The sequence below is a fragment of the Robiginitalea sp. SC105 genome (genome assembly GCF_014243345.1).
Taxonomy (GTDB): domain Bacteria; phylum Bacteroidota; class Bacteroidia; order Flavobacteriales; family Flavobacteriaceae; genus Robiginitalea.
In genome coordinates, this window is the sequence record NZ_JACLZF010000001.1 from 173,014 (window position 1) to 230,684 (window position 57,671).

At 56.7% G+C, this 57,671-nt stretch carries 39 protein-coding genes (2 of these 39 only partly in view); 26 read left to right on the forward strand and 13 right to left on the reverse strand.

Going from position 1 to position 57,671, the window contains the following annotated elements; all coding sequences use genetic code 11:
• Together glpK and H7F20_RS00760 are read left to right on the forward strand one after the other, a co-directional pair.
• Positions 1–1,298 carry the 3' portion of a glycerol kinase GlpK gene (gene glpK / locus H7F20_RS00755; RefSeq protein ID WP_185784239.1) on the forward strand. 202 nt of this gene lie to the left of the window's left edge, so only the last 1,298 of its 1,500 coding nucleotides appear in the window; the start codon falls outside the window, past its left edge; it ends in the stop codon at positions 1,296–1,298.
• Between the two features lie 10 nt (positions 1,299–1,308).
• Complete coding sequence (locus H7F20_RS00760; protein WP_185784240.1) at positions 1,309–2,037, forward strand: MIP/aquaporin family protein; 729 nt, start codon at positions 1,309–1,311, stop codon at positions 2,035–2,037.
• Here the strand turns inward: H7F20_RS00760 and H7F20_RS00765 are convergent.
• Together H7F20_RS00765 and H7F20_RS00770 are read right to left on the reverse strand one after the other, a co-directional pair.
• On the reverse strand, positions 2,019–3,317 hold the full coding sequence (locus H7F20_RS00765) for an NAD(P)/FAD-dependent oxidoreductase (protein ID WP_185784241.1): 1,299 nt from the start codon (positions 3,315–3,317) through the stop codon (positions 2,019–2,021). The two genes, H7F20_RS00760 and H7F20_RS00765, sit on opposite strands and share 19 nt — an antisense overlap.
• Entirely contained in the window at positions 3,317–4,027 is a 711-nt protein-coding gene (locus tag H7F20_RS00770; RefSeq protein ID WP_255443938.1) for a glycerophosphodiester phosphodiesterase family protein, read from the reverse strand. The genes H7F20_RS00765 and H7F20_RS00770 overlap by 1 nt, the downstream gene beginning before the upstream one ends.
• Positions 4,028–4,208: 181 nt before the next feature.
• Between H7F20_RS00770 and H7F20_RS00775 the strand changes: the two genes are divergently transcribed.
• Positions 4,209–4,640: a hypothetical protein gene (locus tag H7F20_RS00775; protein ID WP_185784243.1), complete on the forward strand. Its 432-nt coding sequence runs from the start codon at positions 4,209–4,211 to the stop codon at positions 4,638–4,640.
• A 52-nt stretch (positions 4,641–4,692) separates the two neighbouring features.
• On the opposite strand, the gene H7F20_RS00780 is transcribed toward H7F20_RS00775, so the two are convergent.
• The 5 genes from H7F20_RS00780 to H7F20_RS00800 all read right to left on the reverse strand — a co-directional run bounded on the left by H7F20_RS00780 (position 4,693) and on the right by H7F20_RS00800 (position 12,594).
• The gene (locus H7F20_RS00780; protein ID WP_185784244.1) at positions 4,693–6,570 is read right to left on the reverse strand and encodes an alpha-amylase family protein; all 1,878 of its coding nucleotides are present in this window, start codon (positions 6,568–6,570) and stop codon (positions 4,693–4,695) included.
• A 9-nt stretch (positions 6,571–6,579) separates the two neighbouring features.
• Entirely contained in the window at positions 6,580–8,412 is a 1,833-nt protein-coding gene (locus tag H7F20_RS00785; protein ID WP_185784245.1) for a glycoside hydrolase family 13 protein, read from the reverse strand.
• Positions 8,413–8,473: 61 nt separating this feature from the next.
• On the reverse strand, positions 8,474–10,780 hold the full coding sequence (locus H7F20_RS00790) for a glycoside hydrolase family 65 protein (RefSeq protein WP_185784246.1): 2,307 nt from the start codon (positions 10,778–10,780) through the stop codon (positions 8,474–8,476).
• An 18-nt stretch (positions 10,781–10,798) separates the two neighbouring features.
• Entirely contained in the window at positions 10,799–11,455 is a 657-nt protein-coding gene (gene pgmB / locus H7F20_RS00795) for a beta-phosphoglucomutase (protein WP_185784247.1), read from the reverse strand.
• 101 nt (positions 11,456–11,556) lie between these two features.
• Positions 11,557–12,594, reverse strand: a complete 1,038-nt coding sequence (locus H7F20_RS00800; RefSeq protein ID WP_185784248.1) for a LacI family DNA-binding transcriptional regulator — start codon at positions 12,592–12,594, stop codon at positions 11,557–11,559.
• A 343-nt stretch (positions 12,595–12,937) separates the two neighbouring features.
• Between H7F20_RS00800 and H7F20_RS00805 the strand changes: the two genes are divergently transcribed.
• From H7F20_RS00805 to H7F20_RS00835, 7 genes are all read left to right on the forward strand, one after another.
• Entirely contained in the window at positions 12,938–16,075 is a 3,138-nt protein-coding gene (locus H7F20_RS00805) for a SusC/RagA family TonB-linked outer membrane protein (RefSeq protein WP_185784249.1), read from the forward strand.
• Between the two features lie 18 nt (positions 16,076–16,093).
• Positions 16,094–17,731 carry a RagB/SusD family nutrient uptake outer membrane protein gene (locus H7F20_RS00810; RefSeq protein WP_185784250.1) on the forward strand — a complete coding sequence of 546 codons (1,638 nt, stop codon included), beginning with the start codon at positions 16,094–16,096 and terminating at the stop codon, positions 17,729–17,731.
• 191 nt (positions 17,732–17,922) lie between these two features.
• The gene (locus tag H7F20_RS00815; RefSeq protein ID WP_185784251.1) at positions 17,923–21,213 is read left to right on the forward strand and encodes a VCBS repeat-containing protein; all 3,291 of its coding nucleotides are present in this window, start codon (positions 17,923–17,925) and stop codon (positions 21,211–21,213) included.
• 1 nt (position 21,214) lies between these two features.
• The gene (locus H7F20_RS00820; protein WP_370588453.1) at positions 21,215–24,559 is read left to right on the forward strand and encodes a VCBS repeat-containing protein; all 3,345 of its coding nucleotides are present in this window, start codon (positions 21,215–21,217) and stop codon (positions 24,557–24,559) included.
• Entirely contained in the window at positions 24,552–27,827 is a 3,276-nt protein-coding gene (locus H7F20_RS00825; protein WP_185785780.1) for a VCBS repeat-containing protein, read from the forward strand. Before H7F20_RS00820 ends, H7F20_RS00825 begins: the two co-directional genes overlap by 8 nt.
• Positions 27,824–29,191, forward strand: coding sequence for a vanadium-dependent haloperoxidase (locus tag H7F20_RS00830; RefSeq protein ID WP_185784253.1), 1,368 nt, complete (start codon positions 27,824–27,826; stop codon positions 29,189–29,191). Before H7F20_RS00825 ends, H7F20_RS00830 begins: the two co-directional genes overlap by 4 nt.
• Before the next feature lie 54 nt (positions 29,192–29,245).
• The gene (locus H7F20_RS00835; RefSeq protein WP_185784254.1) at positions 29,246–30,160 is read left to right on the forward strand and encodes a GyrI-like domain-containing protein; all 915 of its coding nucleotides are present in this window, start codon (positions 29,246–29,248) and stop codon (positions 30,158–30,160) included.
• Positions 30,161–30,245: 85 nt separating this feature from the next.
• Here H7F20_RS00835 and H7F20_RS00840 read toward each other — a convergent pair whose 3' ends face one another.
• Complete coding sequence (locus H7F20_RS00840) at positions 30,246–31,898, reverse strand: solute:sodium symporter family transporter (RefSeq protein WP_185784255.1); 1,653 nt, start codon at positions 31,896–31,898, stop codon at positions 30,246–30,248.
• Positions 31,899–32,066: 168 nt separating this feature from the next.
• Here H7F20_RS00840 and H7F20_RS00845 point away from each other — a divergent pair, with 168 nt between their 5' ends.
• On the forward strand, positions 32,067–32,933 hold the full coding sequence (locus H7F20_RS00845; RefSeq protein WP_255443941.1) for a hypothetical protein: 867 nt from the start codon (positions 32,067–32,069) through the stop codon (positions 32,931–32,933).
• Here H7F20_RS00845 and H7F20_RS00850 read toward each other — a convergent pair.
• Positions 32,930–36,658 (reverse strand): metallophosphoesterase, encoded by a 3,729-nt coding sequence (locus H7F20_RS00850; RefSeq protein ID WP_185784256.1) that lies wholly within the window; start codon positions 36,656–36,658, stop codon positions 32,930–32,932. The genes H7F20_RS00845 and H7F20_RS00850 overlap by 4 nt on opposite strands.
• 37 nt (positions 36,659–36,695) lie before the next feature.
• Here H7F20_RS00850 and H7F20_RS00855 point away from each other — a divergent pair, with 37 nt between their 5' ends.
• Positions 36,696–37,898, forward strand: coding sequence for a Pycsar system effector family protein (locus H7F20_RS00855; protein WP_185784257.1), 1,203 nt, complete (start codon positions 36,696–36,698; stop codon positions 37,896–37,898).
• On the opposite strand, the gene H7F20_RS00860 is transcribed toward H7F20_RS00855, so the two are convergent.
• Complete coding sequence (locus tag H7F20_RS00860; protein ID WP_185784258.1) at positions 37,899–40,268, reverse strand: GAF domain-containing protein; 2,370 nt, start codon at positions 40,266–40,268, stop codon at positions 37,899–37,901.
• Between the two features lie 126 nt (positions 40,269–40,394).
• Between H7F20_RS00860 and H7F20_RS00865 the strand changes: the two genes are divergently transcribed.
• From H7F20_RS00865 to H7F20_RS00875, 3 genes are all read left to right on the forward strand, one after another.
• Positions 40,395–41,300 carry a metallophosphoesterase gene (locus tag H7F20_RS00865; protein WP_185784259.1) on the forward strand — a complete coding sequence of 302 codons (906 nt, stop codon included), beginning with the start codon at positions 40,395–40,397 and terminating at the stop codon, positions 41,298–41,300.
• Positions 41,297–42,490, forward strand: a complete 1,194-nt coding sequence (locus tag H7F20_RS00870) for an AraC family transcriptional regulator (protein ID WP_185784260.1) — start codon at positions 41,297–41,299, stop codon at positions 42,488–42,490. Before H7F20_RS00865 ends, H7F20_RS00870 begins: the two co-directional genes overlap by 4 nt.
• A gap of 99 nt (positions 42,491–42,589) precedes the next feature.
• Positions 42,590–43,741: an acyltransferase family protein gene (locus H7F20_RS00875; protein ID WP_185784261.1), complete on the forward strand. Its 1,152-nt coding sequence runs from the start codon at positions 42,590–42,592 to the stop codon at positions 43,739–43,741.
• A gap of 27 nt (positions 43,742–43,768) precedes the next feature.
• Here H7F20_RS00875 and H7F20_RS00880 read toward each other — a convergent pair whose 3' ends face one another.
• A complete protein-coding gene (locus H7F20_RS00880; protein ID WP_185784262.1) occupies positions 43,769–44,473 on the reverse strand; it encodes an SOS response-associated peptidase in 705 nt (234 codons plus the stop codon).
• Positions 44,474–44,818: 345 nt separating this feature from the next.
• Here H7F20_RS00880 and H7F20_RS00885 point away from each other — a divergent pair, with 345 nt between their 5' ends.
• On the forward strand, positions 44,819–45,856 hold the full coding sequence (locus tag H7F20_RS00885; protein WP_185784263.1) for a helix-turn-helix transcriptional regulator: 1,038 nt from the start codon (positions 44,819–44,821) through the stop codon (positions 45,854–45,856).
• Positions 45,857–45,873: 17 nt separating this feature from the next.
• On the opposite strand, the gene H7F20_RS00890 is transcribed toward H7F20_RS00885, so the two are convergent.
• Positions 45,874–46,770 (reverse strand): mechanosensitive ion channel family protein, encoded by an 897-nt coding sequence (locus H7F20_RS00890; RefSeq protein ID WP_185784264.1) that lies wholly within the window; start codon positions 46,768–46,770, stop codon positions 45,874–45,876.
• A gap of 390 nt (positions 46,771–47,160) precedes the next feature.
• On the opposite strand from H7F20_RS00890, the gene H7F20_RS00895 reads away from it, so the two are divergent.
• The 6 genes from H7F20_RS00895 to H7F20_RS00920 all read left to right on the forward strand — a co-directional run bounded on the left by H7F20_RS00895 (position 47,161) and on the right by H7F20_RS00920 (position 52,225).
• Positions 47,161–47,337, forward strand: coding sequence for a hypothetical protein (locus H7F20_RS00895; protein WP_185784265.1), 177 nt, complete (start codon positions 47,161–47,163; stop codon positions 47,335–47,337).
• Between the two features lie 70 nt (positions 47,338–47,407).
• Positions 47,408–48,724 (forward strand): gluconate:H+ symporter, encoded by a 1,317-nt coding sequence (locus H7F20_RS00900; protein WP_185784266.1) that lies wholly within the window; start codon positions 47,408–47,410, stop codon positions 48,722–48,724.
• Between the two features lie 50 nt (positions 48,725–48,774).
• Positions 48,775–49,239 (forward strand): RidA family protein, encoded by a 465-nt coding sequence (locus tag H7F20_RS00905; protein WP_185784267.1) that lies wholly within the window; start codon positions 48,775–48,777, stop codon positions 49,237–49,239.
• Position 49,240: 1 nt separating this feature from the next.
• The gene (locus H7F20_RS00910; protein WP_185784268.1) at positions 49,241–50,416 is read left to right on the forward strand and encodes a D-TA family PLP-dependent enzyme; all 1,176 of its coding nucleotides are present in this window, start codon (positions 49,241–49,243) and stop codon (positions 50,414–50,416) included.
• 8 nt (positions 50,417–50,424) lie between these two features.
• Positions 50,425–51,489, forward strand: a complete 1,065-nt coding sequence (locus H7F20_RS00915) for a dipeptidase (RefSeq protein ID WP_185784269.1) — start codon at positions 50,425–50,427, stop codon at positions 51,487–51,489.
• A 94-nt stretch (positions 51,490–51,583) separates the two neighbouring features.
• Positions 51,584–52,225 (forward strand): hypothetical protein, encoded by a 642-nt coding sequence (locus H7F20_RS00920; RefSeq protein WP_185784270.1) that lies wholly within the window; start codon positions 51,584–51,586, stop codon positions 52,223–52,225.
• A gap of 3 nt (positions 52,226–52,228) precedes the next feature.
• Here H7F20_RS00920 and H7F20_RS00925 read toward each other — a convergent pair whose 3' ends face one another.
• Positions 52,229–54,415, reverse strand: coding sequence for an acylase (locus H7F20_RS00925; RefSeq protein WP_185784271.1), 2,187 nt, complete (start codon positions 54,413–54,415; stop codon positions 52,229–52,231).
• Between the two features lie 157 nt (positions 54,416–54,572).
• On the opposite strand from H7F20_RS00925, the gene H7F20_RS00930 reads away from it, so the two are divergent.
• The 4 genes in view from H7F20_RS00930 to H7F20_RS00945 are tightly spaced (at most 5 nt apart) and all read left to right on the forward strand, a layout consistent with a single transcriptional unit that may run on beyond the window.
• On the forward strand, positions 54,573–55,001 hold the full coding sequence (locus H7F20_RS00930) for a SoxR reducing system RseC family protein (RefSeq protein ID WP_185784272.1): 429 nt from the start codon (positions 54,573–54,575) through the stop codon (positions 54,999–55,001).
• A gap of 5 nt (positions 55,002–55,006) precedes the next feature.
• Positions 55,007–55,897 (forward strand): Fe-S cluster domain-containing protein, encoded by an 891-nt coding sequence (locus tag H7F20_RS00935; protein WP_185784273.1) that lies wholly within the window; start codon positions 55,007–55,009, stop codon positions 55,895–55,897.
• Positions 55,890–57,224, forward strand: coding sequence for an electron transport complex subunit RsxC (gene rsxC, locus H7F20_RS00940; RefSeq protein WP_185784274.1), 1,335 nt, complete (start codon positions 55,890–55,892; stop codon positions 57,222–57,224). Before H7F20_RS00935 ends, rsxC begins: the two co-directional genes overlap by 8 nt.
• Positions 57,221–57,671, forward strand: partial view of an RnfABCDGE type electron transport complex subunit D gene (locus H7F20_RS00945; protein ID WP_185784275.1) — the start only. Its footprint extends 560 nt past the window's final position; only the first 451 of its 1,011 coding nucleotides appear in the window; its start codon is at positions 57,221–57,223; its stop codon lies beyond the right edge, outside the window. Before rsxC ends, H7F20_RS00945 begins: the two co-directional genes overlap by 4 nt.

Genomic DNA, 57,671 nt, shown 5'->3' on the forward strand with positions numbered 1-57,671 from the left:
TGAAACCAAATCAGATAGCGGCAATCGGCATCACCAACCAACGGGAAACCGTGGTCATCTGGGATAAAGCCAGCGGGGAACCCATCCATCCGGCCATAGTCTGGCAGGACAAGCGAACATCGGACTACTGCGATGAACTGAAGGCAGCCGGCCACCAGAAAATGATACGGGAAAAGACCGGCCTCGTTATCGACTCCTATTTTTCAGGAACCAAGGCGCGCTGGATCCTGGACAACGTGAAGGGGGCCCGGGAAAGAGCGGAAAGGGGCGAACTCCTGATGGGGACCATCGACACCTGGCTCATCTGGAACATGACCGGGGGGGAACTGCATATCACGGACGTGACCAACGCCTGCAGGACCATGTTGTACAACATCCAGACCCTGTCCTGGGACCCGGACCTCCTCGAGCTCCTCGACATCCCCGCCTCCCTCCTGCCCGAGGTCCGGGAATCCAGTGAACAGTACGGGGTCACCGATGAATCCTTCCTGTCCGCCGGCATCCCGGTGGCCGGGATTGCCGGCGACCAGCAGGCTGCCCTTTTCGGGCAGATGTGCACCCGGAAGGGGATGGTCAAAAACACCTATGGCACCGGGTGCTTCATGCTGATGAATATCGGGGATACGCCCATCGTTTCGGAAAACAACCTGCTGACTTCCGTCGCCTGGACACTGAACGGAAAAACCACCTACATGCTGGAGGGCAGCATCTTTATTGCAGGGGCCGTAGTACAGTGGCTGCGGGACGGCCTGAAGATCATCAAAAAATCTTCTGACGTGGAAGCGCTGGCCACGAGCGTGGACAGCACAGACGGCGTCTACCTGGTGCCGGCCTTTGCGGGCCTGGGCGCCCCTCACTGGAACCAGCAGGCTCGGGGCACCCTGTTTGGCCTGACCCGCGGTAGCACGGATGCCCATGTGGCCCGCGCGGCCCTGGAATCCATTGCCTACCAGACCATGGACATCCTCAAGGCCATGGAAAAGGACTCCGGCATCCCGATCCGGGAATTGCGGGTGGACGGCGGTGCTACCGTCAACAATATGATGATGCAGTTCCAGGCCGACGTGCTGGGGGCGGAAACGGTCCGGCCGAAAATCATAGAGACCACGGTCATGGGCGCCGCCTTCCTTGCAGGGCTTGCCGTAGGCTACTGGGAAAGCCCGGAGGCCATCCAATCGATCTGGCAGACCGACCGGCGCTTTTACCCCACCCGGGAAAGGGAACCGATCGAAGCAGGGATCCGCGGCTGGCACCGCGCCATCCGGGCCATTGAATTCTGGTCATCCGACAACAAATAATCCGAAACATATGACAGCAGTTACAGCAGAATTGATCGGGACCTTCCTACTGATCCTCCTCGGGTGCGGGGTGAATGCAAACGTCGTGCTGGAAGGCACCAAAGGCAACAACAGCGGGTGGATCGTCATCACCACGGGATGGGCATTCGCGGTTTACGTCGGCGTGGTAGTGGCCGGGCCCTACAGCGGGGCACATATCAACCCGGCGGTGAGCGTGGGCCTGGCAGCCGCGGGGGAATTCCCCTGGGCCGACGTTCCCGCCTACCTGGCAGCCCAACTCCTGGGTGCCATGGGGGGCGCATTCGTGGTCTGGTTCATGCATAAGGACCATTTTGACCGCACGGCGGATTCTAGCCTGAAACTGGCGGTATTCAGCACGGAACCTGCCATAATGAACAAGCCGGTAAACCTGGTCTGTGAACTGGTGGGGACCTTTGTCCTGGTTTTTACTGTCCTGTATTTTACGGATGCCTCCCTGAGCGAGCCCCAAACCGTCATTGGGCTGGGGTCCCTTGGGGCACTCCCGGTTGCCCTCCTGGTCTGGGGAATCGGCCTGAGCCTGGGGGGGACCACCGGGTATGCGATCAATCCCGCCCGCGACCTGGGGCCGAGGATCATCTACAGCCTGGTCCCAACCGGGGACCGGAAAAAAGGCCATTGGGGGTATAGCTGGGTACCCATTGTGGGGCCCCTGCTGGGCGGGGTGGCAGCCGCAGGGCTCTACCTGCTGCTTTCCTGAACTTCGGGCAGGGATCCGGCAATTGCCTGTGCCGCAAGGTAGGCCCCGGTCCAGGCATTCTGGAAATTAAACCCGCCGGTAATGGCGTCCACATCGAGGACCTCCCCCGCCAGGAACAGCCCGGGCTGCTTTCGGCTTTCAAAGGTCCGGAAATCGACTTCCTTCCGGGAAACGCCCCCGGCAGTGACAAATTCTTCCTTAAAAGTACTCTTCCCGTCCACGGAAAAGGTGCATTCGCAAAGCTGGGCAGCCAGCTGTTGCATCCCGGCACGCGAAAGTTCCGCCCAACGCCGGTCCGGGGGGATGCCTGCGGCCTCCACAAGGCGTGCCCAGAGCCGACCCGGGAGGGGTATGGCCCGGGACCGTCCTACCCTTCTTGCACCGTCCGCCTGCCTCACCTGTTCCAGGAAAGCCGGGATGGCGCCTTTGTGGTAGTCGGGGAGCCAATTGACCCGGACCCGGGCCTTATATCCCAAGGCGGCGAACAGACGGGAACCCCAGGCGGAAAGCCGGAGTACGGCAGGGCCGCTGAGCCCCCAATGGGTGATAAGCACGGGCCCCTCGGCGGTCAGTTCCCCTTTCCGGTGTGCCTTTTTAAAATTCGCCTGGGCGACGGGGGCGTCGGAACCCCCGGGCTCCAGCACTTCAATGCGCCCGGGGGCTGAAATTCCCTGCAACCCCTGGATCCTGGGATCGCGGATCCGAAAGGTGAACAGGGAAGGAGTCGGTGGGACAATCCGGTGTCCGAGGTTTTCGAGCAGGTTCCATATGGAGCGGCTGCTGCCGGCCGTCACCAGCAAGCGACGGCTCCGGAAGTCCCCGCAGGAGGAAGTTATTTCCCAATTGCCATCGGTATCCGCAAGCCCCAGGCCGGTTACGCGGCAGGATGGATGTAATTCAATGCCCAGACGCGTGGTTTCGCCCATTAAGCCCATAATGATGGATTCCGACTGGTTGCTCCGGGGGAACACCCGTCCGTCTTCTTCGGTCTTAAGCGGGATCCCAAGGGATTCGAAGAAAGCCATCACTTCCTGGCTCGCATGGGTATGGAAGGGTCCTATCAGTTCCCGGCTGCCGCGGGGGTAGTGTCCGCTAAGCAGCCCGGGATCCATGGGCCGGTGGGTCAGGTTGCACCTCCCGCCCCCGGAAATGCGCACCTTGGACAGGAAGTCCTTATTTTGTTCGAGGATCGCAATCCGCATTCCCGGTTTCCGGCGCGCAGCGTGAATGGCCCCGTAAAACCCGGCGGCACCACCCCCGATGACAAGCAGGTCGTGCATTACTTCATCCGGTCCGGATAGTTCGTGAATATCCCGTCTGCCCCTATTTCGCTCAGGGCGTCGAATGCTGATTTCTCATTTACGGTCCACACATAGACCTTGAAGCCCGCATCGTGTATGGCGTCGATATTCTCCGGGGTCACTGCAGCGGCATTCGGGTTGATGGCTTCCGCCCCAAGCTCCCGGGCCACCTCGAGGGCCTCCAGGGGGTCCCCCTCTGTCAGGACAGCGATCCGCGCTTCAGGGTCCAGCCTCCGGTATTCGCGCAATTCGTCCCAGTTAAAACTGGAAATCAGGAATTGATCGGGTTCCCAGCCCTCCCGCTCAACGTAGTAATCGGTGATAAAATTTACCCGGTCGGAGGTGCCTGCACCCTTGAGTTCAATATTCAGTGGCACCTGGTGGTTAATGGTCCGCAACACCTCCTGCAACAGCGGGATGCGGTGCCTGCCATCCAGGATGAGTTGCCTGAGGTCAAATACATTGTACTCCTCTATCCGTCCGCCCCCGTTGGTCAGCCGGTCCACGGTTTCATCGTGGAAGACCACGATTTCCCCGCTCTCGATCCGGAATACATCGATCTCAATCATGTCCACCCCAAGGTCCAGGGCCTTTTGCACAGAGGCCACGGTATTCTCGGTCTCGTAGCCCATGGCCCCCCGATGGCCGATGATCAGGGTCTTGTTTCCGGCGGTGGTACAGGCAGTCATAATCAACAATAGGAGGGTTCCCCAGAAATAACGCATAGCTGGTATCATATTATCCGGCTAAAAATACAAACTACGGCCGACCCGCTTCCAAAAACCGCCTGCAAAATTTGATTCCCCCCAGCGGAACCAGTGTAAAGAATACCTATATTGTATTCACTATTAACCAATTAACCTTACAAACATGTTTTCAAAACAAAATCTGTCGGCAACGATTGTGGCCGCGGTAGCCATGTTTCTCCTGGGCTACCTGATCTGGGGCATGGCCACCATGAGCTTTTTTGAGGAGCACGCACTTTCGGATGTGATGAAAAGTGACGAGGAGATGAGCCTCCTGATGATTTTCCTCGGAAACCTGGCCGGGGCATTCGCCATGAGCACCCTTTACGGGAAGTGGGCAAACGGTACGCACAGCGCAGGTGGCGGACTGGGTTTCGGGACCTGGATCGGCATTTTTGTAGGCCTGGGTATGGGGCTGGTGATGTACGGCACTTCCAAGATGATGGACGGTACCGCCCACGCGGTCGAAGCCATCCTGGACATTGTCTACTACGCCGTGATCGGGGCAGTCATCGCCCTGGTCTACAAGGCCACTGCAGGGAAGCAGGGTTCCTGATCCCGTGTAAAATCCAAGCAGCCGGCCGGGGGATCTCCCCCGGCCGGTTTTTTTATTCGGGCAATCGGAGGATCAGGGATTCGAGCGGGGCCACCTCCAGGGCAATCCTGCCTTGGCCCCCTGTTACCCGGAGCGTCAGCTTTTTCCCGCCGTAGAGCATTTCCTCCAGGGGGTAGGTGCCGTCTGAGAGGCCCCATTGCGCAATCAGGGAGTCCGGGAGCCCGAGTTCCAGCCTGTAGCCCCTTTCCTTTTCAAAGCTGCTCAGGACGACCAGCCGGTCCTCCCCCTCCCAGCGGGCAAAGGAATAGAGCCGGTGGTCATATCCCGGGGTGTGCTCCTTGTTGTAATAGTGGATGTCCTGGTATGACCCCATAAGCGCCTGGCTGCCGATGGTGAAGTTCAACAGGCGGCTGTAGAAATCCCGTAGCTCCGACTCCTCTCCGGACAGGCCTCCCCCGTCAAAGGCCCCCCCGTTCATCCAGCGCTGGTGGTGGGGCACTCCGATGTAATCGAAAATAGAGGTCCGCGAGGGGCTGCCGAAACCTGCTGCCTCGGCCCCGGGTTCCCCTACCTCCTGGCCGAAATAGATCATGGTGGGGCTGGTCCCCAGGGTGGCCGATACCACCATGGCCGGTTTGCCCAGCCGGGCATCCCCGGCGAATTCCGGGGAGGCAATCCGCTGCTCATCATGGTTTTCCAGGAAGTGCAGGAGGTGGTGTTCAATATCGGTCTGCCCCTTAAGCACCACCGGGATATGGTCCGTCCATCCGTACCCCTTCATTATGTGCTTAAGGCTGTCGTAAAGTTCCACCTTGTCGTAGAGGTAGTCCATCTTGCCCTTGAAGATGTAATCCCTGTAGAGTCCGGGATTATAGACTTCGGCCATCAGGAAGGCATCGGGGTTGGTTGCCTTGATATGCGCATTGAGGTAACTCCAGAATTCCACCGGGACCATCTCGGCCATGTCGTACCGGAAACCATCCACCCCCAGGTCCAGCCAGAAAAGGGCGATATCCCGGAATTTCCGCCAGCTTGGCGGAACCTGCTTCCCTTTCCAGAAGGCCAGGTGTTCGGCGACGCTGCGTTCCTCATATCCCCGGGGAAGGCTGTCGAAAGCGTACACCCCGTCCGGGGAAACCCCGTAATTCACCTTGATGGTTTCGTACCAGTCGTCCATGTCCGGCTGTGCCTGGCGGGATCCGTTCCCGGTCCAGCGGGCCGGGTTTTCCCGGTAGCGGCCGTCTGCCATCGGATGGGCCTCCCCCCCCAGGGGTTGGTATCCGTCCCGCCATTCTGGCACCCTGAAGGCTTCCCCGGGAATGTAATAAAAGTCGTTCTCCGGCCGGTAAGCCACGGAGGTATCGTCATCTGCCCCGAAAGGCCTGGACCCTTCCGGCGTGGAATCCCCTTGGTAGTTCCGGGCGACGTGGTTTGGCACGATGTCGATCAACACCTTCATCCCTGCAGCATGCGTACGGTCCACCAGGTCGCGGAATTCCCCAAGGCGGTTGGCAGGGTCCGTGGCCAGGTCCGGGTTCACGTTGTAATAATCCTTCACGGCATAGGGCGATCCGGCCCGGCCCTTCACCACATCGGGGTCATCGGCGGGAATCCCGAATTCCGAATAGTCGGTGACCAGGGCGTGGTGGGGCACGCCCGTATACCAGATGTAGGTAACCCCCAGGTCCCGGATGGCCTGCAGGGCCCTGGGCGTAAAATCGGCGAACTTCCCCACGCCGTTTTCTTCCAGGGTCCCCCAGGGCTTGTTGGTGGTATTCGTATTTCCAAACAAGCGGGTGAATACCTGGTAGACGACTTCTTTTTGCTGCTTCTTCATCGGTACTGGCTTATTTTGTGCGCGGGTCTGCGGGCCTTCACTGCAGGAGCATATCAGCAGGGAGCTTACGAAGGCGGTTAACAGTGGTTTCATCGCTGTAAATTATAGGGCTGTGGTAAGCACATAAGCCCCCTTGTAGGGCAAATTTACGGATTCGTCCCAGAGGAACTCCGTCCCCGTAAGGACTTCGCGGAGCTTTGCGCCGGCCAGGCCAAGTTCTGCAAAGCGACGGGTATCCAGGGTCACAGGCGTGTCGTTCTTATTCAACAACAGGAGGACCGTCTCCGATTCCAGCCTGCGCGCCAAAACATAAATACCGTCCTCCGGGGCAAAATGGAGGGTTGCCCCGGAATGGATAGCCGGGCTTTCCCGCCGGTACCGCAACAGGTTCCGGAGTTTGGATTGCATGCCTTTCTGGGACGGTTTCAGTCCCTTCCCGGTAAAGGCATCAACCCGGTCGCCTTCCCACCCACCCGGGAAATCCGTGCGGATGCGCCCGTGGTCCCCGGGCTTGTCCGAGTTGCTCATCAGTATTTCGGTCCCGTAATAAACCTGGGGGGTCCTCGGTGCTGTCAGGACAAAGGCCAGGGCCATCTCGGTCAGGGGAACCGATTCGCCCAGCTGGGTATGGATCCGGTCCATGTCGTGGTTATCCCCGAAGAACAGCAGGTCCTCCGGGCGGGCGTAATGGAAGTCGTTGGCCAGGCCTTCATAGAGCAGGTTCAGGCCGCTGTCCCAGTTTTCGTCAGTTGTAAGGGCCTCCACCAGGGTGCGCTGCAGCGGGAAATCCATCGTACTCCTCAGGTAGGAGCGATACCCATCCCGGTTCCGGGCGCCATCCTGCCAGTAGCCCACAAGGAGGGGGTTGTAGCTCCACTCCTCCCCGACAATATTGAAATTCGGGTATTCTGCCATGACCGAACGGGCCCAGCGCGCCATGAATTCCTTTGAGGGATAGGGATAGGTATCCTGGCGGATGCCCCCGAGGCCGAGGGTTTCGACCCACCAGATGCTGTTCTGTATCAGGTAGTTTGCCAGGAAGGGGTTGTCCTGGTTCAGGTCCGGCATGGTAGGCACAAACCAGCCCCGGTCCATCAGCTCGCGGTCCGCCACCGAGGCGTAGCGATCCTGGTTCACCGTCCGACGGTGGTTGGTCACCTCGGGCCGTTCCCCTTCCTTCCAGGAATCCTGGAAGTGCACCCAGTCCGCAAAGGGGAGGTCCTCCATCCACCAGTGGGAGACGCCGATATGGTTTACCACCTGGTCCATGATGATTTTTACACCCCGTTTACGGGCTTCTTCCGCCAGTTCCAGGTATTCGGCCAGGCTGCCGAACCGGGGGTCCACCCCATAGAAATCGGTGATCGCATACCCGTGGTAGGAGGAGGACGCCATGTCGTTGGTCAGCAGCGGGCTGGGCCAGATGGCGGTAAATCCCATATCCGCAATGTAATCCAGGTGTTCGGTAATCCCCCGGATATCCCCTCCGTGTCTCGCATAGTCGTGCCCGCGGTCGACGCCCGTCTCCCGCATGCCCGGAACCGAATCGTTGGCCGGGTCTCCGTTCGCAAAGCGATCCGGGGTGATCAGGTAGAGGACATCCCCCGGGCCAAAACCCTGGTACGCCTCCCCGGGGCGTACCCGCTGCAGGAACGGGAATTCGATGCCCATGGGCTGGCTGCCGCTTTTGGAGAGCCGCAGGGTAGCCGTGCCGGGGCGGAGTTCAGGCCCGAGAACAAGGTCCAGGAACAGGTAGTTCGGGCTGTCACCCGGATGGGAAGCCACCAGTTGCAGGCCGGGGTAATCGGTATCGGCGGTATAGGCCGAAAGGCCGGGGCCATACAGCATCAATTGCAGCGTATCCGCCTGCATCCCTGCCCACCAGTTGGGGGGCTCCACGCGGAGTTGTGCTTGAAGGTCTCTGTGGCTGGCCATAAATAAAATAAGGATCAGAGCCAGTGGCAGGCTGACGGGATTTCCGCGGCTCGCCATCGGATCAGGGGGTGGTGGCTTTCCCGGGGGTCAGCACTACCCGTTTGCCATTCACCCGGATAGACATCTCTTCCTTCCCGTCGAGTTCAAAGCTGGTTTTGTCAGGGGCCACGGTCACCTTGATGATCCTGTGACGGAAATTGATCTTGAAGGAATAGGACTTCCATTGCCGGGGAATCCTGGGGCTGAATGACAATTTGTCGTCCACGATCCGCATCCCGCCAAATCCTTCCACGATGCTCATCCAGGTACCCGCCATGGAGGTAATATGCAGCCCCTCGTGCACTTCCTTGTTGTAATCGTCCAGGTCCAGGCGCGAGGTCCTGAGGTAAAATGTATAGGCCTGCTCCATCCGGCCCAGGCGCGCAGCCTGTATGGAATGCACGCAGGGGGACAGGGACGACTCGTGGACCGTAAACGGTTCGTAGAAATCAAAGTGGCGCTCCAGCTGGTCCAGGGTAAAGTCATCCTCAAAGAAGTAAAAGCCCTGTAGGGTATCTGCCTGTTTGATATAGGGGGACCTCAGGATGCGGTCCCAGCTCCATTTCTGGTTGATGGGGCGTTCCTTCTTGTCCAAATCCTTCACGGTAATCAGTTCCTTGTCCAGGAAGCCGTCCTGCTGGAGGTAGATTCGGTGCTCCTCGCTGTAGGGCAGGTAGAGGTTGTCCGCCACCTTTTTCCAGCCTGAGGTCTCCTGGGGCGTGAGTTTGGTAATCCCAATGATCCGGTCGTAGTCTTCCGGGTAGCCGTCCCTGACCTTGGCCAGCTGCTCCAGCGTCCAGCGGATACACCAGCGGGCCGAATAATTGGTATACCAGTTGTTGTTGACGTTGTTCTCGTATTCGTTGGGCCCGGTTACCCCCAGGATCACGTATTTCTTCTTCAGGTTGGAAAACGAGGCGCGCTGGTGCCAGAACCGGGCGATGCCGATCAGCACTTCCAGGCCCATTTCCGGTATGTAGCTGTAATCGCCCGTATACCGATAGTAGTTGAAGATGGCAAAGGCAATGGCACTGTTGCGGTGGATCTCTTCGAAGGTAATTTCCCATTCGTTGTGGCATTCCTCCCCGTTCATGGTGACCATCGGATAGAGGGCCGCCCCGTTTTTAAAGCCAAGTTTCCGGGCATTCTCAATGGCCTTCTCCAGGTGGTTGTACCGGTATTTGAGCAGTTTCCGCGCCACTTGCTGGTCCTTGGTCGCCATATAAAAGGGAATGCAGTAAGCTTCGGTGTCCCAGTAGGTACTCCCCCCGTATTTCTCGCCCGTAAAGCCTTTGGGTCCGATATTGAGCCGGGAGTTGCGGCCTGTATAGGTCTGGTTCAGGTGCAGGATGTTGAAGCGGATCCCCTGCTGGGCCCTGACGTCTCCTTCAATGGTAATGTCGCTCATTTCCCAGATCCGTGCCCAGGCGTCCTGCTGGGCTTGTTTAAGCCCGTCGAAGCCCATGGCCAGCACCTTGTCCAGCGCCTGGTCGGCAGCTTTCCGCAAGGCGTCCTTCGGGTGATTCAGGTCGGCGGCATACCCGCCGAATTTGAAAAGGGTCAGGGTTTGTCCCTCACCCACCTCCACGGCATAGCGGTGCCCGATGCGTGTGTCGGTCCGGAGGGTCTCCGCCCCGATCTCGAGGAGGTCGCCGTCCAGTTCCAGGGCCGCATGCATAAAGGTGCAGGTGTTGAAGTGCGTTTTCAGGGTTCGGGCTTTGATATAGGCGCGCGGCCCTTCAGAATCGACCGCCTGTATCTCCCAGAACGGGTCGTCCCAGTTGGTATCCTCATTGGTGATCCCTCCGTCCAGGTAAGGTTCCATGTGAATGGTCGCCTTCCTGTTCAGGGGGCGTACGGCGTACCGGATCGCACCTGTCTCGTCGATTTCCATCGAAAGGAAGCGGGTAACTTCCACGGCCACTTCCACCCCGTTTTTCAGGGTTGCCTCAAAGGATCGGTAGTACACCCCCTCCTTCATGTTCAGTTCCCGGCGGAATGCCTTGACTTCCCTGCAAGCCGCGAGGTCCAGGGGCTCCCCGTCCACGGATATGTCGATCCCGATCCAGTTCGGCGCATTGAGGACCTTGGCAAAATACTCCGGGTAACCGTTTTTCCACCAGCCCACACGGGTCTTGTCGGGATAGTACACCCCGCCAATATAGCTTCCCTGGAAGGTCGCCCCCCCGTACTGTTCTTCAAAATTGGCCCGTTGGCCCATGGCACCATTGCCAAGACTGAAAAGGCTCTCCGACGATTCTACCCGCTCCGGTTCAAAACCTTCTTCGATGATCGACCACGCATCGGGTACGATATAATCCTGATTCATGTTATTTGTTTAGTTTGTTTACTGCCCCGCGGAAAGCAGGCCGCGGATATATTCCAGGTCAATTTCCGTAAAATCTGTGAAGACGCGATCGGCCTCGGTGAGCACTCCCGGGTCCCCTATGCCAATACTCATCATTCCTGCAGCATTGGCCGCCTCGATCCCCGCCAAAGCATCTTCAAAAACCACGCAGCGCTCCGGGGGCACCCCTAGCCGCTCCGCCGCCAACAGGAAAACCTGGGGGTCGGGCTTGGCCCTGACCACCTCATTCCCGTCAACGATGGTTTCAAAATACGACAACAAGCCCACTTTTTCCAGGATCGGCCGGGCATTTTTACTGGCCGACCCGAGGGCCATGGGCACTTCCCGCTCCAGGAGGTAATCCAGGACCTTATGCACATCGGGCAGGATCTCGGAAGCATCCATCTGTTTAATGTAAGACAGGTAGTCCTCGTTCTTTTCCTTCAGCCAGGTATCGAATTGCCCGGCCGATACGCTGAGTCCGCCCATTTCCAGCAGGATTTCCAGGCAGCGCTTCCGGCTGACGCCCTTGAAACGCTCGTTGTCCTCCTCGCTAAAGGGGATCCCCAGCTCATCGGCCAGGTGTTTCCAGGCCAGGTAGTGGTATTTGGCAGTGTCGACGATTACGCCGTCCAGGTCAAAGATAAATCCCTCCATGGGCAAATGGGTCACTTTTAAGGTTCCTGCAAAATGCAGGGACGCCTGCCAAATATAGAAAGGAAATCTTTTCTGCCGCAGCCCGGGGCCAAAATGCCCGGTCAGGTTCGGAGGAGGGCCGACTCCCTTTCGATGAGGGTTACCGGAATTACTTCGGTGCGGTAGTTGTCCTCATCCGTTTCGTCGTATTCCCGCTCCACTTTCCCGATCAGCAGGGCGGCGGCCGTTTCGCCCATTTGTTCCCCATGCTGGTCTACCGTGGTGAGCGAAGGGCTGGAATAGCGGGAAAGGATGCCGTCCGTAAAGCCGATAAAGGAGATGTCTTCAGGTACCCGCCGCCCCAGTTGCTGTGCCAGTCGCATCCCGCGGATCGCAAAGATTTCGTTTACGCAGACCACCGCATCCACCTCCGGGTGCCTTTTGAGAAACGCCTCGCTGAAACCCTCATCCTCGAACTGGAAGGGCAGCCTGAGGATCAGGTCCGCGTTTACGGGGATCCCGTTTGCCTCAAGTGCCTTCCTGTAGCCGGATTCCCTTTTGGCACTGACATTCAGGTAACTCTCCGTGGTGAAAAGGGCAATGCGTTTCCTCCCGGCGCGCAACAGCCTTTGGGTGACTTCCCGGCCGGCAGCTTCATCGTCGATGATCACCCTGTCGCAGGTGATTTCCTCGGTGACCCGGTCGAACAGGACCAGGGGGATCCCCTGGTTGGTTACCTCCCGCAGGTGGTTGAAATCGTTCCGCATCTGGGTTTCGGCCGAGAGCGCCATGATGAACCCGTCAATACTTCCATTGGCCAGGAGTTCCATATTGATAACCTCCTTGTCGAAGGATTCGTCTGAGACACACACGATCACGTTGTAGCCCCGGGCATTGGCATATTTTTCAATCCCGCGGAAAACAGTGGTAAAGAAATGGTGGACGATGTCCGGGATGATCACCCCGATATTCTTGGTCCTTTTGTTCTTCAGGCTGATGGCAATGTTATTCGGCTTGTAGTTGTAGAGCCGGGCAAAGGCCTGGACCTTTTCCCTGGTGTCCGTGCTGATCTCCTCGCTGTTCTTGAGCGCCTTGGAAACCGTGGAAATCGAAACATCGAGTTCCCTGGCAATATCCTTTAAGGTGATTTTATGTTTCACGTGGTAGTGTTGACACAGGATAACCCGTCAAGGTAGCCAATAAATCCATAAGGTAAAACTTCTGATGCCGGGAGTTTTCCACAGCGATTTTCCCAAAGTATTAATGAATTGTAAACGGATGCAAAAAATTGTATATTTGTTGGCGCATCTCGAAAACACGCACCCTCACAATGCGGGATGTATAATTAAACCAACCAATAATTATTACATTCGCATTTATCAAAGTTATTAACACGAAACCGTTTTCGCAGTTGATAAGGACCGTGTTTTTGGGCGATTAACAAATTTTTTACATATTTTAACCCCTTGAATTGAATTAACTAAACTTAAAAATCCACTATCTATGAAGATTACGTTACTGAAGAGCTTGCTGCTCGTGGGGGCATTTCTATGTTTCGGCGTGGCTCAGGCCCAAGAAGTATCAGGTACTGTTTCTGATGCGACCGGACCCCTTCCAGGGGCTAGTGTTGTGGTAAAGGGAACAACCACTGGTACACAAACGGATTTTGACGGGAACTATACCCTGGATGGAGTTGACGGCGATGCCGTGCTGGTGTTCAGCTACATCGGCTACGCCACCCAGGAAGTGCCGGTCAACGGTCGTTCCACCATCAATGTAACGATGGAGGAAGATGCTCAGGCTCTGGACGAAGTTGTAATCATCGGGTACGGTCAGACTACCGTTAAGGATGCGACCGGATCGGTGACTGCAGTAACTTCTGAAGACTTCAACGGCGGGGTAATCTCCTCCCCGGAACAATTGATCCAGGGTAAAACTGCCGGGGTGAACATCTCCGAAACAAGCGGGGAGCCCGGTGCCGGCATTCAGGTAAACATCCGTGGATCCAACTCCGTGCGCGGTAACAACGCGCCACTCTTCGTGGTTGACGACGTACCGCTTTTCGGTCAGAATACCGATGCCCAGGGGGATTCCGGACAGGGTGGAAGCGACGTGGGTAACCCGTTGAACTTCCTAAACCCGAATGACATTGAAAGCATCAGTATCCTGAAGGATGCCTCCGCAACGGCCATTTACGGGTCGCGGGGAGCCAACGGTGTGGTCATCATCACCACCAAAAGCGGACGGAAGGCCGCGGGTGGCAAAATTGAGTGGAATTCGAATTTGAGCATGGCTACTCCCGTTCGGGAGTACAATTTGTTGAACCGGGAGCAATTCCTCGATGCGGTTGAACTCTACGGAGGGGACCGCAATGGGGTCGATTTCGGAGGCAATACGGACTGGCAGCAACTGGTCCTTCGCTCAGCGGCTTCATCCAACCACAACCTGGCGTATTCACGGGCCTATGGATCCGGCAACGTCCGGGCGACCTTCGGGTACCAGAAGCAATTCGGGGTGGTGGAAAAATCCGAATTCGAACGGATTACCGGGAGGATCAACCTGAACCAGCTCTTTTTTGACGACAAGCTCATCTTCGGGCTTCAGGCATCCATTTCCCGTATCAACCGCGAACAGCCTCCCCTTGCATCGGGAGCCGGTTTCCAGGGGGATGTCCTCGGGGCAGCCTATTCGGCCAACCCGACCTGGCCCGCCAATCAAGATTTTAACCCCGGTGGAAACCTCATCAATCCACTTAACTATCTGAACTCTACCCAGAATATCACTAACACGGACCGGGTACTTATCAATGGTTCCGTCGAATACAAGTTTACGCCGGAACTGCGGGGTAAGGTCAATTTGGGATATGACAAATCCGAAAGCGAGAATACATCGGTGCTGAATTCCAACCTTCAGATCATCGGTATCTCCGGGAATGGATTTGGAACCTATAATATTCTGGACCGGGAAAACAAGACGCTAGAGGCAACGCTGTCCTATGCCAAGCAATTTGACAACTCCAATTTGGACGCCCTGGTCGGTTACGCCTATCAGGATTTCCGCACCGTAGGAAGAAATGCTGCGGGACGCGGGTTCTCACGCTCGGAACTAAATGGAATGGGTGAGACGCTCAGGAATACCGTCAATACCATAGCCGGTCTAATTCCGGGATCCTACCAGCAATTCTATTATGGCACAAACACAGGCAACCTGGTTGTGAACCGCCTGTTCGACGCACAGGGTCAGCCGAACGCTGTAACCGAAACCCTGGGTGATGTTGGGTTCGAAAAAGGGATACAGGCAATCGTCGCTGATAATTATGACAACACGGACGAATTGCAGTCTTTCTTTGGACGGGTAAATTACAGTATCGCCGGCAAGTACCTCTTTACAGCTACCATGCGGGCGGACGGGTCTTCCCGTTTTGGCCCCGAAAACCAGTACGGGTACTTCCCTTCCGGTGCATTTGCCTGGCAGATAGGCGAAGAGGACTTCATCGGGGAGAGCATCTCTACGCTGAAACTTCGTCTCAGTGCGGGTATTACAGGTAACCAGGACGGACTGGGCTACGGAAACTTCGTAGCGCGCCAGCGTTTTGCCGGATTGGGCATCAATAACGACAATACGGTGAACGGAAGTGGTTTATCGATCGTCGCTACGGATGTGCCGGACCTGAAGTGGGAGTCAACCGTCAACTTCAACGTCGGTCTGGATTTCGGATTCAACAATGACCGGTTCAACGGTAGCATCGATGTCTACCAGAATACGACGCAGGACCTGCTGCTGCAGACTCCGCCGGCTGCCCCGTCGACCAACCCTTTCCAGTTTGGAAATGTGGATGCCGAAGTGGTTAACCAGGGGGTTGAATTGGCCCTGTCATACGATTTTGTACAATCCGAGGACTTTAATATGAGCGCCTCTTTCAATATTGCCTACAACGACAATGAGATCCAGAATTTCGACGGATCCATCAATACGGGGGCTATTAACGGACCTGGTCTTTCAGGGGCCTTTGCCCAGCGTTTCGAAGCCGGGCAGTCGCTCTTTGCCTATTACATGGCGGAGTTCACCGGCTTTGATGCCGATGGCAACCCGCAGTATGTGGATGTAGACGGCAACGGTGTCGGTGACCCGGATTCAGACAAGAAGTTTACCGGCGAAGATGCGCTTCCGGATGTAACTTCGGGCCTTAGCCTGAATGCCAGCTATAAGAACTGGGACTTCGGTGCCTTCTTCAGCGGGCAGTTCGGATTCTCCGTCTACAACAACACGGCGAACTCCTTTTTCAACGCGGGTCAGTTGACCACTTCCCGTAACGTTACGCAAAGCGTAGTTGCCAGTGGTGAGAACGGTGCGGCATCCACTGCCGTATCCACCCGCTTCCTGGAAAAAGGTGATTTTGTCCGCTTTCAGAACGCAACCATTGGCTATAATGTGCCTCTAAGTGGTGAAGGGTTCTTCGATACTATGCGTTTCTCCCTGACGGGTCAGAACCTGGCCCTCTGGACGGATTACAGTGGTATCGATCCGGAAGTAACCGTAGCAACCGGCCAGCTCGGTTCCGGAGTTCCTTCCCGCGGTATCGACTGGGCTGCGTTCCCAAGGCCGCTTACAGTAACCTTTGGCATTAATGCCTCCTTTTAAATAAAAAAATTGTATATCATGAAAAGATATCATCTCAAATATTTCTTAACTCTAATTGCGGTTGCCGGCCTCAGTGCCTGTACCAACCTGGAGATCGAGGAAACCGACTCATTTATCTCTGAAGGTTTCCAGGGGATCCAGGAACCCGCCTCTGCCCTGAGCCAGCTCTACAACCAGGTAGACGGCGCACTGGGTGACCAGGCGAATACCTTTGCCCTGAACGAAGTAACCACTGACGAACAGCTCGTACCCACGCGGGGTGCCGACTGGGGAGACAATGGTCGCTGGCGGAAACTCCACCAGCACGAATGGGGCCTGGAAGAGACCGACATCATCACCCCGTTTGACCAGTGGAATGCCAACCAGCTGTTGGCTTCGCAAATCCTGGATGACCGGAGTAACGCCTCACCGGATGTCGCTGCCCAGGCGCGCTTCCTCAGGGCCTTTAGTATGTATTTGGTCCTGGACCTCTACGGACAGGTACCTTATCGGGATGTTACCCTGTCTTCCTCCGAAGTACCTACAGTTCTTACCGGAGCTGCTGCAGTGGACTTTATTTTGAGCGACCTCGATGCTGCTATTGCCGAATTGCCCGCATTGTCTGCCGGCACGGGCGAACAGAACCGGGCTAGCAAGGCATCCGCAAGGTACCTGAAGGCTAAAGTGCTCCTGAACCGGCATATTTTTGAAAACCAGCTGACTGGCGGGGGCGGAACCCCGAATGCTGCGGATATGCAGGAGGTGGTCAACCTGGTAGACGCTATTGCCGACGATGGTTATGCCCTTCAGGAAGGCTATTTTGAAATTTTCGAAAGCTCTGCTGACACCGAAACCATCTGGTTCGGGGATGCAGCCAATACCGGGAACCGGATCTACAACGGGTTGCACTACAACAATATCGGAGAAGGTGCCGGAGGCTGGAACGGATTCAGTACCCTGGCGGAATTCTACGACCTTTTCGAAGGCGACCCGAATCAAAACCGGTTTGAATCTTCGCTGTTCACCGCCCAGATCGACGGACAGGAAGAGCGCCGCGGTGGTGTGCCTTCCATTGGCGTGCCATTCACCGGAGCTCCGGGAACTTCAGACAAAAACGGTTTTGAACTCGGTTCCGACGTGGGAGTCGGTTTCCTTGTAGGTCAACAGTACGGGGTTGAAGGAAATGCGCTCCAGGACAGGCAGGCCAACCCGCTCGTGTTCTCCCGTGGATTTGTGGACGGAAACGGCCAACCCAGCCTGATCAACAACAGCGAGCGTACGGGGATCCGGGTGATGAAATACCAGGCCCGCTTTGACGGCGCTTTTACGGGCCACGTTATCTGGTTCCGGTATTCTGATGCCCACCTCATGAAGGCTGAAGCCATCCTGAGGGGTGCCAGCGGCGGTGACGCCCTGGCCCTGGTCAATGAGCTTCGCGTACTCCGCGGTGCCACCTTACTGGGTTCCCTCAGCGAGCAGGATCTGCTCGATGAACGCGGCCGGGAACTCTACGTTGAGCACTGGAGGCGGAACGATATGATCCGTTTTGGACAGTACCTGCGCAACTGGGAATTTAAAGGAGATGCGGAAATCGGTAACGCGACCCGGAACCTCTTCCCGATCCCGCTGCCGCAATTGCTGGCAAACCCGAACCTGCAACAGAACCCGGGTTACTAGGGATCAATTGAATCTAATTGTAAAGGCCGCCTTCGGGCGGCCTTTTTTTTATAGAATTCCCGGGTCAAAGCAATTAGTATTAATGATTGATTAATAAGGCTAACAGATGGTTAATGTCTTACAGTTCAACCCCTTGTGGCTGGGCCTTCCAGGCAATATTCCGTAATTTAGCGAGCTGTTCCACAGCGGTTATGAAAAAGATTTACGGCGTAGTACTGGCACTCGTGGCACTGGGCAGTTGTCGGGGAAGGGAAGATTACCTGTTCCGGGAACTGGACCCTTCAGAAACAGGGGTCACCTTTGCCAATACGCTCGCGGAATCCCCCGAACTCAATATCCTGAACTACCTCTATTACTACAACGGGGCCGGGGTGGCTGTGGCCGATTTCAACGGCGACGGGTTGCCGGACCTTTATTTCGTTTCCAACCAGCAAGCCGACGCCCTGTACCTGAACAGGGGCCACCTGCAATTCGAGGATATTACCACCAAAGCCGGGATCCGGAATGACCAGGGGTGGACCACAGGGGTCACCCATGTGGATATCAACGCGGACGGGTTGCTGGACCTGTATGTCTGCAAAGCCTCGGGATATCGTTCCCTGAACGGTCGGAACATGCTGTATGTGAACCAGGGGCCCGACAAGAACGGCATTCCCCGTTTCGAGGAACAGGCGGCAGACTACGGCCTCGACTTCTCCGGCCTGTCCACCCAGGCCGCATTCCTGGACTACGACCTGGATGGAGACCTGGACCTGTTCCTGATGAACCATTCCGTACACCCCAACCGCAACTACGGACGGGGTTCCCAGCGGGAGGGCTACGATGCCCTGTCCGGGGATAGGCTGTTTCGCAATGACGCGGGATCCTTTACCGATGTCAGCCGGGAAGCCGGCATTTTCCAGGGCAAGGCGGGGTACGGCCTGGGATTGAGCGTGGGAGACCTGGACAACGACGGCTACCCGGACATCTATATCGGCAACGACTTCTTTGAGAACGATTACCTGTACATGAACCAGGGCGACGGCAGTTTCCGGGAGGTGATTTCCGGTGACCACTCCCCCATCGGGCATACCACGCATTTCAGTATGGGGAACGACATTGCAGATGTGAACAATGACGGGCTGGCGGATATTATCTCCCTGGACATGTTGCCGGAAGACCTGGTAACTTACAAAACCTCCGGCCTGGAATACGGCTACCCCATCTACCAGCAATACCTGAAGAACGGGTTCTCCCCCCAGTACATGCAGAATACCCTCCAACTGAACGCGGGGGACGGCCATTATTCGGAAATCGGCTTCCTGGGTGGCCTCGCCAGTACCGAATGGTCCTGGGGGACCCTGCTTGCCGACCTGGACAACGACGGCATGAAGGACGTGTTTATTACCAATGGTATCAAGGGGGCCACCAACGACATGGACTATATGAACTTTATCGCGAATGAAGACATACAGCGCCGGATTGACGCGGGCATGTCCGATTCCGATATGCCGCTCACCCGGGAAATCCCCGCCAAAAAAGTGCCGAATTATATCTTCCGCAACACGGGGGAACTCCGCTTCGAAGACATGGCCGGTAAATGGATGCAAACGACCCCTACCTACAGCCACGGCTGCGTCTATGCCGACCTGGACCGGGATGGCGACCTGGACCTGGTGGTCAACCATATGGACCAAACGGCATCCGTATACCAGAATACGCTCTCTGGAAACACCTCCCTCAGGGTGACCTTCAAAGGCGACGCGGGCAATCCATTCGGGATTGGCGCCCGGGTACTCGTCTATTCCGGGCAACAGACCATGGCCCAGGAGAATTTCCCCACCCGGGGATACCTGTCGGCCGTTGCCCCGGAGCTGACCTTTGGCCTGGGTGCTCAGGCCGCCGCCGATTCCCTGCTGGTTATCTGGCCCGGGGGGGCTTTCCAGAGGTTAACCAACCTGCCTGCTGGCGGGAACCTCCTGCTGGACCAGAAAGCTGCGGGTGGGCACTACTACCGGGAGGTAAAATACGGAAAGGCCCCATGGGTGGTGCGCGATAGCCTGATCCCTTTTGTGCACCTGGAAAACCCAACCCTCGACTTTGACCGGGAACCCCTGATCCCGTATGCCTACTCCAACCAGGGCCCGGACCTTTCCATTGTTGATTTTAACCGGGACGGCCTGGACGATGTATTCATCGGCGGGGCAAAACGACAGGCATCCGCCCTGTTCCTGCAGGAAGCAGGCGGGGTGTTTGCCGCAGCATTTGAGAAACTCTTTGAAGAAGATGCCCTGAGCGAGGACACAGCCCATGTATTTTTTGACGCCGACGGGGACTCCTGGCCCGACCTCCTGGTTGCGAGCGGCGGAAATGAGTTCCGACAGGGCGATCCGGTACGGCCACGGCTCTATATGAACCGTGAAGGCATTCCCTTCAGGGACCACAGCGCTTTTGAAGGGGTCGAACTGAATGCCTCCGACCTGGTTATCTTTGACCTGGAAGGGGACGGGGACCCGGATATCCTGATCACCTCCGACGCCGTACCCGGGGCCTACGGGGATGTACCCCGGCATTATGTCCTGGAGAATGATGGAGCGGGGCATTTTACGGATGTCACCGCCCGGCGGTTCCCGGGCCTCCTGGATTTTGGTGCGGTCAGCGCTGCGGTCAGCGGTGACTTTGACGGGGATGGGCAGGCGGAACTCGCTGTCGCCGGACACTGGACCCCGGTCAGCATTTTCAAAAGCCGGGACGGGATATGGCAGCGGGAAAATACCCCGGGCCTTGGAGGGTCGGCCGGGTGGTGGAACACCCTGGAAGCCGTTGACATCGATTCGGACGGGGACCTCGACCTGCTCGGGGGGAACTGGGGGCTGAACAGTAAATTCCGGGCTTCCGCTGAAGCACCCTTGCGCTTGTATCGGAATGACTTTGATGGGAACGGGGCAGCGGAACCCCTTGTCACCTACTACCACAACGGCGTGGAGACCCCATTTGCCTCCCGGGATGAACTGGGAAAGCAAATGCCGTTCCTGAACAAGAAGTTCCGGACCTACAAGGGCTTTGCCGAGGCCTCTTTGGACGACCTCTTCGGGGCGGATGCCCTGGAGCAATCCAGGCAAACGCAAGTCACCGAACTCCGGAGCACCCTGTACCTGAACCAGGGGGACGGGAGTTTCCGGCCACAACCCTTGCCGCGAATTGCCCAGGCTTCGGCCGTTTTTGATATTTTCGTGGACGATTTGGACGGGGATGCCGACCCGGACGTACTGCTGGTGGGCAACCTGTATGAGATCAGCACACAACTCGGCAGGCTGGACGCCCTCAACGGGCTGGTGCTCACCAATGACGGCAAGGGCGGCCTGAGCTGGGCCCCGGAGCTGTCCCTGCCCCTGTCGGGGGCGGCCCGGAAAGTCGATACCCTGAGAGTTGACGGTAAAAAAACCTACATAATCGGCAGGAACGACATGGCTCCTGCCCTGTTTCAAAAAGATGAAAAGTAATATGAGTTATTTAAGATATTTCCTGACTGTTTGGGTTGCCTGTATGCTGGGATGTACCGATGCAGAGACGGAGCCTGCCGCGAAACCCGAGAAGGCTACCCTGTTTACCCTGCTCCCTTCGGACAGTACCGGCATCGACTTTGTCAACCAGGTGGAGAACCAGAAGGATTTCAACATATTCAAGTACCGGAATTTTTATAACGGCGGCGGAGTGGCCCTGGGGGATATCAACAACGACGGACTTACCGACATTTTCCTGACCGGGAACATGGTACAGAACAAACTCTACCTGAACCGGGGTGGTTTCCGGTTCGAGGACATCACCGAATCGGCCGGGGTGGGCGGCAACAAACCCTGGTCTACCGGGGTGACCATGGCCGACATCAACGCCGATGGCCTGCTGGACATCTATGTGAGCAACGCGGGAAACATGGAGGGCAACAACCACGACAACGACCTGTATATCAACAACGGGGACCTGACCTTTACGGAGCGCGCCGCGGAGTTCAACCTGGCTGAGACGGGCTTCAGCACTCACGCCACCTTTTTTGACTATGACAAGGATGGCGACCTGGACGCCTATATCCTCAACAACAGCAATATCCCCGTGAGCAGCCTGGGGTATGCGGAACAACGGGAAGTGCGGGCCCAGGACTGGGAAGGCGTGCCCCATATCTTCCGCGGGGTCGGCGACATGCTCCTACGGAACGACGGGGGGACCTTCACGGACGTAAGCGAGGAGGCAGGGATCTACGGCAGCCTCATCGGATTCGGCCTGGGGGTACTGGTTTCCGATTTCAACCAGGACCTGTATCCCGACATCTACGTCTCCAACGACTTCTATGAACGGGATTACCTCTATATCAACAACCAGGACGGTACGTTTTCCGAGCAAATCAAGGAATGGACAGGCCACCTGAGCCTTTCCGCCATGGGGATCGACATCGGGGACATCAACAACGACGGCCACCAGGACGTATTTATCACCGATATGCTCCCCGAGCCCGAAGAACGGGTCAAATCTGTCATGGAATTCGAGGGTTACAACGTGTACAATCTGAAACAGGGCAAGGATTTTTACCAGCAATACATCCAGAACACACTCCAGCTCAACAACGGCAACGGTTCCTTTTCGGAAGTGGCCTATTTCAGCGGGGTGGATGCCACGGACTGGAGTTGGGCGGGATTGCTGTTCGACATGGACAACGACGGCCTGCGGGATATCTTCGTGACCAACGGGATCAACCACGACCTGACAGACCTGGATTTCGTGGACTTCTTTGCCAATGAGATCATCCAGAAAATGGCCCTTACCGGCAAAAAGGAGTCCATCGATTCCATCATCCAGAAAATGCCGATCAAGCCACAGCCCAATTACGCCTTCCGCAACAACGGGGACATCACCTTTGACAATGCCAATGCCGACTGGGGCTTTGAGATGCCGACCCGTTCCAACGGGGCTGCTTACGGGGACCTGGACAATGACGGGGACCTGGACCTGGTCATCAACAACGTCAACATGCCTGCCTTTGTCTACCGGAATGAAACGGATAACCAGAAAGAAAACCACTACATCCGCCTCCGCCTTAAGGGGCCTGCAAAAAACCCGTTCGGGATCGGGGCTACGGTACGCCTGTTTGCAGGTGACAAGATCCTGGTACAGGAGCTCATCCCTTCCCGGGGTTTTCAGTCCAGCATCGATTATGTCCTGGCCCTGGGATTGGGAGATTCGGACACCGTGGACTCCCTGCGCGTGGTCTGGCCCGACGACCGGACCCAGTTGCTGACAAGCCTGGAAGCCGACCGGGAATGGGTACTCGACCATGCCGAGGCCGGGGATACCTATACGCCCCCCGGACAAAAACCCATAACCCCACTGCTCCGGGAGCTGCCGCTGGCCGGAGTGTCGCCGCACCGGGAAGATGCCTATAACGATTTTGACCACGAGGGGTTGATCTACAGCAAATTGTCGCAGGAGGGCCCTGCCCTGGCCGTGGCCGATGTCAATGGGGATGGAAACGACGATTTCTACCTGGGCGGGGGATCCGGACAGGAAGGGGCGCTCTACCTCCACCAGGGCGGCGGAAAAGTAACCCGGTCCCGGATCCCGGCCTTTGAAACAGACAGCCCCTACGAGGATACGGCTGCCGCCTTCTTCGATGCAGACGGGGACGGCGATCCCGACCTCCTGGTCGCATCCGGGGGGAACCAGGCCGACCAGTACCGGAATTACCGCCCGAGATTATACCTCAATGACGGTAAGGGCAGCTTTACGAAGGCACCCGGGGAATTACCCACCCGCGTCAAGAACATGTCGGTGGTGGCCCCCCAGGATTTTGACCAGGATGGCGATATGGACGTCTTTATCGGTTCCCGGTCTGTGGTGGGGATATACGGGGTCAACCCGGACCACCTGTTCCTGGAAAACGACGGCACTGGACAATTCCGGGATGTTTCCGAACGTGTGGCCAATGACCTGAAAGATGCCGGAATGATTACCGGGGCGGTCTGGGCCGACATGGACGGGGACGGCCGCAACGACCTGGTCACCGTTTCGGACTGGGGTATTCCGGGCATCTACCGGAACAACGGCCGCAGGGTCAGCAAGGTCCCTACTTCCCTGGACAGCCTGGACGGGTGGTGGAGTTCGGTGGCTGCCGCAGACCTGGACGGGGACGGGGACCTGGACCTGGTGCTTGGAAACCAGGGCTCCAACCTGCACTACAAGCCCTCCCCCGGAAAACCCATGAAGATGTGGGTAAACGATTTTGACAGCAACGGTACGCTGGAACAGGTGGTGACCCTCAGCACAGAATCCGGGGATTACCCGCTGCACCAGAAAAAGGAGCTCACTGCCCAGGTGGTCTCCCTGAAAAAGGAAAACCTGAAGGCATCGGTCTACGCCCAGCGCACGATACAGGAATTGTTTCCCCCGGAACTGGTGAGTCGCTCCATCGTAAAATCTTCCCGTATATCAGAGTCGGTGATTGCTATCAATGAAGGAAACGGCTCCTTCCGCATTCAGCCCCTGCCCTCCCGGGTACAACTGTCCTGTATTTGCGGGATCAGCTGCGAAGATATCAACGGGGACGGCAACCTTGACCTGGTCATGGCCGGCAACAATTTTGAATTCAAGCCCCAATTTTCACGCCTTGACGCGGGCTACGGCAACGTACTGCTGGGGAACGGCCAGATGGATTTCCAATGGCAGCCCTACGAAAAAAGCGGCTTCTTTTTGCGGGAAGAAGTGAAATACCTGCAGACCCTGCGCGATGCCGCGGGCAGGCGCTACCTGCTTGCCGCACTAAACGAAAGCCAACCCAGATTGTATGCCCTCAATGACTGACGCCCGATACATAGCTGCCCTACTTATCTTTCTGCTGGCCTCCTGCGGCCAGGGAGGCGACCGCTTTGATGCCCCCCCGGCTTCCAGGACCGGGGTGGATTTTGCCAATACCCTGCAGGAATCCAACGAGCTGAACATCCTGGATTACCTGTACTTCTACAACGGCGGGGGGGTGGCCGTAGGGGATATCAACGGAGACGGCCTGCCGGATATTTACTTCTCCGGCAACCAGGTCAAAAACCGGCTCTACCTCAATGAGGGGGGTATGCGGTTCCGGGACATTACCGAATCGGCGGGCGTGGGGGGCAACAGCACCTGGAATACCGGGGCTGTGATGGCCGATGTAAATGCCGACGGGCTGCTGGATATCTATGTCTGCGCCGTGGTAGGCATCAACGGGTTTACCGGGCACAACGAGTTATTCATCAACAACGGGGACAACACCTTTACCGAAAGCGCGGGGAAATACGGGCTGGATTTTGACACCTTCAGCTCCAATGCCGCCTTTTTTGACTATGACGGGGACGGGGACCTGGACATGTACCTCCTGAACCATGCCGTGCACACACAGGATTCCTACGGGAAGGCCCAGCTGCGCTACGAGCGGAATTACGATACGGGAGACAAGCTGTTGCGCAATGACAACGGCCGGTTTACAGAGGTGAGCGAGGAGGCCGGGATTTTTGGCGGGATCAACGGTTATGGCCTGGGACTCGCCGTTTCCGACTTCAACCAGGACGGCCTCCCCGACCTGTATATCGGAAACGATTTCCACGAGGACGACTACTTCTACCTGAACAACGGGGACGGGACATTCACCGAAAGCCTCCGGGCCTATTTCGGGCACACCAGCCGCTTTTCCATGGGAAGCGACGTGGCGGATATCAACAACGACGGCCGGCCCGACCTCATCTCCCTGGATATGCTGCCCGAAGATGAGGTGCCGCTAAAGTCCTCTGAAGGGGACGATAAACTCCAAACCCAGCAAATGCGGACGGAAGAATATGGCTACTACTACCAGTTCACCCGGAACATGCTGTACGTCAACCAGCCCGATGGCCGCTTCCTGGAGACGGCCCTGATGAGCGGGGTGGCAGCCACGGACTGGAGCTGGAGTGCCCTGTTCGCAGATTACGACCTGGACGGCTACCAGGACCTGTTCATCTCCAACGGCATCCCCAAACGGCCCAACGACCTGGATTTTGTCCGGTTTATCTCCAATGAGCAGATCAGCAACAAAATGGACAATACCCGCCTTGTGGACCAGAAAGCCCTGGACATGATGCCCTCGGGTGCCGTGCACAACTACATCTACCAGGGAGGGGGAGACCTGCAATTCACCGACCGGACCCAGGCATGGATCGGTTTGGACACCACGCTCTCCGGGGCCACCGCCACGGCCGACCTCGACAATGACGGGGACCTGGACCTGGTGATCAGCAATATCAACGGGGAGGCCACCCTGTTGGTAAACCAGAGCCAGGGGGAGAACCATTATCTCAAGCTGCGACTCGAATTTTCAGCGGCCAATCCTTATGGGATTGGAACCAAGGCCTATGCGTATTCAAACGGGGAGGTCCGCTACCGGGAGCTCTACCCGGTGCGCGGGTTCCAGGCCTCTTCGGAGCCCCTGCTGCACTTTGGCTTCCCGAAAGGGGCCAGGCTGGATTCCCTGCGGGTCGTGTGGCCGGACAATCGCTACCAAACCCTGAGACAGCCCGGCCTGGACCAGACACTGACCCTGCGTCCGGAAGCTACCCGCCCCTACCGGGATCCTGCAAAGAAGGGAACCGGACAACCCGTCTTCCGGAAAGTAGCGGGCAACCTGGGCCTGAATTACGCCCACCTCGAAGACCGGTATACCGACTTCAACCGCGAAAAACTCCTGCCGTATAGCCTGGCAGACCGGGGGCCGGCCCTGGCCGCCGGCGACCTGGACGGGGACGGCAGGGAAGATCTGTTCCTGGGCGGGTCCAAACGCATTCCCCCAAAGATCTTCCTGCAGCGTGATACCACCTATGCCGAAGCTGCCCGGGCAGGTTCTGGCTGGACGGGGATCCTGCAGGACAGTGTACAGGAAAACATCGATGCCGCCATCGCCGATTTCAGCGGTGACGGGCGCAATGACCTGATTGTCCTCAACGGGGGGGCCGATTATTTCGGCTCCTCGGAATTCCTGCTGAACGGCTATTACCGGCGGGATGCCGACGGCTTCCTCCGGCAATCGCTTCCGGAGGACTTTGCAAACGCTTCCGTGGTGCGTCCCTATGACGTGGACGGGGACGGCGACCTGGACCTCTTTGTGGGGAACCAGTCCGAAACCGGGGTATTCGGGAAACGTCCGGAATCGTTTTTGCTGATCAACGAGGAGGGGCATTTCAGCCCGGCACCGGAATTTGAAGGGAAACAACTGGGGATGGTGACGGACGCGGTCTGGAGCGACTTCAACGGGGACGGGCAATCCGACCTGATCGTCGTGGGAGAATGGATGGCGCCCCGGTTTTTTGCAAACCGCCAGGGGCGGCTGGTGGAAGAAGCGGTTACTGCCCCCGCCGGGCTCTGGCAGGATATTGCCCCCTTTGACATGGATGGGGACGGGGACCTGGACTATGCGCTGGGTAACTGGGGGTCCAATTCAAAGTTCACCGCTTCCGCGGCCTCCCCGATGCGGCTTTACCTTGGCGACCTGGACGATTCCGGCGCTACCGACCCGGTTGTGGCAACCGCCAAGAAGGGCCGTTACTACCCCCTGGCCGGCCTGGATGAACTGGCATCCCAAATGGTTTTCCTTCGAAAGAAATACCCGAATTACAAAGACTTTGCCGGAAAGACCCTGGAGGAGATCTTCCCCGAAGAACAGCTGGAAAAGGCCGAGATCCTGGAGGTTTCCGAACTGCGTTCGGGTTTCCTGCGCAACGAAGGGGGGCGTTTTGAGTTTGTGGCCTTCCCGCTGGTAATGCAGGTGGCCCCCATCATGGAATTCCTGTCCTTCGATTTTGACGGGGACGGTCAGGAAGAACTCCTGGCCGCGGGGAATTACTTCGGGGTCAAACCCTACCAGGGCCGGTTAGATTCTTTTCCGGGGGCATTGATTGGCGGTGAAAATAAAATACTTTTGGCCAATAGTTCGGGCCTGGACCTGATCCACAAATCCGTCCGGCACCTGGAGATTATCCGGATGGGCCAAACCCCTTACCTGCTGGTGGTATTCAACAATGCCCCGGCGGCAGTTTACGAAATGACAAATACTAAAATAGCATACCCATGAAGACGAGAATTGCACTACTAGCGACCCTGGGCCTCCTGGCACTTTCCTGTGCCAAAAAGACGGAACCCATCGCAATATCAGCGGAGGATTACCACGCCTCGGTAGACAAGGTAACGGAGGTGATGGTCCACGACATCTTCAGCCCGCCCGTCGCCAGCCGGATCTATGTCTACCCGAACATTGCGGCCTATGAAATCATGGCCCTGCAGAATACCGCCTACCAGTCGCTGAGCGGGCAGGTTTCCGGGTTGGGGAACATCCCCGAACCAGCCGACGGTGCCGGGGTGAACTATCCCCTGGCCGCCATGGTTGCCCACATGGACCTGAGCCGGCAGCTGATCTTCTCAGAGGACCGGATTATTGCATTCCGCGACAGCCTGTACGCAGAGTGGGTAGACAGGAACCCGGACGAATTCGAGGTTTCCCGTGATTACGGGATGGAAGTAGCCTCCTATATCGCCAACTGGATGGACAAGGATAACTACAAACAGACACGGACCATGTCCAAATTCACGGTCAACACGGACGAACCCTCCCGCTGGCAACCCACTCCCCCTGCCTATATGGAAGGGATTGAGCCCCACTGGAGCAAGATCCGGACCCTGGTAATCGATTCTGCGGCCCAGTTCAAGCCCGCGCCCCCTGCCCCGTTTTCCATGGAGCCGGGTTCGGATTTCCACAGGGAACTGATGGAGGTCTATGAGGTGGGCAATGCCATCACCGAAAAAGGCGATGAGTCCGAAGAGGTTGCCATTGCCCGTTTCTGGGATTGCAACCCCTATGTCTCGGTGACCCGGGGCCACCTGATGTTCGCCACGAAAAAGATCAGTCCCGGGGCCCATTGGATCGGGATCACGAAAATAGCCTGCCGGAAGGATGGGAGCGACTTTGACAAAACGGTTTTTGCGTATACCAAGACCTCCATGGCCATATTCGACGGCTTTATCAGTTGCTGGGACGAAAAATACCGCAGCAACCTGATCCGGCCGGAAACCCTGATCAACCAGCATATCGACGACAGCTGGAAACCTGTGCTTCAGACCCCGCCCTTCCCGGAATACACCAGCGGCCACAGCGTGGTGTCCGGTGCGGCGGCAACGGCCCTCACCAGTATATTCGGGGACCAGTTCGCCTTTGATGACGACACCGAACTGCCGTACGGGCTGCCGGTGAGGTCGTACGATTCGTTTAACCAGGCCTCGGCCGAAGCGGCCATCAGCCGGATGTACGGGGGTATCCACTACCGTATGGCCATCGAGGTGGGACTGCAGCAGGGGCGTTCCCTGGGCGACTTTGTCGTCGACAACCTCCAGATGACACAGCCGCAGACCGCCATGGCGCAACAGGCGGATTCCGGCCAGTAAATAGCGATAAAACAACCCTGACCAAAAGCTGTAATCGCCAAAAGGTTCAACCAAATGAAAAAAGTATTGCTGCTTGCCGGCCTCCTGATCGTATTGGGGGCCACCGGGTACTTCTTCGTTTACCCTCATGATTATATTGTGCGCTACGAGGCCCCGAGTTTCCCGGGGACCATCAACCAGTCGATCAAGATCTGGAACCTGGAAGTGGGCGCGAAAGGCACAGAGATTCAACAGGAAGACCTGCTGCACCTGGAACAGCAGATCCAGGCTGGTGACTCCGTATTGCGGTGCCGGTGGGAAATCCAACCCCTGACAGCCTCCACCTCCCTGGTGGTAGCCAAATTCAGGGACCGGGACCACAGCCTGGCGAACAAATGGGAGGTGCTTTTCGGGAACAGTACGGTCGAACGGGTCAGTACGCAGCTGGTCCGGGATTTTGCCGAGCGCCTGCAGGCCCATACCGAGGAATTCGAAGTGGAAGTCGTAGGCGAGGCGGAACTGCCTTCCACCTTCTATGCCTATGTGCCCCTGGAAACCTCCCAGCAAGGGAAAGCCGCCGGGATGATGAACAATTATAACCTGCTCTCCGGCATACTGGTCAACAACGGGGTAAGGTTAAACGGGCCACCCATGATTGTGGTGAACCAGTGGGACCGGGAGAAAGACAGCCTGGACTACAATTTCTGCTTCCCGATCATCCGGTCCACCCACCTGCCTGAGAACCCGCTGATCCAATACAAGCGGATCTTCCCGAAAAGGGCCCTCAAGGCTATCTACCACGGAAATTACATCACCTCGGACCGGGCCTGGTACGCATTGATGGACTATGCGGAAAAAAATGGCATCGAAGTGGACCCCGAGCCTGTTGAGGTCTTCTTAAACAACCCGAACATGGGTGGGGATGTCCTGAGGTGGACGGCGGAAATCTACCTGCCTATTAAGGAAACAGGCAGGGCTGCCGGCCCGTGATCGCCTGAAACGCCCCGGAAGAGGTCTCTGACAACCCGGGGCCGCCGCCTTCGCAGGAGACTCCCGGACAGGAACCGTCCCGTCCTTATTTCGCGAATCCGATATAGATCAGTATCACGACCACCACCACGGCCAGGCCCACCTGCTTCACGTATTTGTAAGGGGTAATCTCCACCTGCCGGGTGTATTCCAGCACATAGGGGTCTTTCTTGGGCCTCAGTTTCCCGATCAATAGCATGATCCCCACGTTCAGCAGGAAGAGGATGGCCATGATGTGCAGGTAATGGGGGTAGGCTTCCGCTTCCACCTTGCGCAGGGCGGTCAGGTCGGTAACCCCGGCTTCCCGGGCCGCTTCCAGGGCGGATTCCACCATCCCCGGGCCAATGATGAACTGGCTCAGGATATAGAGTCCCGAACCGAGGAAGATGGCCACCTTGGCTGCAATGGCCGGAACGCGCTGGGTCAGGTACCCCACCACGATGATGGTGAGGATCGGGATGTTGTAGATACCGTTGACCTCCTGCAGGTAATCAAAGATACTCCCGGCGTTTTCGATCACCGGGGCAACCAGCATCGCCGCAAGCGCCAGGATGATCCCGAAGATCTTCCCGTATTTGACGACGGTGGCCTCCGAGGCCTCCCTGTTGATGTGCTGCTTGTAGATGTCGATGCCGAAGAGCGTCACGGAAGAGTTCAGCACGCTGTTGAACGAACTGAGGATGGCCCCGAAAAGCACGGCTGCAAAGAAGCCCACAAGCGGACCAGGCAATACGGCCCGGACGAGTTCCGGATAGGCATCGTTGCTGGAGGCCAGGTTGCCCTCAAAGTAATAGTAGGCGATCATTCCGGGCAATACCAGGATGATCGGGCCGAGGATTTTGATAAAGGATGCCAGCAGGAGGCCCTTCTGCCCCTCTGCCAGGTTTTTGGCCCCGAGGGCCCGCTGGATGATCTGCTGGTTGGTTCCCCAATAAAAGAGCTGCACCAGCATCATCCCCGTAAAAATCGTACTGAAAGGGACTTCCTGATAAAATTCCCCCGTTGAGTCGAAGCGCTCCGGGCTGGAATCGATCAGCGTATTGATTCCATCCATCACGCTGCCGTCCCCGATCGCCATCAGGCCGAAGACCGGTATCATTACCCCGCCGATGAGCAGGCCGATTGCATTGATACTGTCTGAAACGGCTACCGCCTTGAGCCCCCCGAAAACGGCGTAAATAGACCCGACAATGCCGATACCCCAGATACAGATGACGCGGGCGGTTGCTTCAGGGACATTGAGCAGTTCCGCCACATTGAACATCCCGCTGATTGCCACCGACCCTGAATACAGGATCACCGGCAACAGGACCACTACGTAGCCGGTGAGGAAAAGGCCGGAAGTGATGGTTTTGGTGGTGGTGTCAAACCGCTTTGCAAGGAAACCGGGTACGGTGGTAAGCCCCCCCTTCAGGTAGCGCGGCAACAGGAACACGGCCGTGATGACCATGGTGATTGCCGCGAGGGTTTCCCAGGCCATTACAGATAACCCGTCCAGGTATGCGCTTCCATTGAGCCCGACGATCTGTTCGGTGGAAAGGTTGGTGAGCAGGAGGGAACCGGCAATCACCCCGGCGGTCAGGCTCCTGCCACCCAGAAAATACCCATCGGAGGTGGATTCATTGGTTTTGCGGGTGGCTATATAGGAGATAACGGCGACGAGCAGGGTGAAACCCACGAAGGAAAGGATACCGATCATGGCAAATTGGATGGTTTGGTTCAGTATCTAAAAATAGGGGATTAATCATTAACTGCACACCCAAAATCGTTATTCTGGCAGTTGCAGCCGGTTTTTGATGGAAACGGGTTGGGTGCCCATCCCGTTAAATCCTTAATTTAGACCTTTGAAAAGAAAAACTTGCCCGCCATGCCCACCCCGATCCGAAAATCCCTGATGCTCCTGGCCGGGCTGCTTGGATTCAGCTGTACCCAATACGGCCAACTGGACTATGTCTGCAGGTTGCCGGGGGGGGTCAACGAGGCTTCCGGGATGGTGACCTACAACGGGCAAACCATCTGGGTCATAGAGGACGGCAGTAACCCGGACAAAATCCGGGAGGTAGACACCACGGGGAACCTGCTGAGGGAGTACGAGGTAAAGGATGCCCGGAATAAGGATTGGGAAGCACTCACTACGGATACACTGGGCCGCCTTTACATAGGGGATTTCGGGAATAACCTGAATTCCCGGGACGACCTGGTGATTTACCGCCTGCCTGACCCCCGCCAGGAACCCGGGGACAAGATAGATGCAGAGGCCATCCGGTTCTCCTATCCCGACCAAAAGCACTTCCCCCCGGAGAAAAACGCCCGCTTCTTTGACGCGGAAGGGTTCTTCCACCTGGATGGGCATTTGTACATTATCACCAAGAACCGGGCGCGGCCCTTTAACGGGATGGCCACCATTTATCGCGTACCGGATGAACCGGGGGAGTACAAGGCCGAACTGGTCACCCGAATATTTATCTGTGGGGACCGCAGGGGGTGCCAGGTAACCGACGCAGCCCTGTCGCCAAGCGGTAACCGGCTGGCCTTGTTGGGTTACGGTTTTATCTGGGTATACGATTCTTTTGGCACCACGGGATTTGCCGGGACGCCCCGCAAGTTTTCCCTGGAGTCCAACACCCAGCTGGAAGGTATCTGTTTTGTCGACGAGACCGAGGTGTATTTAACCGATGAGAAGAGCGTGGGGCGCGGCGGCAATATTTACCGCTATTCCCTCCCGCTCCCTTAAAATGAGAACCCCAGGCCAAAGGAGAACCGGAGGCCGTCTTCCCCCTGGAACAAAGCGGTATTCAGGGTAACCACATCGATGCCATTGAGGAATAAACCGCCGCCATAGGAAGTATGCCAGCGGGAGGATGAATCCCCGGGCTGCCAGACGCGGCCGTAGTCAAAGCCCCCGAATAGCCCAATGGACAGGGGAACAATCCCGGTGCGCATTTGCGCGAACTGCAACCGAAGGTCGGTGAGTTGATAATAGGCGGTCTTCCCAGAAAAACGCTCGTTCCGGTAACTCCTGGGACCATCATTGGCGCCTATCCGGGCTGCCTGGAAGAATTCGTATCCCTGCCCCAGGTTAAAGTGCGCTTTCCACCGGGTGGCGAGAACCAGTTGGCCCGATGGCAGCAGGCGATGGTCGAGGCTGAGGGCGGGAATGACGTACCCGAAGCCTGTGCCCCAGGAATCCGCCCGCTCCTTATAGCCAAGTTCCAGGCTGGAGGACATCCCGAGGGTCGGGAAGGCCTCATTGTCGCGGTTTTCGTAAAAATACTTCGCGCTGACCCCCAGGAACTGGCTGCTGTTCTCCTCCCCATTGGCCTGGTAGAATGTATTGATATACCGGTCACTTGTTTCCTCTACCTTAAAGCGCTCGTACCCCAGGCCCAACCGGAGGCTGCCTCCCAGCGGGCCCCGCCAGATCAGCGCCGGCTTCAGGCTCAGCACGCTCAGGCGGATCCGGTTGTAATCCAAACCCAATTCGTCATCTGGGTTCAGGGACTCGTTGCCGAAGCCGAAGAAATTCTGGCTGAAGTTCGGACTGGTGTTCCGCGCCTGCACCTGCAGGTTCCATTTCCCGAATACATTGGCGAACTCCCCCTCGTATCCCAGGTCAAAGCCACTGGTGGCAAAATAGAAGGAACCGGTAACCGAATGGCGGTAGGTAAAGGGGTTCCGCCGGAAACCATAGCGCGAAAAACTGTATCCCAACCCCAGGCGCATGCCGTCATCGGGGTTAAATCCCGCCGTCGGCAGGAGGTGGCTGTTGAAGGTGGCCAGGTCCAGGGATTGGAAGGTATTTACCTGGTAATGGTCCGTAAGCACCCGGCGTGCGTGCCCCGGCCCCTCAAAGCGGTTCTCCCTGGTTTTGTAGTCATAGATCACCGCCTTGTTTCCCGATGTGGTGATATAGCGGTCCCTTCCAAGGCCCCCGACGATACGCACCTTGATTTTTGTGCCTTTTGCCAGGTCGATTTCAAAGCGGTCCCGGTCGTCCAGGCCGTAAATCCAGACTTCGCGGGTGAGGTCGGGGAGGAGGGTCCGCTCGAAGAACAGTTTGCTTTTCTCCCCGTGAATGATCCGGTAAGCGCGGACAACCACCCCTCCCTCCGGGCCCGATTGGATTTCGAACCAGTCGTCCTTGTCCGTACCCCGGACAACAAGGTAGCGCTGCAACACCTCAAAATAATCATTAGCAATATCCTCCAGGCGGTCGAGTCGGGCCAGGAGTGTCCGGCGGATCTTATCGCTGGTGGCCCCACGCACTTCGGGGGGGATGCCCAGGAGGGAGGCGTCGATCACCTCCGGGGTTATCCGCTGGCGAATCTGCCGGGCCTGCTGCTGCCACTGGGAACGGGTCGTCCCGCCCAGCAGGGTCATATCCAGGGAAAGGGGGTTGCTGTTGAAGGTGCGGACATTCCGGATCTCCTCGTTAAAACCCTCCATTTTCTTGACCCCGGGGACCAGGCGGGTCAGGAGATTCCCTATAAACCCGTCCCCCATTACGGAAAAGGCCTGGTCGCGGTCGCGGGGGATCGGCCGGTAGATGACCTCCCCCGTTACCTTGTCTTCGAATTCCGCCCAGCGCCACTGGTCCTGGTGCCGGTCCCAGTCGCCGATCAGCATGTCGAACAAGCGGGCGCGGATATAGGCTTCCGTATCCACCCGGTACTTTTCATCATCCCTGAGAGAATGGATCAGGTCAAAGGTGCTCTTGATATCCTCTGCAAATCCGAAGCTGGGCAGGTCTTCATGCCCTTCGGAAGGATGTTCCTCGATCATGTACAACTCGTCCCCGAAATCCTCGTTGTACTTGCCGAGTGCCGGCTGGCGGGGGACATAAAAAAGCCTTGGGTTGGTGTGATAGATGCCCAGGGTATCCATCAGGGGGGATAGCGCAAAGGGGGCGTAGGGGTGTGCCCCGGTGTACAGGTCTTCCAGAAGCTCCTCGGGGGCCGTGTTTTCAAGGTCGCCAATGATGTATTGGTCCATGAATACCATCGCCTGCAGGTTTTGTTCGGCTTGTTTTCGAAGGGCGCGCATCACGAATTCCCTGCCGTCCCGATGCCGTAGCCGCAGGGATTTGGACTGCTGCCCACCCCCTTTGCGGATTGGGGTAAGGCCGCCGTAGAGAGTATCGATCCGCACCGTGGACACGTTAATCTTCTCCCCGTAGAGTTCCCGGTAGCGCGGACCCCACATCCGGGTATAGAACCCCGATTTGGTTACTTCATCCTCCGTGTAGACGGCGGCTTCGACACGGGAAGGGAAATCGGCTTCAAATGCGGCAGGATCCGGTTCAAAAGGAGGGGCATGGACCATGGTGGTAAAAAGGAATTTTTCCCCACCGGTATCATCCACCCCGTAATAGCGGACGCGGGAACTCTTGTCCGTATAGACCTCAAGGACCGCGTACCCGCGGAAGCCCGTGGAGAAGGTGCTGCCGCCCAGGAGGTTGGTCGCCCCTTCCTTGGCCCCGGAACCGCTTACTATCTGTGCGATCCCTTCCTCCGCTATGTATTGCAGCGTATGCTCGTGGCCGGAGGCAATGACCACCCGCTCCCCGAAGCGGGCCAAAGTAAGCATCCGCTTTTGCAGTTCCAGGTACCGCTTGTTTTGCATATCCTCTATGGACACCCCTGCGGTCCGGCGGAACAGATTGACCAGGGTGCCGATTACAGGGAGCGGGACCTTTCCCGAATAGGGGTAGAATTGTTGCCGGAGCGTAAACTGCCCACCGTGATTCCCGTAGCTCCGCATTGGGTGGTGCATGGCCAGCAGGATGGTCTTGTCCGCGTGTTGCTTGATCTCACTGCCAAGGGTTTCCCAGAAAACCTCCCGGTCCTTTATCTCGCAATCGTCGTTTATGGCCGGCCGCTTGTCCCAGTCAGTCAGGTACCATTCTGTATCGACCAGGATCATCATCAGGTCGTTGGAGAGGCTTACCACTTCGATGGGACAGCCATTCTCCGGCAGGAAGACATTCTTCCGGTCCAGGTAGTCTTCCACGTATTCCTCCTGCCGCTTCAGCCCCTTGATCCCTTCGTTGTACCAATCGTGGTTGCCGGGGATAAATACGGGCCGGCCCTCAAACTGGTCCAGGGTCCGTAGCTGGGCTTCGAGGTGGCTGGCAGCCAATTGGAATTCCTGGGGGGAATCCTTTGGGTCTGGCAGGCCAGCCGGATAGATATTGTCTCCAAGAAAAAGGGCCGTGCTATTGGGCCCGGCCTGGCTCAGGCGGTCCTGGAACCGCTGCAGGACCGGGTTCATGCCCCCCGGAGGCGACAGGCCCGCATCACCGATAAGGTAAAACGTGTGGGCAACCTCAGACCGGCCTGCCAAATCCGTAGCCTGCCCGGGGCTGGCATATTTAGGGGCGTAAGTGGCGCAGGAGGCCAAAAGGCACCCCCATGCCGCGATCAGGAGAACTTGTTTTAGAAAAGCAATTCTGGGAGACATATAAAATTTGTACTTTGTATAATCAATCTCCTTCTGTATGACAAAGCTTACGGAAAACGCGGCTGTCTATGTATCCCAGTTACTATCCGAAAAATTGGACGAGCGGTACCTATACCACAACCTCAGGCATACGCAGCTGGTTGTACAAAGTACAAAAGAATTGCTGGATCACCATGAGCTGAATAAAGAGGAAGCGGAGGACCTCCTGCTCGCTGCCTGGATGCATGATGCCGGGTATGCCATTGACAATCAGGACCATGAAGAAAAGAGCTGCGAGATAGCACGGTCCTTCCTGCAGGAGCAGGGCCTGGCCAATAAGCGAATCGAGAGTGTCTGTCAACTGATCCGGGCTACCCGTCGCCATCATTCCCCGGAAAACACGGCAGAAAAAATCCTCCGGGATGCGGATTCCTCCCACCTGAGCCAGAAGGATTACCGGGAAATTGCCGAGCTGCTCCGGGAGGAGCTCTCCCTCCTGGATATCGCGCATTACAACCAGGAAGATTGGCGGGAAATGAATATCAATATGTTCCAGTCCGAACACCAGTTTTACACGGATTATGCCAGGGAAAACTGGCAGGAAGGCAAGGACGATAATTTGCGCAAACTGGTCAAGGACAAAAAAAAGCGCGGGCAACTGGCCAAGAAGGAAAAATTGAAGGCCCAGTTCAAAAGTGAAAGCCCCGAGCGGGGGATACAGACCATGTACCGGGTATCCATGCGAAACCACCTGAAGCTCAGCGACATTGCGGATACCAAAGCGAATATCCTGTTATCGGTGAATGCGATCATCATTTCCCTGGTCATCGCGAACCTGATCCCGAAACTGGACAACCCCAACAACGATTACCTCATCTACCCCACGCTGATATTTATCGTTTTCAGCATCGCCTCCATGATACTTTCCATCCTGGCTACCCGGCCCAATGTAACCAGCGGGAAATTTACCAAGGAGGACGTTGCCCAGAAAAAAGTGAACCTGCTGTTCTTCGGGAATTTCCACCAAATGGCGTTACCGGAATACGAATGGGCCATGCGGGAACTGATCAAGGATAAATTCTACGTGTACAACACACTCACCAAGGATTTGTATTTCCTCGGCCTGGTCCTGCAACGGAAATACAAGTTGCTGCGCTGGACCTATACCATATTTATGGTGGGGATGATTCTTTCGGTGATTGCGTTTTTCGTGGCGCTGAAGTTCTACGGCCCTGACCGGATCCTCGAGCTGCCCGAATGATCAGGAGTTGAGTTCCTCCATCAATTGGTCGTAGTTGTAGAATTCCTTTGCCTCTCCCTGCGGGTCGCTTTTCCGGTAAAGGATTCCGGCGCGGATAGCCTTGAGGCCGGAGACCCCCTGCAGGCCTTCCAGTTCCACAATTTCCATCTCATCGGTGAAGTAGCCCTTTGATTTCAGGAACCGGATATACCTGAGGTATTCCTGTTCGTCCTTTTTCTGTGAGTAGACAATGACCAGTTTCCCGGACTGCGTCAGCCGCTCCCCGGTCCCCTTGACCCGGGATTTGTCGATCCGCTTCTTGATCACTTCATACCGGGCATTATAGGTGCCGTCCACATCGAACCGCTTTTCGTCCATGCGGAACCGGATGCTCAGGGAGGTGTTGTACACCAGGATCAGGGAGGCTACGTCGAGCTGTATGGGCAATTCCGATTTGATGTCGTAGTAGGCATTTTCCATCTCGCACATTACCTGCAGCTGCCAGAGGCGCAAATTGCTCAGGTAGAGGGGGTCGTACTCCCGCTCCGAGGCAATGGAGCCCCCGATGTACATATTGTGTTCCACCCCGTCGGTCTTATAGCGCTCAAAGTAATGCGGGAACATCTGCTGGGCATCTTCCTGCCTTTTGTCAAGAAGGGAAGCCAGCGTCTTGTTGATCTGCATAACGGTCTCATCGTAATTCCGCCGGTGGTCATAATAGGACTCGGTCCCCACGTCGATCCCGGCCTCATAGGAGCCGATCTCGGCAGCCAGCTCACTGTCCAGGCCCTTGAGGTGCTCCAGCACAGGTGTGATTTCCTCATGTACAAAATTGAAAATGGCCTGCTCGCTGTTGGTGTGCAGCACTTCTTTGATATCTTCGATATGCCTGCTTACCCGGAAAGTCAGCTCCTCGTAGATAGGCAACTGGGTTTTGCCAAACGCTAATTCAAGCACGGCCCGGATCCTGGAGAGCTGGATCATCAGGTCCCGCTGTATGGCAGCGTTTCGGGCGTGGGAGGATTCCCGGATGTCCACCTGCCCGTAAAGCGGATGCACGTCCTGGAAGGCAATTTCCCTGAACGCCGGTTCCCTGCCCTCGAGCTGGTCGATGATGAATTTCCTGGCCTCCTCCTGAAACCGCCAAAGGACGGATTCGTGCACAGAGGTGCACTCATGCTGGATGATGGCGTCGATCAGGTTCTCCTCCTCGATGCGCGAACGCACAACAGCCGAAACAATGAACGGCATCACATCATCCAGCTTGGTCGCATTGACCGCATTCAGGGCGTTGGTCCTGGTGGAAACCACCTCTAGCAGACCCAGTACTTCGTCCTTGTCCGCAATGGGCGCAAATATTGCACTGCGGATCCCCTGGTCAAAAAGGTTCTGGTAAAATCCCTCCCCCCCGGAGTTTTCATGGTACCTGGCGACGTCCGGTATGACAAAATAGGCCTTTTCGTTCAAAAGCTTTTCGTAGGATTCGCTGCAGAGGGACTCGTTGCATTTGCACGCATGGGAATCCCCAAGGATAAAGCTTTCCATCCCCTTGCCATAGACTTTCTCGAACTGCCCGTCCTTGCGGTTGTAGGTAATAAAACCCACCCTCAGGTCCTTCAGGCGGAAAAACGACCGGAAGGTGCTCTGGAGTTCGCTCATGAAACTGTCACTCCCCCGTTTATCGCTCGCAATCAATTCGGATTTTATGGCCGAGATGGCGTACTCCGCAGTTACGTCGAACATATTGGCGATTACGAATCCTTTGATCGTAAAGCTTCCCGGGGGTATTTTGGACTTCCAGAAATCCAGGTCTTCCGGATGCGATAGCAATTCGTCCACGTCGTCCTGGGTAATCTCCGGGGCTTCCGCGTTCGGGATGATTTCCATAAAATCCGCATTGTAAAGGATGCGGTAATGGTGCATTACCCCGTTGGCATCCGGAAATTCGAAGAAATAGGGCCGGCTGAAGTCAAGTTTAAAGCCGTAGTGGTGATTCAGTATAACCGTGCTGGCCATGATATAGTCCTGCCCGTCGGACCGTCGCATCAGGATAGGGTTGAAATCATCACCCGCATTTTCGATGATGCGTCTTAGGCGCGCCGATGGGTGAAAGAGCATGTCCACATAGGGCAGGGAAAGCGCCTTGATTTCATTGCGGCTGAGCACCTCGGAGAATGCGTCCTGCAGTATGATGTCCAGCACCTCCTTGTGGGTCTCGAGTTTTTCGACTTCTTCAAATCCCTCCCGAAGCTCGGGGTAGGGTGCCTGGGCCTCCAGGATCCGATTTGCCTTGGCCCGCTGGTCGGGCGTACCGTTTTCTGCCAGCTGGTCGTAAAACCGCAGGAACTTGTCAAAGCTTATCAGAAATTTTACGGGCAGTTCCTGATCCATGGTGAATGGTTTGTCGGTGCTGAGTCGCAACGCAGCAAATAAAATTACAAAATATTGCGGTTCCTATTTGAGCATCCCTACTGTACAATTCCGCTCAAATTTTGGATATTTATCGAAAATCGCCCTATGTTCTCCAAGCGCCGACTTGACCGTGCCTATAAACAGGCCCCCGTCATACCCTTCGACGACCATTCGCGGTTTATCTTCTTCAGTGACTGCCACCGGGGCGACAACAGCTTTGCGGACGAATTTGCCAATAACCGGAACATCTACTACCACGCACTGAAACACTATTACCAGCAGGGCTTCGACTATTTTGAACTGGGCGACGGGGACGAACTCTGGGAAAACCTGAATTTCGAATCGATTTTTGAGGCCCACAAGAACGTCTACACGCTGCTGCGCGACTTCCACCTGGAAAACAGGCTCCACATGATCTGGGGCAACCACGACATGGTCTACAAGAACCCCGACTATGTGGCCGAAAACCTGAGCAGTTACTTTGAGCCCATCGACGGCCGGGACCGCGAACTCTTCGAGGGGATCCGGTATGAAGAGGGGATTGTCCTCAGGCATAAGGAGACCGGGCAGGAACTCTTCCTCTGCCACGGGCACCAGGCCGATTGGTGGAACTACACCTTCTGGCGCTGGAGCCGGTTCCTGGTCCGGGTACTCTGGAAGCCGCTGCAGGTCTGGGGGATTGCGGACCCCACCTCCCCGGCCCGGAACTACAAGGAACTGATCCGGATCGAAAAGCGCATCAAAAAATGGATCCTGGCCAACGACATGCTGCCCGTTATCGTAGGGCACACCCACAGGCCACGGTTTCCGGAGCCCGGGGAAATCCCGCTTTTCAATGACGGCAGTTGTGTCCACCCCAGGAGCATCACCGGGCTGGAAATCGAGGACGGGCAAATAAGCCTGATCAAATGGCAGATTGCCACCACGGACGACGGGGTGCTGAAGGTGGTCCGCATACTGCTCGAAGGACCGGAAAAGCTCGCAAACTATTCCCTTAAACAATCGGGATGACTGCCTCCGTACAGCCAAGTGACCTCAGCCAGTTGATAGCGGCCATCCCAATCCGGCACGACCTGGTATCCTACCTCATGTTCTCCGGCGTGTTGCTGGGCTTCCTGCTTTCCGGGGTCATTTGGTTGCGGGGCCCCAGGGAAAACCGGGCGCTCTTCTATTTTGCACTGCTGATCTGCTGCCTGTCGGTCACCAACCTGGATACTTTCCTGTGCTATACCGGGTGGATGAAATACACCCTTGCCTGGAATGATTCCACCGAGCCCCTGACCCTGCTCTTTGCCCCCCTACTCTACCTGAGTATCCGCCACCTGGTGATAAAAAAACCCCTGCCGCCCGGGATCCTCTTCCTGCATTTCCTCCCGGCAATCGGCTACGGGCTGTCTCAGATCGGGTATTATACCGAACCGCTTCCCGTAAAGTTCAACGCCTATAAGGATGCCTATTTCTCCCATATCCCGTTTGCGGAAGTACCTGAAGGGACCAGCTACGGATATCAGTGGATCAAAGACAAGCAGCGGTGGCTGCTGCTCATAGGATTTACATTTTACGGGCTCCTTTCCGTCCGGTTATGGCAACGGTCGCGCAAAGACTTCCGCGACCCGGCCTCCGGAGTGCGCATATCCAAATACCGGTTCGGCCGGTTTGCCCTTGTGACCTTCCTGCTCAGCCTGGGCCTGATGCTGCTGGTGTACCTGAATTACGAAGACGACGGCGGAGACCACTACCTGTCGCTCTTCACGTTTGCAGTCACCCTGTCCTCCACGATTGCCTTCCTGACTGAAACCCGGTTCTTCCAGCGCTCCTGGCTCCTCGACAAATACGAGACCTCCGCCTCCCGGGGAGGGGACATTACCCTGGAACAATTGCGGGAAGCGGCAGGGAGGGAATCCTTCTTCACTTCCCCCGAGGCCTCCCTGAAATCCCTTGCCAACCATTTTGATATCCACCCCAACCTGGTCTCCCGTCTCATCAATGAGGAAACCAGCGGGAATTTCAATGATTTCATCAACGGATTCCGCGTGGACCTGGCCAAATCCCAGCTCCGATCCGGGAAATTCCGGCACCTGACCATTGAAGCCATCGGCAGGAATGTGGGTTTCCGCTCAAGGTCGTCCTTTTACGAGGCTTTCAGGAAGCAAACCGGCCATTCCCCATCTCAATTCATGAAATCTGCCGGAAAAAGTTAAAGCCCCGGTTGTCCGGAATTGCAAAAACAGACGGATTGGAACTGATAATTAAGGGGTTACAACCGGAGAGTTTTCATCTTTGCCTAAAACAACGAACCGATGAAAGCAAAAAGACGGTATGATCTTGACTGGCTGCGGGTGGGGGTATTTGCCCTGCTGATCCTCTACCATGTGGGTATGTTCTTCGTGCCCTGGGGCTGGCACCTGAAAAACGACATCATTTACCCGGAGCTGCGGTGGCCCATGCTATTCGTAAACCAGTGGCGCCTGCCCATCCTGTTTGTGATCTCCGGCATGGGAACCTATTACGCCTATTCCTACCGCAGCCCCGGGGCCTATGCGGGGGAGCGGCTCCTCAGGCTGGGGATCCCCCTCCTTTTCGGGATGCTGGTCATCGTGCCCCCACAGGTCTACCTGGAACGCCTGGCTTCGGGGGCCTTTTACGGATCATATTGGGAATACCTCTCGGGCCCCGCCTTTAAGGGGGTTTACCCCGAAGGAAATATCAGCTGGCACCACCTTTGGTTCCTGCCTTACCTGCTGCTCTTCTCCCTGGTACTCGCCCGTGTTTTCAGGCGCCTCCGGGATCGTCCGGGCAAACAGGTGGCGTGGGTTCGCAAGCGGCTAAGAAGCAAATGGGGCTTGCTCCTGTTCATCCTTCCCCTGTATTTCTACGAGGCCTTCATGGAACCCTTTTTCAACGTAACGCATGCACTGGTCGGGGACTGGTTTGCCCTGGCCAACTACGGTACCCTGTTTTTTTACGGCTTCCTGCTGACGGCAGCCGGGGAAGACTTCTGGCAGGCCGCGGTCCGGTACCGCCGCAGGAACCTGCTATTGGGGATTGCCAGCTTTGCCGGCCTCCTGTTTATCTGGCAATTCGAGGATAACGCGTACCGGCACTTCAGCGAAGCGGGTCTCAAAGTCCTGAACCTCTGGACATGGATCTTTGTGCTTTTCGGCTATGCCGCCGTATACCTGAACCGCCCCAGCCGGCTGCTGAGCTATTGCAACCGGGCCGTTTATCCTTTTTACATCCTGCACCAGACAGTGACCGTGATCCTTGCCTATTTTCTCATGGATACAGACCTGGGCCTGGGGTTGGAGTTTTTCCTGTTGACGTTGGGCACCTTCGGGGGCAGCTGGCTGATTTACCATTTTATCATCCGCCCCGTAAAATTCCTGCACCCGCTGATGGGCCTGAAAAGCAAAAAGGCTGCCCCCGAGAAACAACTGCAACGCACCGCCTGAGGTAGCGGGCGGCCCCTGTATCGTGCATCAGGTCAGCGGGATGGGGAGGTTCTTGTAATGGACCGGGTCCAGCATGCTTTCATAGCAGATATTCCGGTTGTACAATTCACGGGCAATGGGATGCGCGACCAGTTCGGGGGATCCGGGATGGCTGAGCAGGTGCTGCAGCCCATTGCTGTCCGCACGCCCAAGCCATACGCTCCTTTCGTCCGGGCCCAGGATGACGGGCATCCCGTTATCCAGGTTCTGGATCTGCCGGAGCATGGGGCTGGCTGTGCCCACCAGCAGGGAGCAGGTAAGGAACCCGTCATCCAGCATATTGTAGATGCCGGCTATCGCGAAGGGCTTCTTATCGCGCCGGTAAATGTAATAGGGATAGAGTTCCCCGTCGTAATGGTGCATGGTAAAGTAACCATTGGCAATAATCAGGCAGCGCTTGTTTGCCAGGCATTCGCGCAGCCACCCCACTTCCTCTATCAATTCATGTCTCAGGTTGAGGGTGTTCAGGCTGTTCTGGAAAAGGTGCCAGTCTTCACGGAATTTATCCGGGAGCAATCCCCAGATGCTGTTCTGGATATATTCCGGGGATTCCTGGGTGATCACCGGCAGCGATTCCTCACTGAGCCCGTCGATGACAGACCGGGGTTGATAGATCCTGGGATATTTGAATGGTGTACCGAATTCCTTTTCAATTTTCCCTCGCTTTGCCGTATTCGATAACCTGTAAAACATTGGGAATCTTTTTATGCAAGTAACAGGATAACCCGGTGTTTTCCTGACCGTAACGAAAAGAATGTTAGTCCTTTTACCCAGAATTGTCTAACAAAACCGGTCCTTTTCATCAGAAATCCCCAATACTGTTAAACATTTTCCGAAAACCATCAAGGTCCGCGAAGGGGATCCTGTAAGTTTACCCTACCCCGAAAAGCAAACGCCTTGGGGTAAAAGACTTGTTCAGTGCCAGTTGGGCAGTAATACCCGTTCCGGCATGTGAAAGTTATAATAACTAATGAAGGTTCTGTAACAGGGCTGGGGCTAATCCTTTTGACCTTTGAAAGAACAGATAACGACAATAAAATGGAATTGACTATAAAACGAGCTGAAAAGCACCTGCATGCCCTCAACGAGCAATTACAGGGAACCATCAGCCAGCAGAAAGGGTTGTTCCGGCTCGATATCGGGACACATATCGGCAGCGGCTCGATCAACTGCATTTGCTTTAACAAATGCATGACGGCGCTTGAGTACGACATTACGCTCGAAGAAGATCAGTATATCCCCCTGAATGCACCGGATATGGATATGTTGTATTTCGTGTACTGCCTGGAAGGCCACGGGGCGGTACGGCTCCGGGAATCCGGGAATTTCATCCAGCTGGACAAACTGCAAACCGCAGTAATATACAACAACCGGGAAACCGAAGGATTGCTCAAGGTGGATAAGGGACAGCGCTTTGTCTTCAACGTGATTGGGATCGACAAAAAGCGGTACGAAGAACACTTCCGGAATAATTTCCACGGCCTGGAGGGAAAACTCCGCCAATTGCTGGAACATTTCGGGAATGGCAAAAAACACATCCACCTGGGTGCCTACAACCTGAAGATCGGCGAACAGATCAAGATGTTGGCAAAACAGCGGCAGGACAATGACATTGCCTCCTACCTGAGATTTGAGGGGATCTGCAACCTGATCCTATCCAACCAGATCACGCAGTTTTATCTGGATGTGGATCAGAAGTCCAATACGACCTCACTTACCGGGCAGGAGCTGCAGTTGATCCACCAGGTGAGCGAATTTATAGTGAACTACCCGGAGGTGCAGCACGCGATCAAATCCCTGTGCAAAAAGTCCGGCCTTTCGCCCAACAAACTGCAGGAAGGATTCAAGTTTATGCACGGACGCACCGTTTCCGACTATGTCCGGAATGTCCGGGTGGAAAAGGCAGAGGAATTGCTGCGGACCACGGACATGAACATCTCCGAAGTTGTCTATTCGGTCGGGCTCACCAGCAGGAGCTACTTTTGCAAGATTTTCAAGAACAAATACAATTGCAGCCCGAAGCAATACAAAAGCAAGCGCCTGAACAAGGTAGACCTGCCGGAGGCTGCGGCCTGAAAGCGGGCCGGAGGCGCTTAGGTATTGCTGCCCGGATCTGAGGTGTGTTCCACCCGCAACGGACCGGAAAAATCCAGGGTACGGATCGGGAACGGGATATTGATCCCCTCCGAATCAAAGGCGCCCTTGATGGCGATCATCGCCCGGGTCTTCGAGTTGGCCACCTGAAGGGCCGAAGTCGATTCGATCCAGAATCGCGTTTCAAAATTGATGGAACTCGAGCCGAATTCGGTATACAGAAAAATGATGTCTTCCGCGCTGCCCACCTCCTCGAAGGTCTGTACTATGGTCTCCTGTACCACCTGCCTCACCTGTTCCAGGTCCGAACTGTAGCCCACGCCGCAGGAAAGGATTACCCGGGATTGGGCCGTGGTGCTGTAATTTTTGATCGGGTTTTCGACTACGATTTTGTTCGGGATGTACACCATATTGTTGTCGGGTTGCCTCAGGGTGACGGAACGCAGGTCGATGTTGACCACCTCCCCCTCATACCCGTTGGTGTGAATCCAGTCTCCGAATTTGATGTACTTCACATAGGAAAGCACGATGCCCGAATAGGTATTGGCCAAAGCCCCCTGCAGGGCCAGGCCCACGGCCAGGCCGGCTACACCGGCTCCCGCCAGGATCGTATTCAGTGCCCGGCTCAGGTTCAGGATCCCCAGCACCAGGAAAAGCCCAAGGAGGATCACCACAATCGACACCAGGCGGGAAATGAGGTTTCTCATCGAATCCTGCATGCTGGATCGCTGCAGCAACTTGTCAACGGCCCGGCTGATATACTTGGACAGGATCACCGAGATGATGAAAACCACCAAAGCGATCAGGAAGTTCGGCAGGTTGAGTATCAGGGTATCTACCCAGCCAAGGAGTTTTTCCTTCATTTTTCCCCAAGCCTGGGCAAATTCAGATTCCATAGATAAAGGTATTTCAGGGGTATTGGATGTGGCAGCCATAAAAAAAGACTCCGGCCTAGCAGCAAACCGGAATCCTTTTAACTAACCAACTAAACTTCAAAGCTTAAAGGACAGGCGCCTCTGTGTAGTAGTAAGAACAGCGCGCCATACCTGCTTCTGGTATATGCTGCCAGTGAAGGTAAGTTACCTGAAATGAACGCTCGGAACGTGCTCATTCGGATGAAACCTTGATCCAATTCCGTCTCGGGCTGTAACCCTGTAACCCCGGATATTGGCCCGATATTGGACCCGGCTGCCGGCGCCCGATTCGATCCGATTAAAAATTATGCCTCTCCGGGACGCCTGTAACGCACATAGAATGTACATTTTCATAGCAAAACCGTACATCCCATGGATAAAAAACAAGGAGAAGAATCCACTGAATTCATCAAGGAACCCGGGGAGGATAAACCGGGTTATATCTTCCAGAAAAACAGCAAGACCCAGATTGCCATCCTGATCATCGCGGTCGCCATCCTGCTCATCATAGCCGCCCTCTTTAAATCCGGGATGTTCCTGACCGAATAGGTGGCCTTTGGATCGGCGGTTTCCGGAAAATGCTATCTTTAGCGGAACGAACCAATCCACAACCGACCCAATGCCATTACTCATCGTAATCGGGGGCATCCTGCTGCTGTTCCTGCTGGTTGCCCGCCTGAAACTCAATGCCTTTATTGCCTTCATCATCGTTTGCCTCCTGGTTGGGTTCGGGGAAGGCATGTCCGTCGAAGGCGTAATTACCGCCATCCAGAACGGCATCGGAAATACCCTGGGCTTTTTGATACTGATCCTGGGATTCGGCGCCATGCTCGGAAAACTGGTGGCCGACAGCGGGGCCGCCCAGCGCATCACCTCGGCCCTGATCGCAAAATTCGGCCGCCGGTACATCCAATGGGCTGTGGTGCTTACGGGCTTTATCGTAGGGATCCCCATGTTTTATTCCGTGGGGTTCGTGATCCTCGTCCCTCTGGTATTTACGGTGGCGGCTTCCACCCGGCTTCCCTTGTTGTATGTGGGGATTCCCATGCTGGCCTCCCTGTCGGTTACCCATGGATACCTGCCCCCCCATCCGGCCCCCACGGCAATTGTCGGTATGTTCGGGGCCGATTTTGGCAAGACGCTCTTATATGGGATCCTGGTGGCCATCCCGGCGATTATCGTAGCAGGACCCTTGTTGTCCAGGACATTTAAAAACATACACGCTACCCCGATGAAGGAATTTGTCAATCCCGTGATCCTCGAGGAGGACCAGATGCCCGGGATTGGCGTAAGTATATTCACTGCCCTGCTCCCGGTACTCCTCATAGCGGTGGCAACCCTGGCGGAATACGTACTCCCACAGGGGAATACGGTCCTTGAAATCCTGAAATTTGCAGGCAACCCCGTCATCGCCATGTTGCTGGCCGTACTGGTGGCGATCTATACCCTCGGGCTGGCAAGGGGAAGGAATATGAAGGAAGTGATGGGCACCGCCGCCGAAGGAGTAACCGGGATTACCATGGTAACCCTGGTCATTGCCGGGGCCGGTGCCCTGAAACAGGTGCTGGTAGACAGTGGCGTGAGCGATTATATCGCAGACCTCCTGAAGGACAGCACGATTTCCCCCCTGATTCTGGCCTGGGGTATCGCTACCGTGATCCGTGTCTGCGTCGGGTCTGCGACGGTAGCCGGCCTTACCGCTGCAGGTATTGCCCTGCCGCTGATACAGGGAACCGGTGTATCCCCCGAGCTGATGGTCCTGGCCATCGGCTCTGGGAGTTTGATGCTTTCCCATGTGAACGACAGCGGATTCTGGCTTTTCAAGGAGTACTTCAACCTCTCGGTGAATGATACGTTGCGCACCTGGACGGTAATGGAAACCACGGTGGGCATCATGGGCCTGATCGGGGTCCTGATATTGAATGTAATCCTCTAATCCTCTAATCCTCTAATCCTCTAATCCTCTAATCCTCTAATCAGAAAATAATGAACCAAACACCCGCACAGGTCCTCGAATCCCTGAAATCCGAATTGCCCCCTGCCCCGCCGCCGGCAGGGCTCTATAAACCCGTCCTGGTCCTGGACGGCTTCCTCTACGTTTCCGGGCAGGGACCGATGCAACGGGACGGCACGCTGATGAAAGGCCGGGCCGGGGACGACCTGGACCTCGGGCAGGCAAAGGCTGCCGCCCGGCAGGTGGGCCTGACCATGTTGTCGACCATACTGACCCATTTTGGCCCTGTGGACCCGATCGAGCGGCTGGTTAAAACCTTCGGAATGGTCAATGCCACCCCTGATTTCCCGGACCACCCCCTGGTGATCAACGGGTTCAGCGAGCTCATGGCAAGTGTTTTCGGCCCCGATAAAGGGGTAGGTGTACGCAGTGCCGTGGGAATGATGCTGCCCGGGAATATCCCGGTGGAAATTGAGGCCATATTTAAGTTGCGCTGAGATGGCAATTAATCAGGCGGATAAGGCAGCAGGCGATCAGGAAAAGGAAAAATCCCCCGGAGCAGGGGCCGCTTTGGCCTGGTACGAAATTGAAAATGCTGCGGAAGTCCCCTCCCCGGCCCTGCTGGTCTATCCTGAGAGGATACGGGAAAACATCGACGCCATGGTCCGGATAGCCGGGAGCCCGACCAGGCTGCGCCCGCATATTAAAACCCACAAAACGGCCGAAATCATCCGGATGCAGCTGGATCGGGGCATCACCCGGTTTAAATGCGCCACCATAGCCGAAGCCGAACTGCTGGGCCAATGCGGGGCCGGGGACATCCTGCTTGCCTATCAACCGGTAGGGCCGGACCAGGAGCGCTTCCTGAAATTGCAGGCCGCCTTTCCCAACGCCCGGTTTGCAGCCCTTGCCGACCATCCGGAAACCGTTGCCCAAATGGGGAAGCTGGCAGGGGAATCGGGGAGTAAAATCCGCCTTTTCCTGGACCTGAATACCGGAATGGACCGGACCGGTATCCCCCCGGGACCGGAGGCCGAAGCCCTGTATAAAAAAATTGCCGGGCACCCGGCCCTGGAGGCATGCGGATTGCATGCCTACGACGGCCACATCCGCCCGACCGACCCGAGGGAGCGGCAGGCGGCCTGTGATATGGCATTTGCCGGGGTAACCAGGCTGAAGGCCAGCCTCGAAGCCGCGGGCCTGCCCGTGCCCACCGTCATCGCCGGGGGGTCCCCCAGTTTTCCGATGCATGCCAAACGGAAAGGGGTGGAACTGAGCCCGGGGACTACCCTGCTTTGGGACGCCCGCTATCAGGAACTTTTCCCGGAAATGCCCTTTAAGATTGCTGCCGTATTGCTGACACGCGTAATCAGCCATCCCGGGCCCGGCACGATCTGCCTGGACCTGGGCCACAAGGCGATCGCCCCAGAAATGGATTTTCCGAGGGTGGTGCTTCCAGCCCTGCCGAGTTGCCGGCAATCCGGCCAGAGCGAAGAACACCTGGTCCTCTCCTGCGGCATCGGGGAGCCACCCGCCGTCGGGGAGGTCATCTACGGCTTCCCGATGCATATCTGTCCCACAGTGGCCAAGTACCCCGAACTGCTGGTCGTTCAGGGACACCGCGTCCAGTCATCCTGGCGGGTCGCAGCCCGGGATTACAAACTCACCATATAGCACTGCCTATGTTCCTTTTCGACATCCACCTTGACCTTGCCATGAATGCCATGGAATGGAACCGGGACCTCACCCGTCCCATAGGGGAAATCCGCCGGCGGGAAGCGGGCCTTGCCGATAAACCGGACCGGGGCCAGGGGACTGTCTGTTTTCCGGAGATGCGACGGGGGTCCATCGGCCTTTGCGTCGCGACGCTCATAGCCCGGCACGTGAAAATGGGAAACCCGCTGCCGGGGTGGCATTCCCCGGCCCAGGCATGGGCCCAAACCCAGGGACAGCTCGCCTGGTACCAGGAGATGGAGCGACAGGGACACCTGCGCTGCATCACCTCTGCAAACCTGCTGGAAGAGCATGTGCGCAACTGGGAGGACGGGGATACTTCCGGGCCGATTGGCTACGTGCTGAGCCTGGAAGGCGCCGACTCCATTGTGGAGCCCCGACTGCTGCAACGCTCCTGGGATATGGGATTGAGGATACTCGGCCCTGCCCACTACGGCCCGGGCACCTATGCCCGTGGGACACATGCCAAAGGAGGCCTGGGAGCCCAGGGACGGGAGCTCCTGCAGGAGATGGACCGCCTGGGCATGATCCTGGACGTCACCCACCTCAGCGATGAAAGCTTCTGGGAGGCCCTCGAATGTTTCAAAGGCCCCGTTTGGGCCAGCCATTCGAACTCACGGACCCTGGTGCCCGACCAGCGGCAATTTTCGGACGAGCAGTTCCGGGCCCTCCTCACACGCGGGGCAGTCATCGGGACAGCCCTGGATGCCTGGATGCTCGTGCCTGGTTGGATAAAAAGGGAATCGCACCCGGATACCACCGATGTCCGGCTGAAACACGTGGCAGACCATATACAGTACCTGTGCGACCTTGCGGGGAATACCCGGCATGCGGCCCTGGGCACGGACCTGGACGGGGGCTTTGGCCGCGAACAGGGGCCCTCGGACCTGGACACGATTGCAGACTTGCAGCAATTGGTCCCCTTGCTCGAAGAACGCGGGTTTTCCGGGGAGGACATCGCCGGCATCTTCCACGGCAATGCGATCCGTTTTCTGAAGGCCGCCTGGCGTTGACCGCCTGCAGGTTCCCGGCATTTGATCTAATTTAACAGCAATTTATATCGGTCCGGCAAGGTATTTGCTACTTTTACGGCATGCGTAAGAAGCTATGCGTATAGTCTATTTCTTCCTGGTGCTCCTACTTTGCGGGGCAGGGGCGAAAGCCCAGACGGATGTCCCACAGACCCGCAGGCTGGATATTTCGGCCGAGCCGGACAAGGATGTCACAGTCAAACCCGACGGACTCCCCGCACCAAACCTTCTCGACAAAAAACCAGAATATGACCTGGGGTTGTCCGACCGGAAAAACACGGTACGGATGCTGCCCGAACGCGACCTGAAGCAGGCAGGCCACGACCTGGTACTCAAACCGAAGATCGGGGAAACCGAAAAAGGATCCTCCGGAAAGCATTTTGGGGATATGTACCTGGGCGATGTTAAAACCTCCTCAAAGTTCGTGGGCGTTGTATGCCGCGACCACGAATTTGTGGACGGAGACCGGGTGCGCATCCTGGTAAACGGCGTGGTGGCAGACCCGAACATCCTGCTGACCGGAGCCTTCAAAGGCGTAAACCTGGAGCTGGACAAGGGGTTCAACCGAATCGATTTCGAAGCCCTGAACCAGGGTTCCACCGGCCCAAATACCGCACAGGTGGACGTCTATGACGACAAGGGCCAACTGATCTACTCCAACAAGTGGCTGTTGTCAACGGGTTCCAAGGCCAGCCTGATCATCGTCAAGGACGAATAGGCGCTACTTTTCCCGGTGCCCCGGGCGATAGGTTTCCTCCGCCCTGGCCACCACATCCTCACGGTAATAAGGCACATCCTTGAATTCCGCACGGCGGTACATCTGCGCCTGATCGTCGAAATGGGGCGACTCCGGGTCCCCGCTCTGACCGCCTGCCAGCAGCGATTTGGCCTGCACCTTCTCCCCGAATTCCACCACAGCCACGAAACTGTTGCCGCGGGTCCCGTAGATCCTTTTGGTGCCGTTGTCGTACCGCGCCCCGAAAGCGGCCAGGGCACCCCATCGCCCGGAGGCCAGCCCGATGGGAAGGCTGGGTTTACCGTCGTCGAATGGCTGGCGCAGCTCCCCGTTGATCCGCTGGTACCTGTTGACCTCCCCCCAGGGGAGTTCCCAGCTCCCAAAATCCGCATTGAGCTGGTCGACCACCCGGCTGAATACCTGCAAACGCTCTTCCGGGGGGGAGGCCGCCCCCAGGTATTCCATCAGTTCCATATCGCTGTTTATCCCCTCCGGCCGGTTGGCGGACCGCCCATATTGGGTGCCGTAAAAATGGGCCAGGGTCATTGCCACACTCGTTTCGGAGGTCCGGAAATCCCAACCGGCGAGTACCCGGATGGGCGCCTCCAGGGCGGGGTATTCGCTGCCATGCGTTTTATAGGCCTCCACCAGGCCGGGGATCAGCACCTCAAAGGCCGGGAGGGTCGGTTCATACGCCAGGGAGATGAGGCTGTCGAGGGTATATCCCGAGCGGCCGGTAAGCAGCCGGATGGCGTGGATCCCCCGGAAGTTCTCTCGGTCCAGGGACATATACTCCGGGTAATCTTCCCGATTGGGGCTGAATTCCAGGGCGGCCGTATAGGGGGTGGAATTGCAGTTCTGTATCCAGCCATTGGCCGGGTTGAGGATCAGGATGTTTTCATCCACCGAGTGCAGCCCCTGCCAGTCTGTTGCGGGGTCGCTCCCGTCTACCGGCTCCCGGTAATCAAAAGCCGGACTGCGCCTGGGGATAAAGTTCCCGTGGAAGTAGGCAATGTTGCCTTCGGCATCGGCGTAGACCGTATTGTTCGAGGAATTCGTGCGGATATCCATCATTTCCCGGAACCCCTTGTACCCCTCCTGTTTGGTCCGCACAAAGGACTGCTCCAAAGCCCTCGCCGGGTCCCACATCATGGCCGTAGCCACGGGCTGCCCGTCTGAAAGATGGGTCAGCGGCCCGTGGTGGGTGCGGTAAATGGGGAAGGTACGCCGGGACATGCTGTCCCCTGCCCGGTAGCTCAGGGTGACTTCCGATTGGGCCACCGGCCGCAGCTCCTCCCCGTACCGGTACAGCAGGCGGTCTCCCGTTTCCTCGACCACCTCCCGGAATTCATCCAGGACATCCGTGTAGGTGGAGGTATGCATCCAACCAGTTTTTTCGTTAAAGCCCTGGTAGATAAAAAACTGCCCCCAGGTTACCGCCCCGTAGGCATTCAGGCCTTCCTCACTTACCGCATGGATTTCCCCACGGAAATAAAAAGAAGTATGCGGGTTGATCAGCAACATCGGATTTCCCGAAGCCGTCAGCGCCCCCGAAATGGCGATGCCGTTGGACCCCTGGGGCTCGAGTTCCGCTTCCTTTTTGCCGGCTTCCTGCAGCCGGGCCTCCGGAAATTCGATTCCAGCCTCGTACCAGGCGGCGATTTTGTCCGTGTTGACCCGTTCGATATCCCCGCCAATGGAACCTTCGCTGAAATACATGGGCATCCAGGGCTCAAACCGCGTAAGCAGTTTTGGCGTCACCTCCGGGTGGGTATAGAGGTAATAGTTGATCCCATCCGCAAAGGCCTCGCAAAGTTCCCGGAGCCAGGGCGGGCTGTTTTCATAGGCGGCCATGGCCTCCTCCCGGCTCATGAACATCCTTGCGCGCAGGTCGCTGTAAAGCGCCTCCTTCCCCTCGACTTCCGCAAGGCGCCCGATCGCCCAGATATAGTTGCGCTCCACCCGGTTGAAATCGTCCTCGCACTGGGCGTAGAGCATCCCGAATACCGCATCGGCATCGGTCTTCCCGTAAATGTGGGGCACGCCAAAATCGTCCCGGTATATGGTAATCCTTTCGGCCTGTTCCTCCCATCTGGCAACTTCGGGGTCGGTGGTTGCCGGGTTACAGGCAAACTGGAGTATTGCCAGTCCCAGCAGCAGAGCGTATTTCATGATAAGTTTTGGGAAAAAGATACGGAAATTCCCCCTGAGGGCCTGAGGCTTCCCGACCGGTCGGTTCCCGTGTATTTCTTCCCCCGCTGACATTTGTCATGAAATAGCATAAGTAAATGATATAGATTCACTTAGCGAATCATTCGCGCGGATTACCATGGAAGCCAGTCAATTACAGCCCAAAGCCTATACCCACCCGGGGAGGATTGCCCGTACGGACGGCAGTTCGGTCACCGTATTGCTGGAAGGCAACCTCCATTGTGAAACGTGTCATGCACGGGGAGCCTGCGGCATTTCGGAGGCATCCCCGAGGCAGGTCCGGATATCCGACCCCGGCATTGCCTGTGAAATCGGTGAGCCGGTTACCCTGGTCCTGCGGAAGGGGTTGGGACGTACGGCCGTTTTCTGGGCCTATGTCTTTCCCTTCCTGCTCATGGTGCTGACCCTCCTCGCTGCGTCCGCATTTATGGCGGAATGGCTGGCTGGCACATTGTCCCTGCTGGTCCTGCTGCCCTATTATGCCTCCCTGTACCTGTTGAGGGGGTATTTCAGGAATAAATTCAGGATAGAGATCCTGAAAAATTGACGATTATGACGGACTCCATCTTAAATAGTGTGCTCCTACTGGCCGGCCTCGGGACCCTGGCAGCCCTGATCCTGTATCTGGTGTCCAAAAGGTTCTATGTCTTCGATGACCCGATGATTGGCCGGGTGGAGGAATTGCTGCCTGCTGCCAACTGTGCGGGCTGCGGTTCCCCTGGGTGCCGGGCATTTGCCGAGAAACTGGTGAAATCGGAGGATATCTCGGATCTGTTCTGCCCGGTTGGCGGCAATGAGGTCATGAAACTCGTGGCGGAAGCCCTTGGGAAAGAGGTCGTGGAGAAAGACCCCACCGTGGCGGTCGTACGCTGCCAGGGAAGCTGTGAGGTCCGCCCCAAAACCACGGTATACCAGGGACCCAGGACTTGCGCCATCTCCGCCCTCATCTACAGTGGGGAAACCGATTGCCAGTATGGCTGCCTGGGGGATGGGGATTGTGTGGCGGCCTGCAAGTTCGACGCCATGTACATGGATGAAGCCACGGGGCTTCCCGTGGTCATCACCGATAAGTGCACCTCCTGTGGGATGTGCGTCGAGGCCTGCCCGCGCGATATCATCGAGATGCGGCCCAAAAAAAAGCGGGACCTGAAGATTTATGTCGGCTGCCTGAACGAAGAAAAGGGGGGGATCGCGAAAAGGGCTTGTTCGGTTGCCTGCATCGGATGTTCCAAATGCCTGGATGTCTGCCCCAAGGAAGCTATTGTCATCGAAAACAACCTGGCCTATATCGACCCGGCTTATTGTACGCTCTGCCGGAAATGCGTACCGGTGTGCCCCACCCATTCCATCATCGAGACCAATTTCCCCCCGAGAAAGGAGAAAAACCCGGTGGCCGATACCCTGGCGGGCGATCAGGGGGTTAAATCTGGAAGTGATGCTTAGAACATTCCCAAAAGGGGGTATCCATCCCCCGGAAAACAAACTGACTTCGGGCAGGCCCATCCGGCGGTTGCCTTTGCCAAAAGAGGTCTATGTGCCGGTTTCGCAACACATCGGCATCCCGGCCGAAATCGTCGTGGACCGGAAGGATAAGGTACAGCGGGGTCAGGTCATCGCAAAATCCGGGGGTTTTGTCTCTTCAAATATCCATGCGCCGGTATCGGGCACCGTAACCAAACTCGACAAGATCATCGACACCCGGGGCTATAAGAAGCAGTGTATCGTAATCCGTACCGACCCCAGGGACCCCTCCAACCTGGAAGAGGCCAACTATCCCTTGATAGATGAAATCACTACAGAACCATCGGAAATCCTGGAGCGGATTTCCCAATCCGGGATCGTGGGGCTTGGGGGGGCCACCTTTCCCTCCCACGTAAAATTACATCTCCGGGAAGGGCAACACCTGGATTGCCTGATCATCAACGGGGTCGAATGCGAACCCTACCTGACGGCAGACCACCGGCTCATGCTGGAGAAAGGCCCGGAGATCCTGGTGGGAATCCGCATCCTCATGCACGCCCTTGGCGTACCCCGGGCGATAATCGGTATTGAAAACAACAAAAGAGACGCCATCGCCATCTTCGGGGAACTCACCCGTGGCAACCCGGACATCCGGGTGGCAGCCTTACAGGTAAAATACCCGCAGGGCGGGGAAAAACAACTGGTTCGCGCCCTGCTGAACCGGGAGGTTCCTAAAAACGGACTCCCCCTGGATGTTGGGGTCGTCGTCCACAATGTGGGCACCATCTTTGCCATCTACCAGGCGGTGCAGCACAACCGCCCGCTCACCGAGCGCGTGGTTACGGTTACCGGCAAACGACTGGCAAACCCTTCGAATTTCTGGGTGAGGATAGGCACCCCGGTCGCCGACCTGATTGCGGCTGCAGGGGGGCTGCCGGAAGGAACCCGGAAGATTGTCAGCGGGGGCCCCATGATGGGGAAAGCCCTGAAAAGCACCGACGTGCCCGTCACCAAGGGCACCTCGGGTATCCTGATTATCCCCGAAGATGAAGCCAGCCGGGGCGAACCGGCAGCCTGCATCCGGTGCGGGGAATGCGTCAGCGTATGCCCGATGGGCCTGGAGCCCCACCTGCTGATGAACCTGACGGAGAAAAGCATGTTCAAGCGGGCAGCGGCCGAGGATATCCTCACCTGTATTGAATGTGGTTCCTGCAGCTATGTCTGCCCATCGCACCGGCCGCTCCTGGATTATATCCGCTTCGGGAAGAGTATCACAAAACAACTGGAGCCCAAAAATCCCGCACCATGAGCGACGCCCCCATCATCGTATCTGCCTCCCCTCATGTACATTCGGACCGCACCTCCCGGAAACTGATGTACGATGTGGTCATCGCCCTGGTTCCGGCTTTCCTCGTATCGGTTTACGTATTCGGAATCCCGGCACTGATTACCACGGTAACCGCAGTGGCAGCCTGTCTGATTTTTGAATACCTCATTCAGAAGTATTTAATGAAAGTCCCGGTGACGATAGCCGACGGTTCGGCCCTGATCACAGGGATCCTGCTCGCCTTCAACCTGCCGGCAGGCATCCCCCTTTGGATGATCGCCGTCGGGGGCCTGGTCGCCATCGGTATAGCGAAACTGTCCTTTGGGGGGCTGGGCTACAACGTCTTCAACCCCGCCATGGCCGGGCGGGTGTTCCTGTTGGTATCCTTCCCGGTTCAAATGACCTTGTGGCCTACTGCACTGGAGAATA

What these genes read in the sequence shown, in the direction of transcription:
- H7F20_RS00760 (WP_185784240.1), top strand. Translation starts at nt 1,309, where the DNA reads ATGACAGCAGTTACAGCAGAATTGATCGGGACCTTCCTACTGATCCTC.
- H7F20_RS00765 (WP_185784241.1), bottom strand. Translation starts at nt 3,317, where the DNA reads ATGCACGACCTGCTTGTCATCGGGGGTGGTGCCGCCGGGTTTTACGGG.
- H7F20_RS00770 (WP_255443938.1), bottom strand. Translation starts at nt 4,027, where the DNA reads ATGACTGCCTGTACCACCGCCGGAAACAAGACCCTGATCATCGGCCAT.
- H7F20_RS00775 (WP_185784243.1), top strand. Translation starts at nt 4,209, where the DNA reads ATGTTTTCAAAACAAAATCTGTCGGCAACGATTGTGGCCGCGGTAGCC.
- H7F20_RS00780 (WP_185784244.1), bottom strand. Translation starts at nt 6,570, where the DNA reads ATGAAACCACTGTTAACCGCCTTCGTAAGCTCCCTGCTGATATGCTCC.
- H7F20_RS00785 (WP_185784245.1), bottom strand. Translation starts at nt 8,412, where the DNA reads ATGGCCAGCCACAGAGACCTTCAAGCACAACTCCGCGTGGAGCCCCCC.
- H7F20_RS00790 (WP_185784246.1), bottom strand. Translation starts at nt 10,780, where the DNA reads ATGAATCAGGATTATATCGTACCCGATGCGTGGTCGATCATCGAAGAA.
- pgmB (WP_185784247.1), bottom strand. Translation starts at nt 11,455, where the DNA reads ATGGAGGGATTTATCTTTGACCTGGACGGCGTAATCGTCGACACTGCC.
- H7F20_RS00805 (WP_185784249.1), top strand. Translation starts at nt 12,938, where the DNA reads ATGAAGATTACGTTACTGAAGAGCTTGCTGCTCGTGGGGGCATTTCTA.
- H7F20_RS00810 (WP_185784250.1), top strand. Translation starts at nt 16,094, where the DNA reads ATGAAAAGATATCATCTCAAATATTTCTTAACTCTAATTGCGGTTGCC.
- H7F20_RS00815 (WP_185784251.1), top strand. Translation starts at nt 17,923, where the DNA reads ATGAAAAAGATTTACGGCGTAGTACTGGCACTCGTGGCACTGGGCAGT.
- H7F20_RS00820 (WP_370588453.1), top strand. Translation starts at nt 21,215, where the DNA reads ATGAGTTATTTAAGATATTTCCTGACTGTTTGGGTTGCCTGTATGCTG.
- H7F20_RS00825 (WP_185785780.1), top strand. Translation starts at nt 24,552, where the DNA reads ATGACTGACGCCCGATACATAGCTGCCCTACTTATCTTTCTGCTGGCC.
- H7F20_RS00830 (WP_185784253.1), top strand. Translation starts at nt 27,824, where the DNA reads ATGAAGACGAGAATTGCACTACTAGCGACCCTGGGCCTCCTGGCACTT.
- H7F20_RS00835 (WP_185784254.1), top strand. Translation starts at nt 29,246, where the DNA reads ATGAAAAAAGTATTGCTGCTTGCCGGCCTCCTGATCGTATTGGGGGCC.
- H7F20_RS00840 (WP_185784255.1), bottom strand. Translation starts at nt 31,898, where the DNA reads ATGATCGGTATCCTTTCCTTCGTGGGTTTCACCCTGCTCGTCGCCGTT.
- H7F20_RS00845 (WP_255443941.1), top strand. Translation starts at nt 32,067, where the DNA reads ATGCCCACCCCGATCCGAAAATCCCTGATGCTCCTGGCCGGGCTGCTT.
- H7F20_RS00850 (WP_185784256.1), bottom strand. Translation starts at nt 36,658, where the DNA reads ATGTCTCCCAGAATTGCTTTTCTAAAACAAGTTCTCCTGATCGCGGCA.
- H7F20_RS00855 (WP_185784257.1), top strand. Translation starts at nt 36,696, where the DNA reads ATGACAAAGCTTACGGAAAACGCGGCTGTCTATGTATCCCAGTTACTA.
- H7F20_RS00860 (WP_185784258.1), bottom strand. Translation starts at nt 40,268, where the DNA reads ATGGATCAGGAACTGCCCGTAAAATTTCTGATAAGCTTTGACAAGTTC.
- H7F20_RS00865 (WP_185784259.1), top strand. Translation starts at nt 40,395, where the DNA reads ATGTTCTCCAAGCGCCGACTTGACCGTGCCTATAAACAGGCCCCCGTC.
- H7F20_RS00870 (WP_185784260.1), top strand. Translation starts at nt 41,297, where the DNA reads ATGACTGCCTCCGTACAGCCAAGTGACCTCAGCCAGTTGATAGCGGCC.
- H7F20_RS00875 (WP_185784261.1), top strand. Translation starts at nt 42,590, where the DNA reads ATGAAAGCAAAAAGACGGTATGATCTTGACTGGCTGCGGGTGGGGGTA.
- H7F20_RS00880 (WP_185784262.1), bottom strand. Translation starts at nt 44,473, where the DNA reads ATGTTTTACAGGTTATCGAATACGGCAAAGCGAGGGAAAATTGAAAAG.
- H7F20_RS00885 (WP_185784263.1), top strand. Translation starts at nt 44,819, where the DNA reads ATGGAATTGACTATAAAACGAGCTGAAAAGCACCTGCATGCCCTCAAC.
- H7F20_RS00890 (WP_185784264.1), bottom strand. Translation starts at nt 46,770, where the DNA reads ATGGAATCTGAATTTGCCCAGGCTTGGGGAAAAATGAAGGAAAAACTC.
- H7F20_RS00895 (WP_185784265.1), top strand. Translation starts at nt 47,161, where the DNA reads ATGGATAAAAAACAAGGAGAAGAATCCACTGAATTCATCAAGGAACCC.
- H7F20_RS00900 (WP_185784266.1), top strand. Translation starts at nt 47,408, where the DNA reads ATGCCATTACTCATCGTAATCGGGGGCATCCTGCTGCTGTTCCTGCTG.
- H7F20_RS00905 (WP_185784267.1), top strand. Translation starts at nt 48,775, where the DNA reads ATGAACCAAACACCCGCACAGGTCCTCGAATCCCTGAAATCCGAATTG.
- H7F20_RS00910 (WP_185784268.1), top strand. Translation starts at nt 49,241, where the DNA reads ATGGCAATTAATCAGGCGGATAAGGCAGCAGGCGATCAGGAAAAGGAA.
- H7F20_RS00915 (WP_185784269.1), top strand. Translation starts at nt 50,425, where the DNA reads ATGTTCCTTTTCGACATCCACCTTGACCTTGCCATGAATGCCATGGAA.
- H7F20_RS00920 (WP_185784270.1), top strand. Translation starts at nt 51,584, where the DNA reads ATGCGTATAGTCTATTTCTTCCTGGTGCTCCTACTTTGCGGGGCAGGG.
- H7F20_RS00925 (WP_185784271.1), bottom strand. Translation starts at nt 54,415, where the DNA reads ATGAAATACGCTCTGCTGCTGGGACTGGCAATACTCCAGTTTGCCTGT.
- H7F20_RS00930 (WP_185784272.1), top strand. Translation starts at nt 54,573, where the DNA reads ATGGAAGCCAGTCAATTACAGCCCAAAGCCTATACCCACCCGGGGAGG.
- H7F20_RS00935 (WP_185784273.1), top strand. Translation starts at nt 55,007, where the DNA reads ATGACGGACTCCATCTTAAATAGTGTGCTCCTACTGGCCGGCCTCGGG.
- rsxC (WP_185784274.1), top strand. Translation starts at nt 55,890, where the DNA reads ATGCTTAGAACATTCCCAAAAGGGGGTATCCATCCCCCGGAAAACAAA.